Below are 56,610 nucleotides of genomic sequence, written 5' to 3'. Positions count from 1 at the left end.
GCGAGACGCACCAACAGCGGCCCCCAGCTTATCGGCAACGCTTTCTAAAATTGTAAAATTATCACCAGATTGCATGCCACGTCCGCCAGAAATAACGATTTTGGCAGAAGTCAATTCGGGACGGTCAGAAACGGTCAGCTCTTCGCCTACATATTCAGAAATGCCCTTATCGCCAGTGCTGGTTAAATCTTCAATGCTGGCCGAACCCCCTTCACCAATTAACGGGAAGGCTGTGGCGCGCACAGTCATGATTTTTGTAGGGCTAGAAACTTTAACCGTCTGAATGGCATTACCCGCATAAATCGGACGCTCAAATGTGTTCGCGTCAATAACGGCGGTGATGTCAGAAAGCTGAGGCATATCCAGAAGTGCGGCAATGCGCGGCATGAAGTTTTTGCCATTCGTTGTTGCTGCTGTAATAATCGCGCTATAGCCATCCGCAAGACTCACGACGAGATCCGCAAGCGGCTCGGCCAGCAATTTTGCAAAGGCCGCATCATCAGCTTTCAGTACTTTGGCGACACCATCAATATTTGCTGCATCAGCAACAGCGTCCGCACAGTTTTCACCGGCGACAAGCAGATGTACCTCATTGCCGAGGGCTATTGCGGCTGAAAGAGCTTTTTTGGTTGCGTCTGCAATGGTCTGGTTATCATGTTCTGCAATTACGAGAGTGTTCATGACAGGACTCCTGCTTCATTTTTCAGTTTATCAACTAATTCCTGAATGGTTTCGACTTTAACCCCGGCTTCCCGCACGGGTGGTTCAGCGACTTTAACGATTTCCAGCTGAGGGGCGACATCAACGCCGAAATCTTCTGGTGTTTTCTCATCAATAGGCTTCTTTTTGGCTTTCATAATATTCGGTAATGATGCGTATCGTGGCTCGTTCAGGCGCAAATCTGTCGTTACAATAGCCGGGAGGTTGAGTTTGATCGTTTGGAGACCACCATCAATCTCACGGGTCACGCCAATATTTCCAGCTTCGGGTTTGATTTCAGAAGCGAAAGTCCCTTGTGGCCAGCCCAATAATGCAGCCAGCATCTGGCCGGTCTGATTATTGTCACCGTCAATCGCTTGCTTTCCAAGGATTACAAGATCTGGGCTTTCAGCTTCCACGACACCTTTTAGCAGTTTGGCAATGGCGAGAGGTTCCACCTCAACATCTGTTTGGATGAGGATACCTCTATCGGCGCCCATAGCTAGAGCTGTTCTGATTGTCTCTTGCGCTTGTGCAGGGCCAATAGAAACGGCGATTACTTCGGTAGCTGTACCTGCTTCTTGAAGGCGGACAGCCTCTTCAACAGCAATTTCACAAAATGGGTTTATTGACATTTTGACATTCGCCAAATCAACACCAGTTTGATCGGGTTTGACGCGAATCTTCACATTGTAGTCAACGACACGTTTGACGGGCACTAAGATTTTCATCGTAAAGTCCTTAATTTTCAATTTCAGGTTCAAATACAAACCTGACACTTTATTTAATGCGGAAAATAGCCATCTGGCGTAAAACCGTCAATTATTACATTTATGAGCAACCGCGACGAATTGGCCTAGTTAAAAAGACCAAAAAACTGCTTTTAAGCGCCTCTCGTTGCGCCTGGTTGCCACAAAACATCTGCCGAACCGTTATTATTTGCTACCCGTCCAGCAACGAAGAGAAGATCTGACGCACGGTTTATATACCTTTTGGTAACCTCATTGATTTCGTCTGCGTTCCTTTCATCCGAAAGTCTTATCAGATTACGCTCTGCACGCCGTATGATTGTTCGTGCGAGATGCAAAAAAGCTGCAGCCGGTTCTCCGCCTGGCAGGACAAAGGATGTTAGCGGGGTCAGATCAGCATTCAGTAGGTCTATTTCTTGCTCAATACGCGTCACTTGCTCAGGGAGAATGCGGAGAGCCTGAAAAGAGCTATTCTTATCCTCTTCAGTATTTGGCGTAGCCAAATCTGCACCCAGGTCAAATAAGTCGTTCTGCAGACGCGCTAAAATGTCGTCTAGTGTTGTCCCTTTTGTATGTAACCGCGCTAAGCCTATTGCGGCATTGGCTTCGTCAACCGCGCCGTAACTTTCAATTCTTAAATCATATTTTACGCGACGAGAGCCATCCGCAAGGGCTGTGGTTCCGTCATCCCCAGTTCGGGTATAAATTTTGTTTAAGGTAACCATTTTGACCTTCAAAAATGTCTTAAATGATTTAACAGTGACAGGCGTTTTATAGCAAGATTATAATATTTTAGTATCTTCGGCTGACTCTAATCCCAGCATTCGTTAATCCGTCATTCTCGTCACACAAACTTGCATTGGACATGTGGGAAACAGTAGCCATAAGGCTGTATTGGGAACTGAGACGCCATCCAAATGAGAGGCTTTCTCTGAAGTTTAAAGGACACCCATAAGCGCGGTGAGCTTCACGATTGCCAGCTAGGGGTGTATCGGGGTCTTCTTCACCGTCATGAATGGCGCCACCAAGAAAAATCTCGGTAAAAAATCTTTCTGAAAAATCATATTGCCACGCCATGCCACCATAAAGTTGGTTTGTATCATTGTCAGTGTTTATGGTTGCGCCAATTACCGGGTGAGGAGACCACGGGAGGCTCTTGAGTTTTGTGGCAAATAAAACTTCAAGGTTAATGCTGATACTGTCTTCAATTGGGTTGGACTCTACATCCTGCTGCATGATACCGAAAGTAAAGCTATCTATTCCAGAGTTTAAAGCTTTTGTTTCTGCAGAAACAGGCTGAGAAATAAGGGAAAGAGCTATAAAAAGTCCAAGAGCAAAGAAAGGCATTTTAGACACCGTGTTAGAATTATTATGCATATACTAGGTATTTATCGCTTTTAGGCAAGCTTAATTAATTACTCAAATAGACGCCACACATGACAACAATAATTGTGAAAAGCTGAAGTCCGACGCGCCACCGCATCAAGCGTTGAGAGGTATTTGGACTCCCATTTCTGAGCATATTTGCCAGACCAGCAAGTAACACGAGGCTCACAGCCACCAAACCAGCTGGAATAAGATAGTTGAAAATCGTCACTGTCGTATCCTTTTTTTTATCCCGTAAGTGGGGGTAGGCACTCGCCAATAAGTTGCTCCGGTCCATACCCCTGGTCTCGGTAATAATCAATACCTATATCACCGGCGCGCTTTGACAAGCGGCGACCATCTGCTTCCCGAACAAGCTCATGGTGATAATACTCTGGTTCAGGATATTCCAGCAAGATTTGCAAAATACGATGAATATGGGTCGCTCCCTGTAAATCCATCCCACGCGTGACCAAAGAAATGTCTTGGGCGGCGTCATCCACAACAACACTTAGATGATAGCTGGTCGGTATATCTTTACGCGCAAGAATAACATCACCATAGAGGCCAGGGTTGATGTCAACATTTTCTTGTTGAGAGGCTTCAAAATAACTAAGAACCCCGTTTTTCTGTCTGGCAATTGCGGCAGCTTTTTCGCTGTCCAGCCGCCATGCATAATTGCCGCCTTCCCACATCATGGCGTCTCTTTTTGAGGGAGAAATATCTTTGTATAAGCCTGGATAAATCGCCGCCCCATCTGGATCTACAGGCCATGCTTCACGACCACCTTGTTGGGTATTGATGTAATCCCGAATATCTGCCCGGCTTGCCCAGCACGGGTAGACAACCTCCATCTCTCTCAGCCGGTTGAGTGCTGTCTTGTAAATATCAAAGCGACTGGATTGAATCATCACAGGGGTTGGCCATGAAAGTCCCAGCCAAGCTAAATCTTCATAAATGGCATCGATGAAATGCTGTCGCCGCCGCCCCAAATCAATATCTTCAATACGCAGAATAAATCGACCTGACCCGGCGAGTTTATGAGCCATTAATGCCGAATAAGCATGTCCGAGATGCAACCTGCCGTTCGGGCTCGGGGCAAATCGGGTGATATGAGCCGTGTCTTGCGTTGTCATCCAGACACTATATAGGGCGCACAAAACCAGGCAAATTACAAAATGGGTGGAAATTTTGCATTTTGTTTGAAATTTGTAAGAATAATGACATGTTTGTTAAGTCTTCTATAATCATAAGGAGACATTGATTCGTCTTCAGTCTTACGACATCGGTCATACAAAGAGGGAGTTTTAAGGTTATGCAGCGCTTGATGGATAGAAAGTCCCTGACTTTTCTCACTTCCGATCACAGTCGTTTTCAAAATCCAGAAAGTTGTCCTGCACTGGTTCTCAATGCAGATTACCGCCCCCTAAGCTATTACCCACTCTCACTTTGGGCATGGCAGGATACACTTAAAGCCGTGTTTCTCGATCGGGTGAATATTGTTTCCGAATACGAAACCAAAGTTCACTCCCCAACGACAGCCATAAGCTTGCCGAGCGTTGTTTCGCTTAAAAACTATGTAAAGCCGCCGCAATATCCGGCCTTTACGAGATTTAATGTCTTTTTACGCGATGGCTTTGCTTGTCAATATTGCGGTTCAGATCAGGATTTAACATTTGATCATGTTGTGCCGCGCCGGGTTGGTGGGCAAACCACATGGGAAAATGTTGTTGCAGCTTGCTCGCCATGTAATCTCAAAAAGGGTGGGCGGCTTTGCAAAGAAGCTTCAATGTTCCCGAAGCAAAAACCACGCCAGCCAACCGTTTATGAATTGCACGATATTGGCAGGCGGTTTCCGCCAAACTTTCTGCACGAAAGTTGGCAAGATTATCTCTATTGGGATAGTGAGCTTCAGCCGTAGTTAAATTTTTTCAGAAATTTTAATTGCTGAGCGACAGCCAAAACGTATCAAGGATCTCAAGACTTCATATCCTTTCATATCTTCAGCGCCATGTTCGATTGCGGTATGACGATGCTCGGCTTCATCTGCGCGAAACTCTTTAATCATGTCACATAGCTCGGTTTCGTCGCCGGTTCTTTCAAGCTCTTCAATCTGATCGGCGTAATGGGTGTCGATGACTTCCTCAACAGCCGCAGTGCAAGCCATGGCTGCTTTTTCACCCATCAGAGCTGTCACAGCGCCAAGGGTAAATCCAGCCGCATCCCATAATGGTGCGAGGACCGTAGGACGTATGTTATTTTCTAGGATGAGCTTGTCAAAGCTGTCCATGTGCGTTTGCTCTTGTTCAGCCATATGTTTGACGAGTTCTGCGATTTGCGCTTTCGAGTCGGCTTTACCAAATACAGCCAGTTGTCCGCGATAAATACTGACAGCGCCATGCTCACCGGCATGATCGACGCGGATCATTTGTTCTGTTTTGCTGGATTTAGATGTTGCCATATTCATGATGTTTCCTGACTCCTATATAAAATAGGAAAACCAGCCAGCAAAGCAAGGCCCAGACTTGCTAGCATATTATATCCCGCCAGAGACAAACCAAATAACCGCCATGGGGCTTCACTGCATGAAGGGGGCGCACCCTTTTCAAGCGATAAAATCAGCTCTTCAATATTTGTGACTTCGAAAGTGTTGCCCGCACATGAGGCAGGTCCGGGCCAGTAGCCCCACTCAATGCCTGCGTGATAACCCCCATAGGCTGAATTGGCTAAGAATATGAGCGTCAGAGCGATAAAGCTGACGGTTGAGAGGCTTGGTTTTTTTGTTGCTGACAAAGCGGCCAAAAGCCCGAGTGGCATAGCCAGATAAAAAGCAATACGCTGATTAAGGCACAGCGGACACGGGGCGAGCCCTATAAGATGTTCAAAAGCGAAAACAACCGCGAGGATACCAAAACTACCTAGGCTGATCATAATGCCACGGCGCAAAGGTTGAAATAACCAAAGGCGAAGATCGACCATTAAAGCAGCCGTCACCCCATAAAATCTTATGGCGCGTCCGACAATACAGGCCACCAAAAAACTTATCGGTTCCATAGCGACAACGCCGCTTGCAATGGTGGCAACTTTAAAAGGAACAAAGCTGATGGCACTGATAATCACAATCCAGAACCCCCAGTCGGCATAAAAACCGGTGAATTTTTCAAATGCGGCTTGGGCGCTATAAGCTCCCAGAATTGGCGTCCCAATAAACTCAAAAAGATAACGCCCGATGATATAACCGAGAATGGCGCCCAAAACAGAGGCGAGTGTGCAGATAAAAGCGTAAGACCATGCGCGTGATTTATCAGCCAGCACCATAGGCGCGAGCATCACATCCGGTGGCACAGGAAAGAACGAGCTTTCAATGAATGAAATACCTGCCAAAGCCCATTTGGCGTAAGCGTGGTTGGCTAGAGACCGACACCATTCATAGAGCCTTTTCATCGTCTGTCGCATGCCCAGAACCTAATCATTTATCAAGGATTTGCAAAGATAATTTAGAGAATTGAGGGTGTGAGAAGGGATGATTTTATCGAGAAAATAATGGGGGCAGGGCATCTGAAAGTGATTCTGGACGTGAAGAAACTTTCTGTTATATTGCACGCCTGCACGGCCCTCGTGGCGGAATTGGTAGACGCGACGGATTCAAAATCCGTTGCCTTCACGGGCGTGCCAGTTCGAGTCTGGCCGAGGGCACCATTTTAATATTGAAGCCATAAATCCGGTTTTAAATGTCTAAAGTGGATAAAAATCATGATAAGCGCCAGATTTGGCGATTAATTTACGCATAATCCTAATATTTAATAGTTCCTTAATCTAATTGGCCTATATTAGTTACCAGATAGGTACAGTTATGCGTCGATTCATTTTGTTTTTTATTCTTGCACTATATTTCCCACAATCCGTTATTGCTGGGGGTATAACTTTTGTCGGTACGGCAACAACGCATTGCGAATTATGGTCAGATGATAAAAATGATGATGGCAGACGCTATTGCCGGCGTCGCGCCGTGACACCCTCCTCAAAACCTTCTCTGTGCAGATTAAAAGACAAGTCCAAAAAAGATGGTCTCTGGAATTGTGTTTATAAACGCGCTGGGTGGAAACTGATGGATAAGAAAATGACCATGGAACCTGGTTTTAACTGTCCCGGTACGGTCAAGTGCTGACCTTTTTTCCGTCTTATAGCTCTTACTTTTGTGGCGTCTCCAGCTTTTTGTAGAATGGTTTTGTTACAGCAATCATTGTCTCTTTAAAGAAATAGAAAAATCCCAAAAATACGCCACACACCCCTAATCCGATAAATGCTTGCACCCAAGGTGTAAGTTGAGTGTATTTATTGAGTAAGTCGGCTGAAAATTTGTAGTCGTCCATTGCGGCCTCTGCTTGAAGTTAAAACAAACGTCACCAACGCTTTCGCACTGGTGCCGGGGTGTTCAAAAGTCATGCAGACATGACCGCAGCGCTTTTACCGCGAGCGGTTGTTTTATAACGCCGCCACCCCGACAAGATAGTCGAGGTGACAGTTTGATATCGGCAGATGTCACCGCTGCCGGTCTGCAAGAGGTTTTGAAGCCCCGGAGCTTGCCATTGACTAGCCCTTAATCAGAATTATCACGCATCATGTATACTGGTCAATTTTTGGGAAGTTTAGCCCACTTTAACGTTGGTGATCCCGGCAGGATTCGAACCTGCGACCCCCAGATTAGGAATCTGGTGCTCTATCCTACTGAGCTACGGGACCTGACGCTTATTTTTCACAAATATAAAAAAATGACGAGCGCGCTTCAATAGGTGCTTCACGCGGTAACATTATAGGCATAGACCCTATCCAACTGAAATGAAAGTGTCCTTGGAAACATGCGTGTGCCGGCAAATAAGAAGTTACGGGCAACGGCCTTGGTACCGGATGCGTGATAAAGCGCGGCGTTGCGGCGGGATATATCGTAAAGACTCCTTACGCGTTTTTGGCGTTGTTGTTGAAACAGTTTAAGGGCGGCGGCAATGGATGTGTTGTTTTCCAAAGAGGCAGCGAGAACATAAGCGTCTTCTATCGCCATGGCCGCGCCCTGCGCCATAAACGGCAAAATGGGGTGGCAGGCATCGCCAATCAAAACCGCGCGGGAACTATGCCATGTTTTTGGTGGAGGTCTGTCAAACAGCCCCCATAGATAGGTGTCATCACAGGCCGCGAGAATATCCTGGACAGGGGTGTCCCACCCCGCAAAAGCAGTCCGCAATTTTTCGATGTCGCCTAAAAGCATCCAGTTTTCTTCCGTCCATTCGTCGCGTTCTTCCACGGCGATGAAATTCATCAGAGATGCTTGACGTAAGCGATAGCCAACAAAATGTTTTCCAGGCCCTACCCAGACGCTTACCCCTTCGGGGGGCTGCGTCTGTAACCGTTCGGTTGGTACCAGTCCCCGCCAGGCAATCTGGCCGGTAAAATCAACTATGCTATTGGGGAGAAGTGTGGCACGAATTTTTGAGGATATGCCATCTGCCCCGATAAGGAGGTCTGCTGTAAAGCTTTTTCCTGCATGGGTTTTGATGCTAGTTGTCTCGGGGGTTTCTTCATAGCTTTCGGTTTTTTCGTTGAATAAAATCTGGATTCCGGCTTTTTGAGTTGCGTTGAAAAGGGTTTCGATTAAATCGGCACGGTGGCAATGCCAATAGCTTGCTCCGTATCGGTGGTTAAACCTTGACCCCATTTTTTCGGTGAGCAAGGGTGTGCCGGATTTGAAATCGCGTATGGATAATTCTGCTGGAATATCGGCTTTGGTCGCGAGCCTGTCGCCGATGCCTATCGCGTTCAGTACATGTAATGCGTTGGGGCTGAGTTGAATCCCTGCGCCAATATCTTGTATGGCGGAGGCTTGTTCCAGAATGGTCACATCATGTCCCGATTGGCGTAAACATAAAGCAGCTGTTAAGCCGGCAATACCAGCGCCGACGATCATGATTTTATGTTTTTGAGATTTTGACACGTTCCCGAAACCTTTGACCAAATTGGTGCGCGCATTTGACCCTTATTAAAACTCCAACTTGCATGATAATTGATTGAAATTCTTCGCGTAACACTTAAATTGTCGTTAACAAAACTTTAGAGGCTCGTTATGGATAGGAATTCCCCAAAGTCCGCCGGCAAAGTCCCAGGTCTTTATGACGCTTTTGTGGCTGTTAAGCGCCTCATTGCTGATAAGGAAGATACGTCGCAAGTTTTTATTATTCTCGAAGCTTTGGGGAAGCGGTCATCCGCTAAAAGCTGGCAAAAATTCAAAAAGCATCCGAATTATTCCACGTTGCGTGAACAGCCGCCTTTGATGAATTTTTTGTGTGATCAAAAATGGTTATCCTCTCTACCGAAGGGAAGTCTAGGCCACCATTATTATGATTTTCTAAAGAGTGAAAATATTTCCGCCGAAGGTCTGGTTGACGCCAGTGAAAAGGGTCTGAGCGGATTGCGTGAGTTAACAAATGAAGAAGTCGAATTTCACCAGCGGCAACGCGATGCCCATGATTTATGGCATGTATTGACCGGATATGGGCGCGATGCGTTAGGCGAATTATGTCTGTTGGCGGTAACGTATCGTCTGCTCGGCAATCCGGGGCTTTTACTCATTATTCTTTTCGGCGGGCGGCATATTAAGAAACTTAATCCAGGTTTTAAATTTTGGTCGGCAATCAGAGAAGGCTTCCGCCATGGGCGTCAGATGGTTTGGCTACCAGGCGTCGACTGGAAAGAAGTTTTACCGCGTCCGATTGATGAAGTTCGAAGCATGCTGAACATTCAGACGCCTGAAATCTATCACGATATTATTAAAACCACGCAGAGTCAGGGTGGTATTCATTTTGGCGAGCAATTGAGCGCTGCTGAATAATGCTCAAAGTTTACGGTCTGAAAAATTGTGATACATGCCGTAAAGCACTGAACTGGTTGCAGTCTGAAAATATTGAACATCAATTCCTTGATATTAGAAAAGACGGATTTTCTGAGTCAGATTTAAATCGTTGGCTTTCTGTTTTGGATCATGAGCAACTTATTAATCGTCGCGGCACAAGCTGGCGCAAAATTGACCCCTCTATTCAGGAAAGTCTGAGTGAGGTAAATGCTGCGTCTTTGGTGATGAGCGAGCCGGCTTTGATGAAGCGCCCGATTTTTGACGATGGCAAAAAGCTTGTGCTATGTGGCTTCAGGAATGAACAACAAGATATTTTGAAATCTCTTTAGTTCTTTGAAATAAGAAACTCTACATAATTTTCTTTTTGATTAATATTAAGCAAATCATGCCCCGCAGTTTTGCAGAAATGCTCCACATCTAGCGGTGCGACGGGGTCATCGGCATGAAGAATAATCTTTTCCCCAATGGATAACCCTTCGAGAGCTTTGCGGAGTTTTAAAACAGGTAAAGGACACTTCAACCCTGTTGCATCTAGTATCGTTTTTTCTGACATGTCAGAGAGGTTAGTTATCAAGCCAGTAATCTTCAATCCAAGGGCACGACTTTGTGAATTTATAGATTTTTTTCCAGTGCTCCCCTTCAACTGGCCATTCCCCAACCATTGCCTCGTCGGGGTCGGGTTTTCCGGTAAAGGCAACAACCGATGTGTTCGGCCCGGGCTTGGATGTTTTGAAAAAATTTAATGGCCATGGCGGTAATAGGGTGTGTTTGAAACTCACAACCCAATCTGCAGGCCAGTAAACCATTTTGCCGACAGCATCACTGATGTATTTCTGGGAGATGCCGTATTTTTGTTCAATTTTTGCAGGGTCAGCATTGAAATCATCAAAGATATGCTTGTAGCGACCCACAGGAAAACGATAGCAAGACGTGTTGCCAATATTTTTGCCAATTTGTGTCCAATTTTCGGCAACGCAATATTCGCCTTTTTCATAATCAAAAAAGCGGTCTAAATCACCGCAAATCACAATATCCAAATCAAGATAAAGCACATCCCCCTCAAGATCGCCGAGAGGATATTGCCAGAGTGTAACTTTGCGGAATGGAGGGCTGTGCTTGTAATCGGGTAAATTGACAGGCGGGATGTCACGGGTAATCACATCTTCATCTATGCCACTCACGTCGTCTGTGAAGCATATAAGACGTGTGGGGCGCTTATTAAACCGTTTAATGGCTCGGTTCATACGGTTAACATATTCCGACCCGTAACGTGTGCCCCATTTTATGCAGATAACAGTCTGCGTCATATGAACTCTTCATAAATTTTAATGATTAAGGTCTTAAAATAGTTCGAAAACTTATGCAAACCCATCATTTAGGTAAAACGCGAGTTCCATACCTTTAAGAAAATTTTATGATTGAAAATTTATTCGGTCGAGGCCTCTTTCAGATAAGCAATAACATTATGGCGATCTTTTTCTTTACGAAGGCCAGCAAAAGCCATGCGTCCGCCTTTAATCACTTGACGCGGATTTAAGAGATACGCATCCAGCAGACTCTCGGTCCAGACAGGGTTTTCCTCTGCAAAAGCCATGAGTCCCTTGGAATATTTAAAGCCGTCAATAGCACCTATATTCCGACCGATAATATTGTTGAGATGGGGGCCGACACGATTTTTCGCCCCTGCGCCAACAATGTGACAGGATTTGCATTTTTTGAATACTTTGGCACCGGCTACTGCGTCACCCGCAGGATAATCTTCAGCGCTTGCTTGATTTGCAAATGGTAAACTGACGAGCGCGCCTAATAAAAAACTGTAAAAAGCGAACGATGTTATTTTCATCGATTTTCTCCTTATGAATTGAAACTCATTGAATAATGAATGGGCCACTTTAAGATTACGCTTTAAGGAACAAGCCAAGCCATTTTAACAGGTGTTTGCGTGAGGTCAAAATAGGCGCGTCTATGACCTTTTGCCGCGAGATAGAGCCACTCCATCGTTTTCACTTCAGCCGCAACAGGCGCAAAATTAATTTCACCATCTTGCGTGGTGCTGGCATCGAAAATTGCCTCGTAAGGATCCTCAATTGGCGTGCCTGGGGCGGTAGTGACTTGATAACATTCCCGGCTCATCGGGCGGGTAGCTGTCCATGCCTCATCAAAACCTGTCCCGTCAATCAGTTTGAGTTCAACACCGAGGCGGAGTTGGATTTTTAAACCGGCATCATAGCAATGAATTGCCGCGTCAGGCTTGGCGCTCATTTCCAAAACTTTAGCGGAGCGCTTATCCGTATGAAACCGCAGGCGCTGTTGTTCAACATCACATCCGCGAAGAACCACGGTTCTTAAATGAGGGGCATCGTCTATGCCGATGGTTGCAACGGTTGGGGTATGAAAAGCAGATTTGCGATCTTTTACACCGCGGGCAAGTAACGACCATGCATAGCCCAGCGTGTCCTCAAGATTGTCATAGCATGAGAGAGGCGCAGGGGGTATTTTGGTTTGTTTGGACATGGTCTTGATATAGTTTTTTTAAAGGCAACAGGCGAGGCTAATTCAGAATATTTTGGAGTAAGACATGGAAAAATTCAATTTTGAAAGAAATTTGAAGAATTGGCTGATATGCGTAACGGTTTTTATAGCTGTGACCATGGTGATTAATGGTCTTATTGCGCTGATAGGATGGGAAGGCGGTGAAACTCGTTTTACTGAGGGGCCGAATCGATTGCCGCCCGGTTGGATCATTGGCTTAGTCTGGACAATTTTGTTTATTGGTATGGCAAGCGCATTCTGGCTGCTTGCCTCATCCACAGAAATTACCTCAAGACGCAAAGCCGGAGAGGTGCTGGCATTCGCAATATTTTGTTTGTCATATCCAATTTTCACAATGGGTTTTAGCGTCCATTTTTTGGTATTTTCCGGCAATTTATTATGTATCGTATGGTCATCATATCTGACAGGGGTTTTGCGGGATATCTCACGCCCGGCATCAGCGCTTATGGTGCTACCGGCTATATGGGTATGTTATGCCACTTGGGCACTGATAACACCCGCGGGTTAATGCACATCCAATCAGTTAGATAAAAAATGAGAAGGAAACTTTAGATGGGGCAGGGACCATTAAACGGATTAAGGATTATCGAATTTGTCGGTATTGGCCCTGGCCCATATGCATCCATGCTCCTAACTGATATGGGGGCAGAGGTTTTAAGCATTCACCGCAAGGGTGCAGAAAAAAGCGCAATACCAGACATTGCCTCACGGGGGCGCAAATCAATTACGCTTGATGTGAAAACTTCTGAAGGCCATGCCGTTATGATGCGTTTGGTTGCTGAGGCTGATGGGCTGATAGAGGGGTTCCGACCCGGTGTTATGGAACGTCTTGGGCTGGGCCCGGATGACTGTAAGGCGGTTATAAAAAACTCGTTTACGGACGTATGACCGGCTGGGGTCAAACAGGCTCGTTATCGCATGCCGCGGGGCATGATATTAATTATATTTCACTCACCGGGGCTCTAGCAGCCATAGGGCCTACCGATAGACCCATACCGCCACTTAATTTAGTTGGTGATTTTGGCGGTGGCGCCATGTTTCTGGCTATGGGCATGTGTGCCGCCTTTTTTGAGGCCGAGCGATCTGGCAAAGGTCAGGTTATTGATTGCGCTATGACGGATGGATCGGCATCTCTCATGACTTTCTTTTTTAATTTTATGGCGCAGGGCTTATATCACCCGCAACGCGAGAGCAATATGCTCGATGGGGGCGCACATTATTACAATACTTACGAGACGTCGGATGGAAAATTCATTTCTATCGGCTCTATTGAGCCCCAATTTTATGCGGAGTTAAGGGAACGTGTTGGGCTGACGGATAAAGATTTCGACCAACAGCATGAAGCGGCTGGTTGGCCAGACTTAAAAGAAAAATTAGCAGCGGTCTTTAAAACTAAAACACGAGATGAATGGGATAAAATCTTGAGCGGTACGGATGTGTGTTATGCGCCTGTCTTAACATTGGATGAAGCCATTACGCATCCGCATAATAAAGATCGGGATACCTTGATTGTTAATGATGGGGTGGTGCAGCCAAATGTTGCGCCCCGTTTCAGTAGAACACCAAGTGCAATCCAAGGGCCACCTGTGACGCCTGGACAGCATAATGAAACGGCTCTTAAGGACTGGGGGTTCACGGATGAAGAGGTTGAGGCTTTAAGGTCGGATCAAATACTTTAAAGCAAGATTCTTAATGATGTTGTTTTTTGTTTTATGGTAGTATCAAAAATTATGCCTATTAGACGTATTTTTGTGACATATCTGCCATGGTTTTTTTGCCTGATAATCTCTATTGCGTCACTCTTAGCATGCACCCCTGCTCATCAGGCTTCGGCGCAAAAGCAAAATTCTGTAAACAATCCAGAACATAAAAAAATTATCCAAGCCTTTGGAGGTGTATATGAAGATTTTGAGGTTGGTAGTTATGTCGCTGGTTTAAGCCTGAAAATTGCTAAATCCTCCGATGATCCAGTGTCAAAATATCGGGTCACGGTTCTTGATAGCCCACAAGTGAATGCTTTTGCTATGCCAGGCGGCTATACTTATGTAACACGTGGCCTCTTAGCTCTTGCCAATAATGAAGCTGAAGTGGCTGCAGTTATGGGGCATGAAATTGCCCATGTTACAGCTGCGCACGGCACTGAACGCCAGAGAACCTCCATTGGTGCGGCGATACTTGCTTCGGTCTTAGGCAATGTGATGAACAGCCGTGTTGCCAATCAAATCATAGATATTGGTGCAACCGGATTAATGGCTGGTTATAGCCGTAAGCAGGAGTATGAAGCTGATGATTTAGGTGTACGGTCTCTTTATCGTGCCGGATATGACCCTTATGCAGGCGGTGATTTTCTCGCCGCTATGGGACGATTGAGTGAACGCGAGGCAAGGTTAAGCGGGGGTAGTCCTATACCGGGCTGGTTATCAACCCATCCAGATACAGGTGACAGGGTGTCAAGGGCGCATAAAATTGCTGATGGACTCGTTTCTAATACCAGTTGGCAACGAAATCATGGACGCGCAGCGCATTTGGCGGCTATTGACGGCATGCTCTATGGCGACGCGCCCGACGAGGGCTTTATTCGCGGTCAAGACTTTATGCATCCGATATTGCGGTTTCGCTTTTCTGTTCCGGAAGATTTTAAGCTGATAAATAGTTCGCAAGCCGTCTTCGCTAAAGCCCCAGATGGCGCTGTGATAAAATTTGATATGGCGGATGCCGATGGCTCAACGCGTTCTTATCTGACGGACATATGGGCGGAGGGTCTGCGCCTTAGAGGCATTAAAGAAATAAATTCAACTCTTGATGGTGTAACAGCCATTCATGAGCAATCGGGTAAGATTTCGAGGCTCGTTGTGTTGCGCGCCGGGGAAGGGCGGGTTTACCGGTTTGTTATGCAAAGTCCGGCATCTGACTTTGGGGCACTTGATGAAGGATTTAAGGCCACAGCAAGAGGTTTTAAAAGACTGTCAGTCGTGGAAGCAGGAAAGCTTAAACCGTTAAAAATTAAAATTCTCACAGTGAGGGAAAATGATACGGTTCAAGACTTTGTAGAACAAATGAAAGGCGTAGAGGCGCCAGAAGAAATGTTCCGGATTTTGAATGGATTGGGTCTGACAGAGGCACTTGTTTCGGGAACCAAAGTAAAAATTATTACTGACTCACAGATGTTTTAGCCTATGGAAGCAGGCCTGAGCCTACCGGATCACCATTCGTCGTCTTGGTCAATGCAAGTTTCAACTTATCAAGCGCCTGATGTTCAATCTGGCGAACTCGTTCTTTTGAAATGCCTAATTTTTTCCCAAGGCATTCAAGCGTTACATTTTCTTCGCCCAAGCGACGCTCGCAAATAATACGATATTCACGCTCATTCAGGGTTTCCATGGCATCTTTAATCCAGTTACTCCGCACTTCACTGTCTTTGTCTTCACTGACAACCTCGTCAGGAAGAGGACTGTCACAAACCAATAAGTCTTGCCATTCAAGGCTATTGGCCTCACCATCAGCCTCTGACATAGGGGCGTTCAGGCTTCTATCATTCCCTGATAGACGACCTTCCATAGTTTCAACATCTTCAAGTCTCACACCAAGCTCTTTAGCAATGTAAAGACGGCTTTCATGGGTCATGTTGTTCTGACCGCCATCATTAATGCGGGCACGAAGGCGTCGAAGGTTGAAGAAAAGGGATTTCTGGGCTGCGGTTGTGCCAGTACGCACAATTGACCAATTTCTTAAAATAAAATCCTGTATAGATGCTCTGATCCACCATGAAGCATAGGTTGAGAAACGCACCCCACGTTCAATATCAAATCTGTCAGCGGCTTGCATAAGGCCAATATTGCCTTCTTGTACAAGATCACCCATCGGAAGACCGTAATGACGAAATTTCGTCGCCATCGCAATGACGAGGCGGAGGTGAGCAGACGTAAGCTCATGCAGCGCTTTTTCATTTTGTTCCTGACGCCAAAGACGTGCTAACTCAAGTTCACGCTCTTGTTCAAGAAGCGGCACTTTCATAGCCCCTTTGAAGTATCTTCGATTCGCTGCGAGTGTTTCCTGCGTGTCAATATGGGTCATTTTTATCTCCTAATTCCCTTTACGCAGAAAAATGGTGACTGGTTCACCAGAAAATGGGAATTAGGAAGAAAATTTATCTATTTTTTACAGACTAAAAGAGTGGTATTGGCGCACAGGTTATTCTTCCTCGGGAGCCTCATCAACGATACTCGTTTTAGAGGTTGCTTTAGACAACACATCTTCAAGATTGGCGGTTGCAACATCAAGTTCAGTTTTATTAATAGCCGCAACTTCGCGCGCCATTCTGTCTAAAGCCGATTCATAAAGTTGACGTTCAGAATAAGACTGTTCCGGCTGGTTTTCGTTTCTGTACAGATCACGAACGACTTCTGCAGTGGCGACCAAATCACCTGAATTGATTTTGGCTTCATATTCCTGGGCTCTGCGGCTCCACATGGTGCGTTTGATACGTGCGCGACCGCGTAAGGTTTTCATTGCACCCGTCATCATAGTTTTGTCAGCCAATTTACGCATGCCGTTTTCTAAGGCTTTATCAAGTGGTAAAAGAAGTGTCATTTTTTCTTTATCAAAATTTATAACGAACAACTCAAGCTCTGTATCACCGAATTGCTGGTTGGAAATCTCTGAAATTTGCCCGACACCGTGAGATGGGTAGACGATAAATTCATTTACACGAAACCCTTTGGCAGCTTTCCGGTCAACCTGCTTGGGTTTTGAACGTGCTTTGGCAGCGGGTTTGGGTGCGGTTTTTGACGGTGCTCTTTTAGTAGTAGTCTTGCTAACAGCTGCTTTAGTAGCATTTTTTTTAGTGGCTGTTTTAGCCGCAGGTTTTTTGGCCTGTGCTTTTGTGGCAGCAGGCTTTTTGGCGGCAGGTTTTTTAGCCGAAGTTTTAGCCGCAGGTTTTTTGGCTGCAGAGGCCTTAGCTGGTGCTTTGGTTGCTGGTTTCTTGGATGTTGTTTTGGCGGCAGGCTTTTTTGCGGCGGTTTTGGCAGCAGGTTTTTTAGCAGTTGATTTTAAAGTTGGTTTTCTGGTTGTTGCCATTGTCTCTTAATCCTTTAGAAGTTTACCGCTTACCAATTGAGTCATCTTACTTGCTTGATAAGAGCCTCAAACCTAGTCGCCCTCGCCAGGAGCCTCGCTGAAAAACTTATCAAACTTATCAGTTTGTTTCAAAAAATCATCTGCATCAGCCGGGGCATCTTTTTTGAGTGTAATATTTGGCCATATATCTGCAAATTTAGTATTCACTTCTAGCCATTTTTCCAACCCGTCTTCAGTATCGGGTTTAATGGCTTCCGCTGGGCATTCAGGTTCGCAAACACCGCAATCAATACATTCATCGGGACTGATGACGAGCATGTTTTCACCCTCATAAAAACAGTCAACAGGGCAAACCTCAACACAATCTGTGTATTTACACTTAATACAGGCATCGGTCACAATATAAGTCATGCTTTATCCATTCTTACTATCGTTTTGGCGGTCTTACAGCTAATTAAGGCCCAGATTAGTTGCCGCTCTTTGCCGTGCTGCTCCGGTTTCAATATCTGGGACATGTATAAGCCCGGAAATGCGACGAAGCAAGTTCGCTTCGTAATCATCTAGCCTGCCATCAGAAAGAACAACCATCCAAAGTTTTTCCACCAGAACAATTTTCTGGGGAAGTTCGTAATGTGCGTTAATCACCTTAGTCCATCGATATAGATCATTGGCTTCGGACTCGAGGGTGTCAGCCAGTGTCATTAGCTCTTGCGTCTCATCTTCGGAAAGGCTGAATCCGTCCTGCAAGATGTGACGCAAGGTGTTTATTTCAATGCCGTCGGCCTGTCCGTCCAGCCGTGCGGCATGGGTAAGTAATGCGGCGGCTGCGATAGATAATTTATCTTCCGTCTCCGGCGAGGCTTCAGGGCTTTCAAATAAGCTTTTCAGGCGATTAAACATGCAGTTGAAATATTGTCATTTTTACATTTTGGCAAGCAGTTTATCTCTTGTCGCCTCATCTGTGTCCTCATTTGGGGTTATGTCTTCATACAAACTTTGCGCTTCTTGAGCTGGTCCCCGTCGGGTTCCCAAATTAAGCACCCGAATAACCCGTATCTCATTGCCCTGCGCAAAAGTTAAAATATCGCCAATCCTTACAGTGTCGCTTGATTTTTTTATTTTATTTCCGTTTATGCGGATACGACCTCCATTGGCGCGTTTTGTGGCGAGTGACCGAGTTTTGAAGAAGCGTGCAAACCAGAGATACTTATCCACTCTGAGACTATCTTGCTCCGTCATTTTGCTCACTTATTATTGTCCTTGAGACTTTGGAGAACGGCAAAAGGTGAATTGGGATCCATTTTCTTTTCATAGTTTTGTTTTGAGGTGGATTTGTTACGTCTTTTATCCTGTGTTTGTCCGCTTTTTTTAACTGCATTTTGATTTTTCGTGGTCTTCTTTTTAGATTTAGCTTTGCGTGTAGGCCGCTTTTTAGGAAACCAAAGCAAGGTGACTTTTTGTTCGTTGTCTTCTTTTGGTTTTTCTTCACCTGCATCATTTTCAACTAAGCCACCATTTGGGGTTTGATTGTCGGCATCTTCATTAACTGATTTGGTTTCCTTTTGAGGTTTTGGCTTGGAACCATAGCCAAGTCCTTTGAGAATTTCCGCCATTTCATCGTGACTGCACCCCATGAGGGACACCATATCTGCTGTTATTTCGAATTCATTATTTTCGTTATTAGCTTCAATAGCCTTGCGAATAAGGTCTGCCAATCTTTCCAGCATATCCAGCCGGATGGCACGTTTGCCATAAATCCTGAAGCCCAGAGATCGATAAAACCCGTCGGGGAGCTCGCCCTGACGCACACAGGAGGTTAACCCCGGTGCAGGTGCAAGTGCCAGATCCTCCACAGCATTGCGGTTATTGAAATGGGACCAAAGCATAGCCAGTCCTCGGGCGGGACCCGGTTTTAAGAGCGCAGGCATAAAAACATCATAAGTGCCAAAACGCAGGCCGAGCTTTCTTAATCCTGCTCGTGCAGGCTGGTCTGTTTCTGATAATGTTTCTGCGATGTTGGCGCGGGGAATGTGCCCCCCATGTTCAACAATTTGGAACGCTAGCCCTCGGGCCAACCCGTTGAGACTTTCGTCATCTTTCATGGTGATAAGCGGCGCGAGTAATGTATCCAGATGGCGTCTTACAAAAGCTGCCAATCTTGCTTCAATTTGATTGCGCGGTGTACCGACAAGGCTTTCATCAGCGAGCAATTTGATTTCAGGCGACAGCAAGTTACGCCCAGCGACGAGTTTAGCAATACAGGATTGGTGCCAGAAGATTTCGCCTTGTTCATTGAGCTTTAATTCATCATCCGGACAGGCCGCAAGCTCGCTAGCGCGGTTACGGAGTTCTTGTCCGACGACTTTTTCGATAGCTGCTCTTACAGTTCGGGGCGGGGAGTTGGTCATACGATTGTCTTTCGTAAAGTGTAACCCTTCAATACGGCCTGCATATTCACCTTCAACATGCACATCACCCATAGCATCAATTTCAGCCTCGGCTTCATCGCGTCCCTGTAATCGTTTTAATAAAATGGATGACCTTGTGTCCACAAATTGTTTCATCAAGCCCTGGTGCAAGGCATCAGAGAGTTTGTCTTCTACCTGGCGTGCCTGTGCCTGCCAGTAACGCTGGTTTTCAACCCATCCATTTTTTTGGGTGACATAAGTCCAGGTTCGGATATGTGCAAGACGGGAACCAAGCGTATCAAGGTCGCCGTCAGTTCTGTCGCATCTGGCGATGCGTTCTTCTATCCATTTTGCAGGGAGTATGGCTTGATCACCAGATAAGAACAAAAATATATCGCCTAAAATGGAAGCGTGTTCCCCAATAATTGTTTTTCTAAAGTCAGGAATTTGAGCCACTTCCCAGAGTAACCGAATGCTGTTTTCGTCCACAGCACGGTCTTTGATAGAGGGGTCAGTCGTCATCATATTCAGAGCCTGCATATCAATCGTAATGGGGACACGTATAAGCCCTCTGGTGGGAGGTGATGCTTCAAGAGAAATTTTCAACGCTTCAACTGAGGAGAAATCCAGATTGGGGTTACGCCACATAAGCCGTCGTATTGGTTCAAATATGTTGTTTTCAATTTGCTCGACCAATGACTCCTCAAGCGCCGGCATTTCGCCCGTCACACCAAAAGTACCGTCAGAAGTATGGCGTCCGGCGCGTCCGGCAACTTGAGCGAGTTCTGAGGCTACCAATTCGCGGTGGTTTCTGCCGTCGAATTTTCGCGTCTGTGCAAATGCGACATGATCCACATCCATATTAAGCCCCATGCCAATCGCATCAGTGGCAACCATGAAGTCAACTTCCCCCGACTGATACATTTCGACTTGGGCATTTCGTGTCCGTGGGCTTAAAGCCCCCATAACAACTGCTGCGCCACCTTTTTGCTGGCGCACAACTTCGGCTATCGCGTAAACACTATCTACCGAGAAAGAGGTGATAGCGGTGCGTCGGGGGAGACGGGATAGTTTTTTCGAGCCGGCATAGCTGAGTGTGGACAGCCGGGGTCGGGAGATAATATGTGCCTTTGGGAGAAGTTGCTTAATCATAGGAACCATCGTCGCCGCACCGAGCAGCATGGTCTCTTGATTACCGCGCGCATGAAGTAAGCGGTCGGTAAAAATATGCCCCCTCTCGGCATCAGCCGCGAGTTGAATTTCATCAATTGCCATAAAATCAACCGACTTACTAATGGGCATGGCCTCTACGGTGCAGATATAATAGGCCGGATCTGGCGGTAATATCTTTTCTTCACCCGTAATCAATGCAACTTGACCAGCGCCTTTTAGCTTTACAATACGGTCATAAACTTCCCGCGCCAGTAGACGCAGGGGAAAACCAATCATGCCAGTTTCATAACCGAGCATACGCTCAATAGCTAAGTGGGTTTTGCCTGTATTAGTCGGACCCAATACAGCCGTTACAGGACTAGACACATGAGAAGAGTAGGAAGACATGAAAGACAATCTGGTCATAGGAGGGGGGAATTTGCAAGTGTGATGCGTGCAAAACCGAAAAAATAGGAGAAAAAGAACATAAATCGAACATAAAGTGTCCGAATCACTTACATAGTAGCACTTCCCCATTCGTTCACGACTAAATGTGGTGTGTTTACGCTAGTTTAGCGTTATTGAAGCTTTTAATTTATGTATTGATTCTCGCATTTTTGAAATCAAACAGGGGATGAATAGCCCTCACATTTATGTGAACAGACGTGTTTGGCAGTTGAGGTATTTTTCTGGGATAGTCTACTTAAACAGATTGCTGTTTTAACCGTCGGTAGCAACACCATAAAACTTCTCCCTCCCCCTCTTAAGTTAGTTGCTCCCGGCGGTTTTTTTTATTCTCATGTTTCATTATTTTCACTCCGGTGCAGGTTTTTTCTATATAGGCCACAGAGGGGCTTGACGGAGAGGGATCTCCCCCATATAAAACCGACCTTGAAACCAATGCGTTTGAAAATAACGTGTTAACCCTTTTTTGGAGAAGATGATGTCTCGTGTTTGTGAATTAACCGGCAAAGCAGTAATGTCAGGTAACAATGTGAGTCATGCCGTTAACAAAACACGGCGGAAGTTTCTTCCCAATTTACAGCAGGTCAGCTTGCCAAGTGAAAAGCTTGGTAAAGCGCTCAAGTTCCGGATTAGCGCACATGCGCTTCGGACTGTTGAGCATGTTGGTGGTATTGATGCTTTCCTTTTGAAGGCCAAAGATGCTCAGCTTTCTCCGCGCGCTCTAAAACTTAAAAAGCAAATCGCTCTGCGTCTCGCTACATCATAGAACTCTGCGGCTTGCCGCATTTTAAAAAATAGAAAAAATTATGCGGTGAACCGCTTATAAAACATGTCGCTTCCCATTCAGTTGAAATAATTACTGATTATCTTACTGGCGTCTTATCCATTTTGGTGCTTAAGCCCGACGTGGTTTGTAACATGCTATGGGTCTTTGGCATGGCCGGTAAGCGCTTTTCGGGTTTATTGGCAGGCAGTGTGTCATCAAAAAGTTCTGCTAGTTTTTCAGTCATCACACCACCCAATTGTTCGGCATCGACAATCGTCACTGCCCGACGGTAGTAGCGTGTCACATCGTGACCAATGCCGATGGCAATGAGTTCCACCGGAGAACGACTTTCGATTTCTTCAATTACCTGCCGCAGATGTTTTTCCAAATAATTGCCTGCATTGACGCTTAATGTGCTGTCATCGACCGGCGCGCCGTCCGATATAACCATCAATATCCGGCGCTGTTCCGGACGTGCTAAAAGACGTTGATAAGCCCAGACGAGAGCCTCACCGTCAATATTTTCTTTCAGCAGACCTTCGCGCATCATAAGGCCTAAATTACGTCGTGCTCGACGCCATGGTATATCAGCTTGTTTGTAAACAATATGGCGTAAATCATTCAGTCTGCCGGGATGTGCGGGTTTGCCATCTGCCATCCATGACTCTCTGGCCTGCCCACCTTTCCAAGCGCGCGTTGTAAACCCAAGAATTTCAGTTTTCACGCCGCATCTTTCCAATGTTCTGGCAAGAATGTCGGCACTCATGGCAGCAACGGTTATCGGACGCCCCCGCATTGAGCCAGAGTTGTCAATCAATAGAGTAACGACAGTGTCCCTAAAATCCATGTCACGTTCCATTTTGAACGATAGGGGATTGCTGGGGTCAACAACCACACGCGATAGACGTGCGGCATCTAGATAACCTTCCTCAAGATCGAAATCCCAAGATCTGTTTTGCTTGGCTTGCAGGCGGCGTTGTAGTCTGTTTGCAAGTCTGGAAACAGCTCCCTGTAAATGACTAAGTTGTTGGTCTAGATAGGTACGTAGGCGATTAAGTTCTTCACCATCGCACAAATCCTCTGCCTCAACAGTTTCATCAAAACGTGTTGTGAAAACTTGATAGTTGGATTTCGTCGAATCCGGCGAACTGTCAGGGCGTTGAGACCTGACAGCCTCGCCAGCTTCCTCACCCTCGGCATCCATATCAATTTCTTCGCTATCCATCTGGACGGTTTGTTCTTCGCCCTCCGGCATTTCACTGCCGGTTTCCATATCTTCCGATCCGCTACCTTCTTCTTGATCAGCAGTACCGTCTTCGCCATCATTCTCATCATTTTCATTATTATTGTCTTCGCCTTCATCCTCACCTTCTTCTGAGGCGTCTGTGCCTTCGGAGTCAACAAGTTCGAGGTCGGCTAAAAGCTGTCGGGTTTTCGCGGCAAATGCCTCTTGGTCATTCATAATTTCAACAAGGTCATCCAGGCCGTCGCCAATGCGTTCTTCAATCCATTCCTTCCATGCTGCAACAGTAGGTGCGGCAGCTGCTGGGGGGTGTTGACCGGAGAGTCGTTCACGTACGAGATAGGCCAGTGCGACATCCATTGGCGCATCTTCGCGCTCGGTTAAATTCGCCAAGCCCTCTTTCTCGCAAATGGTTTGATGCATAAGTTGTAAATTTTCTGCGACACCGGGCATTTGGTTAGCACCAATCGACTCATAGCGAACATTCTCCAACCGATCGAAAATTGCACGCGCATCTAGTTCGACAGGTCTGTTTTTGGCACTGAGAGGCTTGTCATGATGCGCCAGTTGCAAAGCTATGCTGTCAGCTTGACCACGAAGAAGTGTGCGATCTTTTTTAGGTAAATCCCGAGGCGGAAGCGGCAGGCGCACGCGATTACCAACGACTGACGGCGTTTCAGTTCCGAAAGTGACATCCAATTCGTCATTCTCAGCCAGTGACCGCATGGTCTGGCTGATAGCTCTTTTGAACCTGTCAATCGTTTCTTCTGTCATTAGGAAGCTAAAATGTTAACGGCCTTTTCAGGAAGGTCTTCACCAAAGCATCTTTGGTAAAACTCGGCTACGGTCGGGCGCTCAAGCTCGTCGCATTTATTCAGGAAAGTCAGTTGGAAAGCGAGGCCAATATCATCAAAAATACGTGAATTTTCAGCCCATGTTAGGACAGTCCGTGGTGACATGACGGTTGAAATATCACCATTAATAAATGCAGCACGGGTGAGGTCGGCAACTTGCACCATAGAAGCAACCGTTTTTTGGCCTTCCTCGTTATTGAAATCTTTTTCCTTGGAAAGAATAATCTTAACCTCCTCCTCATGCGGGAGGTAATTCAGGCTGGTGACAATATTCCATCTGTCCATCTGGCCTTGGTTAATCTGCTGGGTACCATGATACAGACCTGAGGTATCGCCGAGACCAATTGTGTTGGTTGTTGCAAAAAGTCTGAACCATGGATGTGGGCGGATGACTTTATTTTGGTCGAGTAAAGTTAGTTTGCCTGAGACTTCCAGAATACGCTGGATAACGAACATAACATCAGGGCGACCAGCATCATATTCATCAAAAACCAAAGCCACAGGTCTTTGCAGTGCCCATGGCAGGATACCTTCCTTAAACTCGGTAACTTGTTTGCCATCGCGCAAAACAATGGCTTCTTTACCAATCAAATCAATTCGGCTGACATGACTATCCAAATTGATGCGGATACATGGCCAATTCAACCGCGCGGCGATTTGTTCAATATGAGTGGATTTTCCGGTTCCGTGATAACCCTGAACCATGACGCGTCGGTTATTTGCAAAACCGGCAAGTAATGCACGGGTTGTCTGAGGGTCTAACAGGTAATCCTCGTCTAGTTCAGGAACATATTCGCATGATTGAGAGAATGCTGGCACTTTAAGCGAGCTTTCAAACCCGAAAGTTTCTCCGACATTTACTTCAATGTCGGGTTCGTTGGGCATGTCGGAATTACTTTCGGCAGTCATTTAGATTTCCTTATCTTTAACGCGAGAAATTACTAATTTATGATTTAGGTCACTAGGAGCTTAACAAAAGCCCGAAGCCTTTAAATAGTTATACGCTTGAATGACCTTATTAAGTTTTTCTTCATAGCTACGATCGCCATTATTGGCATCAGGGTGAAACTTTTTTATTCGGGCTTTATAGCGCGTTTTTACTTCTTCTGCTGTTGCGTTCTCATCTAATTCTAAAACTTCGAGCGCGCGTATTTGACCGGATGAGGCGCGCTTAACGGGTGCACGCGCTTTTCCGTCAGAGACTTCCGAAACAAGGTCCAGTGGGTCTTGCCATTGCCAGTTCCCGCTTTGACCGGGAGTGTTCCGGTTTGCGCCCATCGTCCAAGTGGGACGGTGGCCCGTCCGTGCACTTCTTTGAAACGCCGCAATATCAGCCTCGCTCATGCCTTCAAAAAAGTTGAAGCTCTGATTATAGGTTCTTATATGCTCGAGACAGAAATAACGCTTCTCCGAACTCCCCTCGGCGGCGGGTGCCGGATAGGAACCCACCTCACTGCAATCGGGCCAGTCACAGGTAACCTGTGCTTCAACTTCGTTGCTGCCGGTTTTGCTAATGCGTATTGAGTCAAAATATTTTGATTTCAGGTTCATTACACTGATAATCTAGTTTGCAGTAGATAAAAAAAACAGTCTTTTGTCTCAACAATTTGGATTGTTTCTGAGATAAAGACGATGAAGGAAGCTTTATGGCAGTAGTTGATACGATTATCAAGAAACTTGAAGAGCGTTTTGCACCCGAACGGCTAGATGTATTAGATGAGTCACACCGCCATAAGGGCCATGCAGGCGCTCGGCCGGGTGGGGAGACTCATTTCTTGGTGAAAATTACCTCAGCGGAATTTGACGGGTTAACCCGTATTGAAAGGCACAGACTGATTAATGACTGTCTGGCAGAGGAATTAGCTGGCCCTATTCATGCGCTTAACTTGAGAGCCAGAACCCCGTTTGAGGATAAAGACAACTCTTAAACCTAGGTTTCATCAGAGAGCGTTTTGTCTGATTTTATTTCCAGTTGCGTAATCTGATTGCGATGACGCGAGATAATACGAATTCTAAACCCGTAATACACAAAAACTTGCCCCGGTTTGGGGATGGCTCGGGCTTCATGAATGACCAGCCCGGCAATTGTAATGGCTTCATTTTCCGGTAAATCCCACCCCGTTTCACGGTTTAAATCCCTTACTGTCATGCTACCGTCAATAAGCAGACTGCCGTCTGCCGCAGGAATGAGAATTTTTTCTTTATTGTCATGCTCGTCATCAATCTGCCCGACAATTTCCTCAAGTATATCCTCAAGTGTCACAAGACCCATTAAGCCGCCATATTCATCCACGACGAGCGCGAAATGTGCCTTTCGTGCTCGAAATGCGTTTAGCTGTTCAGCGAGGGAGGTTGTTTCGGGGACAAACCAGGGGGGTGAGATGAGTGAACGTATCTCTAGACCCCGGGCACCTTCTGGGGAGGCGGCGAGTGCGCGCAATAAGTCTTTGGCATGTAGAATGCCGATAATATTTTCAATCTCATTTTCCCAAAATGGGATACGAGTATGCGGACTATCCAGAACCTGCCGAACAATTTCTTCGGTTTTGAGGCTGATATTAATCATCATCATGCCTTTGCGGTGAACCATGACATCTTCTAAAGTGAGGTCTTTCAAATCCAGAATACCGCCTAACATGTCGCGGTCGCCTTTCGTCACGGCATCCGTGCTGTGATGCATGTCTATCGCGCCTCTAATTTCTTCATGAGCAGGCAAAATGTTGCCGGCATCATCGGCATTGAAACCGAGAAGCCGCATGATCCCTCGCGCAATGAAATTTAGACCAAGAGTGAAAGGTGCAAAAACCCAGACAACAAAACGCATGACCCCAGCGACACGCAAGGACGTATTATCAGGATTTAGAATGGCGTAGGTCTTGGGAAGTACTTCTGCGAATATAACAACAATACAGGTCATAACAAGCGTGGCATAGAGGACACCTGTATCCCCGAAAAGTTTCAAGAACAAAGATGTCGCCAGCGCAGAGGCCATAATATTGACGAGATTGTTTCCGAGCAAAATCGCACTCAGCAATCTTTCATGTTGCTCTAACAGACTATTAACCCATTTGGCCCGTTTATCATTTTCTTTTGCCAACTGATACATACGCGCGCGCGATGTGGCGGTCAGTGCGGTTTCTGATCCTGAAAAAAAGCCAGACAACAAAATGAGAACCAGAATCACCAGTCCAAGAATAAGAAAAGAAGAGACCATGATTATCCCTGATTTTGTAAAAACGTTGTTATCTGTTTGGCTGATACATCATTGGTAATAAATGCCTTGCCAATCGCTTTCATAAGAATAAACGTCATTACCCCCTGACTGACTTTCTTGTCCTGAGCCATGGCATTAACGAGGTTAGTTGCTTCAAAAGGGCCACCCTTTACATCTGTTTGTGAGATAGGGAGGCCTGCTGAGGCGAGATGATTTACCAATGCTTGTGCGTCCGTTTCAGGACATAGACCCAAATCTACAGATAGGCGTGCCGCTTGAGCCATGCCGAGGCCGACAGCTTCGCCATGCAATAAATTGTCTGAATAGCCTGTCAGATTTTCATAAGCATGTGCGAATGTGTGTCCCAGATTGAGTAAAGCACGCGCGCCATGTTCTTTTTCATCCTGAGCAACAATATCAGCTTTGGTTTGACAGCTTTTTGCAATGGCGTAACTCAAAGCTTGGCTGTCTCGGCTTTTGAGCGCGTCGAGATTACTTTCAAGCCAATCGAAGAAAGGCCGGTCACAAATGGCAGCGTATTTAACAATCTCTGCATAGCCTGCTCTGAATTCCCTATCCGGCAATGTTTGGAGAACATCAAGGTCAGCTATGACCAGTGACGGTTGGTGAAAAGCACCAACCAGATTTTTCCCCTGGGGCACATTAATTCCGGTTTTGCCACCTACTGAACTGTCAACTTGTGCAAGTAATGTCGTGGGAATTTGAGTAAACCGTACGCCGCGACGCAAAGTTGACGCGGCAAAGCCAGTTAAATCACCAATCACACCGCCACCAAGAGCAATCACCATATCCTGTCGCTCGACTTTATTGTCCAGCAACCAGTCGAAAAGTGTTTCCAGCCCTGTAAAGCTTTTGCTGGCCTCACCGGGTGGCATAATTTTTGTGACATGCGAAATGCCTGCGCTGTCCAGCGTTTGAGTCAAACTTTCAAGATGTGCCTGAGCAACGTTTTCGTCAGTTACAATGGCGACGAAAGGGCGTTTCAATAATGGCGACAGGAATGGTGCACAAGACCGCAATAATCCCGCACCGATATGGATATCGTAACTTATGTTGGGGCTTCCTGAACCAGGAAGGTTCACATTCACTTTTTTAAAACCGGTTTCACTCATTTATGTTTCATCCGACCTGTTAAGAATACCCTGATTTGCGAGTATTTCAGATATGACTTTGACCGTCTGTGGACGCTCTCCATCATCACTCTCAACCATTATATCTGCTTCGGCATAAACCGGGTAACGCTCTTCCATTAATCGGTAGATGGTTTGTTCGATATTGCCTTTTGCCAATAGGGGGCGTTTTTCAGGTCTTTTGCTGACCCGTCTGATAAGCGTTTCGCGGTTGACCTTGAGCCAGATTGAGAAGCCGGACTCCAAAATAATCTCGCGAGTTGGGGTATATGCAAAAGCGCCCCCTCCTGCGGCGATGATAGCGGGTTGTCCCTCAAGCAATCGTTTAATAACCCGCTTTTCCCCGTCTCGGAAATATGCTTCGCCATGTAGTTTAAAGATTTCCGGAATGGTCATTTTGGCAGCTTTTTCAATCTCGGTATCCGAGTCGATAAAACGCGCGCCAATATGTGCGGCAAGCATTTTTCCAATGCTGGATTTGCCAGCACCCATCATACCGATGAGAATAACTGGTTTTTCAAGTTTTCCGTCGGGTTTGGGTATTTTGTCCTCTTTCTTTCGGGTCATATAACCTTATCTAGCTTTGCTGAATTTTCCCGTCCACTTAAATATTATCATAAAAGCTGCTCTATTCTTATGTGCCATGCTCATGCCTTAATTGGCGGGCATCATTGCGCTGATTGTGGTGATATGAAAATTGAATTAGTCTGAAACCATATATTCGGTTTTTTAAAGGAAAATAAAATGCGCATTGCTATTGGTGCTGTTGTTCTGCTTGTTACTCTGATCGGTATTACTGTTTATATGGCACAGGCCATTCAGCCGGAAATTGAAACAACGGTTGAAATCATTCCTTCTGAAAAATTAAACAAGTAATCCCCTTGGTGTTAATGGATATAAAATGATGCCTTTAAGGTCAGCTTTTGTTTTTTCATCTGTGTTTACGCTGGTCGTTGTTATTTTGACAACTCTCAGTATTACAACTGTCGATGCGAAGGAAATCGCGCGGCGTGCACCGTTGAATATTATTCCTAAACCGATCGAGGTTGTTGCGGCGACTGATCGCAAGGCGCGCATGAACAATATATCTGAAACTGTACTCCCAAAGCTGGCCCCCGGGGGACTAAGTATTAAGCGTCCGATAAGAAATGTGGCAGCTTTGCCAGGTGGCAAGGGATTGGTGCAAGTTGGCACACTTAGCGTGCTTGAGGAAACAGATATTGGCTTGCGCTCGGCAATGGCCTCTGATTTATGGCTCCCCAGTCGAATGTCAGAAGTTTCACGCCACTTTAGCAGAATGCCAGTGCAACTCGGGTTACCATCCGCGTATATCTTGGCGCAGGATTTGCTCCTCAATCGCGCTTCTCCACCTCCGGGCGTGAGCGATGGTGCAAGTTTTTTTGCCATGCGCCTCAATAATCTATTGCGCTTTGGCGACGCAGAGTCAGTTCTTGAACTAGTTGCTCTAACCGGCGCGGATAACCGTGATGCAGATGTGATTATTTCTGCAACGGAAGCGCGGCTGGCGCAAAATAATATACCTGCGGCATGTGACGGTTTAAAAAGTTTTAACAGGTTGAGCCTCAATGCAGAGCAAGCGCGTTATGCGTTAAAATTGCGAGGCTATTGTCAACTTATCGATAATAATTTACCAGCAGCGTCCTTAACGCTTGACCTTGCCTATGAAACAGGCGTGAAAGACACAATCTTCTCTGACATCATGTTTGCGGCGACGGCTTCAATTGATTATGAACGCCAAGGAGTGGCTTTGAGTAACCCAGTTTCTTCCCTGAGCGGTGCCTTAATGCTTCATGCTAGGGCCGAGATTTATAACGATGATATTCCCTTTTTGCCCTTAGCGATGACAGAACAATTTTTGAAAGCGGATTATCTGACACCGGATTTAAAATTACGCATGGCTGAGTTCAAGTTGAACCGCGTTTTCGCAAATGAAGATGTTTACAGAAGCCTTGTGAATAGTATCACCGACAATAACGCATCTCAGCTTTTGGACGGGCCTTCTTATGATGTGTCTGAGCGTGATACCTCTGAAGATAACGAAACAGTTGTGCAGGATTATTTGACACGTGCCCAGACGCTTAAAAACTTAAATCAGCTATCTCCAGAAAATGACCCATATGAAACTCTTTACACGCTTTTGGATATGAGCGCTAATATGACCGTTTGGCCCGGTATTGTGAAGTCGGTTTCCCCTGCACTGACAGCAAGTCGTCCAGATGTAAATAACATTATTTATGCTGACAAAATTATTCCGGCTTTACTGTGGTTAGATGAAATTGCTGCTGCTCAGGTTTGGCAAACCGCGCTGGTTGAACGCCATAGCGGTTTTCCGACGGCCTTAACAAGGCGCATGCAGGGGCTTATCCGTGTTGCACGGAGCTATGATGCACGAGAGGATAATCTTGAGAAACCGCAAACCGCTTCATTAATTTCCGATACGTCAGTTACCGATGCGTCAGAAATTGATGACATTTCGGCTGAAAGATCCGCAATACGCGATTTGCCGCCAACAGAAACAATGCTTCTTGGGGCTGTGCTTGAAACCGGTACAGATGCTGAAAAAGCCTATGCGCTCAGTGAAATCGCTCTTTTACCTGTTTTAAGTTACGACGTGCCGCTATTTTTGACGGAGTCACTCCCGTCCATTGATGATGTAAGGCTTCGGCAAATGCTCGACCTGATGCAGGAAGCCCTAGAAAATGACCGCCAAGGCGAGGTAATTTTGCACGGTCTTGCTGCAATCAGCCATCAGTCGCAAACAGAATTTAATATGCTGGCAATGCAACAAATTTTGCTGGGGTTAAACGAGATTGGTTTGCATGACCATGCGCGCAGAATTGCGCTCGAAGTTTTAATCTTGCAGGCTGTCACGCTACCGCAAAGCTAAGATGACATCAGAAAAACCCAAACCTAAAGATATGCCCTATCTGGATTTGTTTCTGGAAATGCAAAGCGCCGAACTTGGTGCGTCGAAAAACACGCTCTCAGCTTATCGACGAGACATATTGGATTTTCAAACCTATCTAATTGGTATTGGATCCTCTGCAGAAACCGCCGATGAGAACGCTTTGAGTGCGTATCTGACCTATTTAAGAACTGCCGAAAAACCCACAGGTGAGCCGATGTGGAAAGACGCATCCCGCGCACGTAAATTCTCGTCACTTGTGGGGTATTATCGTTTTTTGGTTTCTGAAAATTTGCGCCCGGATAATCCGATGCAATCGCTGAAACGACCTAAGACAATTCGTCCTATGCCAAAAATATTGTCTGAGGAAGATACAGGACATTTGCTTGAGGCCACTCAGCGTCTGCCAGAAAAAACCCCCTCTGATATTTATGCAAAATGTCGAACAATCTGCTTACTTGAAATTCTTTATGCGACTGGCATGCGTGTAAGTGAGATGATTTCGTTAAAGCGTTCGCAAGTTCGGGAGATGCAACGCTTTATTGCTATTTCGGGCAAGGGCGGCAAAGAGCGTTTGGTGCCGTTGAATGACCCTGCTATAGAAGCTTTAACGCAATGGATGCGGCAACGCGATGCGGACGTTACAGACCGTCATTCTCCTTTTTTATTCCCTTCTAGAGGCAAGGTGGGGCATTTAACGCGCCAACGGTTTGCCCAAATTCTGGACGATCTTGCTGAGAAGGCTGGACTGGATAAAGCTAAAATCTCGCCTCATGTGTTGCGCCACGCCTTTGCGACACATTTATTGTCTCATGGCGCTGATTTACGCGCTGTTCAAAAAATGCTCGGTCATTCTGATATTTCGACGACCCAGATTTATACGCATGTCTTACAAGAGCGTGCTCAGCGGCTTGTGCGCGAGAAGCACCCACTGGTAAATAAAAAAATTGATTGAGGTTTTTAGTTCAGCTGAGCAGAGTTCTTAGAAGCACGACGTGATGAGGGTAAAAAATATTCCGCAAGCGTCGAATTTGATATATTAATTTGTGTCACGATTTGTCATAAGACGATTATCCGGAGATAAAAATGCAAGTTTACCTGGAATTTGAAAAGCCAATCGCTGAAATGGAAGGCAAGATTGCTGAATTGCGCGCCATTTCCAAAGATGATCCGGAGGTCAATATTCTTAATGAGGTGACCCGGCTTGAGGAGAAAGTGGCTTCCCAGTTGGAGAAAACATATAAGAGCCTCGACCCATGGCAGAAGACGCTTGTTGCCCGTCATCCGGCGCGTCCGCATTTTGTAGATTATATCGACCATCTTGTTGAAGATTTCACCCCTTTATCCGGTGATCGCCTTTATTCTGATGATCAGGCGATTATTGCCGGGCTTGGGCGTTGGCAGGGCCGACGCGTAGCAATTATGGGGCATGAAAAAGGGGCAAATACTCAGGCAAGATTAAAGCATAATTTCGGTATGGCACGACCTGAAGGCTATCGTAAAGCCATCAGGGTTATGGAATTGGCAGAACGTTTTAACATTCCAGTCGTAACCCTTGTTGATACATCCGGTGCTTATCCGGGAATTGGTGCTGAAGAACGCGGTCAGTCCGAAGCCATTGCTCGATGTACTGAAAAATGCCTCCAAATCGGGGTACCTTTTGTTTCTGTTATTGTTGGTGAAGGCGGGTCGGGCGGTGCACTCGCGCTGGCAACAGCTAACCGTATTTTAATGCTGGAACATTCGATTTATTCCGTTGCATCGCCTGAGGCTTGTGCTTCTATTTTGTGGCGGTCCCGTGAAAAAGCCAAGGAAGCTGCTGAAGCACTGAAAGTCACAGCTGATAGCCTCAATGATTTAGGCGTTATTGACCGTATTCTGAAAGAGCCGGTTGGTGGGGCGCATCGTGAGCGCGATCTTATTATTAATCAGGTCGGCGATGCCGTGATTGAGGAACTTGATGACTTGTCACAGTTATCTTCAGACGAGTTACGTCGCGATAGACGTCAGAAATTCCTGGATATGGGACGCCAAGGTTTAGCCTAAAAGCCGCACCATCGTATCATCATTTAATCTAGTAGGCGCGCCCATGGCAGTGTTTATACTTCTTGCCTGATCCACATGGGCAAGGAGCGTTTCTGGGTATTTTGCCTCCGAAGGCTTGTGTCTCGGTAGAATTTTCAGATTGCTTCTGTTCTTGGCTTTGTTTTGGCCCGCCACTGCTTTCGAAGGTTTCTTTTGGGGGGTCAACGGGTTCAGGCATAACATCTACCGTCATTACAAGACGGGTGACATCCTGCCTGAGGTTATCCAGCATGTTAGAAAATAATGTGAACCCTTCCAGCTTATATTCGGAAAGCGGGTCTCTTTGTCCGTATCCGCGCAATCCGACAACCTGACGAAGATGCTCCAAAGTTAAAAGGTGGTCGCGCCAATGCTGGTCGAGAATTTGCAACATCAGGCTTTTTTCAACCTGCCGCATAATCTCCGGTCCGATATTAGCGGCGCGTGCCGCAGACATTTTATCTGTCTCCTCAATCAGTCTTGAGTGGATTTCTTCCTCAGCAATGCCCTCTTCATTCGCCCATTCCTGAACGGGAAGATCTTTATTGAAGGTTAGATTGATTTGATTGGACAGTCCTTCAATATCCCACTGTTCGGGATAGGCGCGTGGAGGGATATGTGCCGCAATCATGTCATCAATGACGCTGTGTCGCATTTCCTCAATCGTGTCGCTTAAATTCTCACTATTCATAAATTCGAGTCTTTGTTCAAAAACGACCTTTCTCTGGTCATTCATGACATCGTCAAATTTGAGAATATTTTTTCGAATATCGAAATTACGGGCTTCAACTTTTTTCTGTGCGCGTTCGAGTGCTTTGTTGATCCAAGGATGAACTATTGCTTCACCTTCTTGCAGGCCGAGGCGTTGTAACATGCCGTCCATTCTGTCGGTTCCGAAAATCCTCATCAAATCATCTTCGAGACTTAGGAAGAAATGTGACCGCCCTGGATCTCCCTGACGCCCTGACCGTCCTCTGAGCTGATTATCAATGCGTCGGCTTTCATGTCTCTCCGTGCCAACCACGCACAAACCACCTGCCGCAAGGGCTTCTTGTTTGGCTGTTTCGACTTCTTGAGTGATTTTGGCGGTTAATGCCTGCGCTTTATCTTCGGCAAGGTCAGTGTCTATTTCGGTCGCGAGCCGCATATCTAAATTACCGCCGAGTTGAATATCTGTTCCGCGACCAGCCATATTGGTGGCAATGGTCACTGCGCCCGGAACTCCCGCTTGAGCGATAATCTGAGCTTCTTGTTCGTGATAACGGGCATTGAGAACATTATGCGGAATTTTCTTTTTCTTCAGCATATCTGCGAGTGCCTCAGATTTCTCAATGCTGGTAGTGCCGACGAGAACGGGTTGTTTCCGTCCACGGCAATCTTCGATTAAATCAATCACAGCATTCATTTTTTCTTCAAGGGTACGATAGATTTCATCGTCATGGTCTTCACGCGCAACTGGCGTGTTTGTTGGTATTTCGAGCACATCCAGCCCGTAAATATCCATAAATTCATCAGCTTCGGTTGAGGCCGTGCCTGTCATGCCGGAAAGTTTGTCATAAAGCCGGAAATAATTTTGAAAAGTAATAGAAGCGAGCGTTTGGTTTTCTGGCTGAATAAAGGTGTTTTCTTTTGCTTCAAGCGCCTGATGCAAGCCATCAGAAAAGCGGCGTCCTTCCATCATTCTGCCAGTAAATTCGTCAATTAGAATGACCTGATTGTTTCTAACAATATATTCAGTGTCCCGGGCGAATAATTTATGAGCACGAAGAGCATTGGTGACATGATGAACAAGGGTAACATTGCCAATATCGTAGATTGAAGATTGTTCATCCATCAGACCTTTTTCATGGAGCCAGACTTCAACCTTGTCATTGCCTTCATCAGTAAGAGAAATCGTGCGGGTTTTTTCGTCAATTTCGTAATCCTCGTCACGAAGATCCGGGATGAGTTTGTCAACTGCCGTGTAAAGCTCGGTCTTATCCTCTACGGGGCCGGATATAATCAGCGGCGTCCTTGCTTCGTCAATCAGAATAGAGTCAACCTCATCGACAATCGCATAGGCATGATCACGCTGCACCATCTGGCTGGGAGACAGCTTCATATTATCTCTTAGATAATCAAAACCGAATTCATTATTGGTGCCATATGTTATGTCGGCTTGATAGGCGGCAAGGCGCGCGTCATCGTCAATATCATTAATAATACAACCGACGGTTAATCCTAACGCAGCGTGTACCTGACCCATCCATTTTGAGTCTCTGAGGGCAAGATAATCGTTAACAGTGACAACATGCACGCCCCGACCGGTAATGGCATTGAGATAACAGGGTAAGGTTGCGACAAGGGTCTTACCTTCACCGGTTTTCATTTCTGCTATTTTGCCGTCATGGAGAGCCATGCCACCAATGAGTTGGACATCAAAATGCCGCTGCCCAAGTGTCCGACGTGCCGCCTCGCGAACGGTGGCAAATGCAGGTTCAAGAAGATCATCAAGGTTTTGACCTTCTGCATATTGCTGTTTGAAAAAATCTGTTTTCGCTCTTAACTGCTCATCCGTGAGTTGTTCAAACTCCGGTTCTAGCGCGTTAATGCGTTCTAACCGCTTCGCATAGGGTTTTAATTTGCGTTCATTCAAATTCCCGAAGAAATTTCTGGTAATGAAATCCAGTCCGAGCATGTTTCCTCCGCGGGTCGGTCAAAAGAGAAAAACTCAGTCTGTTACTAGTTCTTCACTTGATTACTGCTACTGCACGAGCACTGCACATCTGTCATGTAAGCATCGCGCTCGTCAGTGTCAATTGTAGGTATTACCTGATTGACGTTTTTATTCAATAATCGTGATTTCCTCACATCAAACGATATTTCCCTCTTGAAGCTTTCTGCCATAACATGCACAAAACAATTATGGTCAAGCTGGAGGATTTGTTTTGCGACTTTTTATTTTGATATTTACGGGTTTTATAGCGCCTATTTTGCTTGTCGCATTGCTTGTAACTAGTCCTCTGGATTTTGGCGGGGGGAAGAGGTTTTCTCCGAGCCAAAATGACAGTAATGTCGAGATTGTTGCCAGTATTGACGGTATCAATATCACGCGTGATGAGATTGACCGCGCTGCCGAGGATAATTTTGAAACCTTGATACAAGTTCCAGAAGCTCAGCAGGCGTTTTTTCTCTCAAGCCTGGTTGCAATTCAGAAAATTGCCGCACGAAATGCCATATCAGAAGGCTTAGCAAATAGTGATGTGGTTCAGCAAAGGTTGGCCTACCAAAAAGAGAAAATTCTTCAAGATATCTGGGTCGCAGAGCAGATTCATGCGCGTGTAACTGAAAACGATATTCGCGCTTACTTCGATACCTATGTAGCGCCTGAACTTGCAAAACAAAACGAAAATGTAGAAGAAGTTCAGGCACGCCATATTTTAGTTGCGACAGAAGGTGAAGCTGAAACCGTGATTAAGCGACTTGAAAAGGGCGAGGGTTTTGCCGCGCTGGCAGGTGAGTTGTCTTTAGGCCCTAGCGCCAGTCGGGGGGGGGATTTGGGTTATTTTCTTGCAGAAGAAATGGTGCAAGCTTTCAGTGATGCCGCCTTTGCTTTACAGCCCGGGGAACTTTCTGCCCCCGTAGAAACCGAATTCGGATGGCATGTTATTCGTCTAGAAGACAGACGGGTTGTACCGCCGCCAAGTTTTGAAGATTTGAGTGAACAAATTCGTGCGTTTCTGGAACAGCAAGAACGCAATCTGTTTTTTGATGAATTGCTTACATCATATGATTTTCAAGTCTATGGTGAGGAAACTTCTATGTTGCCAGAATTTGATGATGATGTGCCGTTAAAAGATTAATATGCCCAAACAGACACCCAAAACCTCAAAAAAACCAATGCCAAAAAAATCACCTTTGGCACCTAAGTCATTTCCAAAAATGCCTCCTATTGACGGGCTGTGGCTTGGTGCTGGCGAAAGCGGGACAAAATATAAAGATCGTCCCGATGTGATGCTGGTTGCGGTGGAGAAGAAATCTGTTATTGCCGGTGCGCTTACAAAATCATCCATGCCGTCTGCGGCGGTAGAATGGTGTCGAACTCTTTTACCGAAAGGCGTGGTTCGGGGGGTGGTAGTAAATGCCGGTAATGCAAATGCTTTTACCGGAAAGACAGGCGATAAGGCTAATTACCAATTGGCTGCAGGCGCTGCAAAAGCGCTGAATGTTTTACCTGAGGAGGTGTTTGTTGCTTCGACGGGTGTGATTGGTGAGGATTTGAAAACCCCAGCTTTGCTCAAAACCATTGCAAATCTTGCAGATGGTGGTCTTTCCCCAACAGCATGGCAAAATTGTGCCCGGGCTATAATGACAACGGATACATTCCCGAAAGGCGTGACCCGCACTACCAAAATAGGTTCTGTTGAGGTCAATCTTAATGGCATCGCCAAAGGGTCAGGCATGATTGCGCCAGATATGGCAACGATGTTGGCGTTCTTTTTCACGGATGCGGATTTGCCACCATCCGTCTTAAGGCAACTTGTAAACGATAATCTCCCGTCAAGCTTTAATGCCATCACGGTGGATAGTGACACCTCAACCTCCGACACGGTCTTGCTGATTGCGACTGGTGCGCGCAAGCTTTCCGGTAAGCCGATAAGGTCCATCAAAGACCCGCGTCTCAAAGGGTTTAATCAATCGCTTAAAGAAGCGATGCAGGAATTGGCTCAGCAGATTGTGCGTGATGGTGAGGGCGCGACTAAATTCATCACAGTCAATGTCAGCGGAGCCGCAGATGATGCTTCAGCCAGACTCATCGCGTTGGCTATTGCCAACTCGCCGCTGGTTAAAACCGCAATAGCTGGCGAAGACCCGAATTGGGGGCGTGTTGTTATGGCTGTCGGCAAGTCTGGTGAACCAGCGAACCGGGACAGATTAAAAGTTAAAATCGGTGATTTTAATATTGCTAAAAACGGGCGCGTGATAGCCAATTATGATGAACGTCCTGTTGCTAAATATATGAAAGGGCGTGAAATTGTTATTTCTGTCGATGTAGGCATTGGTAAGGGGAGTTCCAGAGTTTGGACATCAGATTTGACTCATGAATACATTTCTATCAATGCCGATTACCGAAGCTGATATAAAACTTGTTGTGGCCTGCGCGCTGGTCGATATTGACGGACGGGTGCTGGTCGTAAAACGCCCACCCGGTAAGCCTATGGCTGGGTTGTGGGAGTTTCCCGGCGGCAAAGTTGAAAAGGGAGAGCGCCCGGAGCAAGCACTCATCAGGGAACTCAAAGAAGAAATCTCGATTGATGTTACCGCTAATTGCCTCGCGCCTCTGACCTTTGCCAGCCATTCTTATGACGATTTTCATTTGCTCATGCCGCTTTATGTTTGCCGAAAATGGGACGGGCAAATTGTGCTTAATGAGGCAACCGACTCGAAATGGTTAAAGCCATACGAGATGAGAAACCTCGATATGCCCGAAGCAGATGTGCCGCTTATCGCTATGCTACGCGATATGGTTTAGAGTTTTTTCTCATCCGTGTTTAAGGCATCTGCCAGCCGCGCCTTGGCACTGCCGGGTTTTAGGGGTTTTTGCTGGCTTTCATGCGGTGCCCACCCCGATAAGCTATGCAAATCAAAGCGGGCTGTTACTTTGCCATCAGCCTCCGCAAATAAATCGTGATAAATTTCCATGGCACGAAAAAAAGTTTCGCGTCGCATGAATTTTTTATGTCGAGCCTTTAGTGTGTTGGTTTCGCCCATAAGCCGGAGGTCATGAAGCAGTTTCAACGGATTTTGATATCTGATTTTAAGTCTTTCTGTATCCGCAACAGGGAGCGCGAAACCCGCACGCTGGAGTAATCCTGCAAGGTCGGAGAGTTCAGCGAAGGGGTGGATATGCGGCTTGATACCATTTTCACATTCTGCTTCGGCTTGCGAAAAAGATTGGCGTAATTCCTTGAGGCTTTCACCGCCCACCATTACAGTCAAAAAAAGCCCATTTGGCTTTAGGGCGCGCCGATAATTAGCCAGACTGCCAGGGAGGTCATTCACGACATGAAGGCCGCCAATGGAAATAATCAGGTCAAAAGATTCCGGTTCAATCGCCATGTTTTCTTCATCAAGAAATATATCGAAAGAGTTTTGGGTCGGCCCGCCAATGACACGGTTTTGGGTTTTCTTCATAAGTGTCGGCATGTGTTCGGCAATGGCGGGATCAGGGAGTGTCAGCAGGCACTTATCAAAATTATAGGCCACATCCTGCAAAGAGGTATCGATGGACTCAGCCATATGGCGCCAAAGAAAATCTTCCCTTTTTGGGTTTTGCAGAAGCCTTTCGCGTCTGTTGAGATAGAGCTGTCGGTCAAAAATTTCTGGAACTGAGTTTTTCATTGCGGCACACTCATCATGCAGTCAGTATGACAAATGCATGTTTGAACTGTAAATCTTTTAAAAGAATAAAAATAAAATGATAGTCACTTCCAAAGTTATGCCTTTTGCACGAAATTTTAACCATTCAGCTTTGTCTCACTGTGAGCATGTGGTGGACTTTCTGTTACCACACCGATGTTCGGTCTTTATGGCTGAACTCGCAACAGCTCAGGCTTTATGCCCGACATGTTGGAAGGATTTGCATTTTTTCAAAAGCCCGATATGCGCCCGAACAGGTGTCCCGCTCCCCTTTGACTTGGGGCCTCAAAGCGTATCGCTTTCTGCGATGAGATTTCCACCCGCTTATGACCGTGCGCGCAGTGCGCTCATTTATAATGGCACAGCGCGTCAGCTTATCCATGGGTTCAAATTCCATAATCGACCTGAAATTGCTGCGCTCCTCGCTCCGTGGCTGCAGGCTTCTGGGCAAGATCTACTGCATGATGCTGATTATCTCATCCCTGTGCCCTTACATTTGTTTCGTCTTGTTAGTCGTCGTTATAATCAATCGGCTGAACTGGCGCGCAGGCTCTCACAGTTAAGTGGTGTGCCGATGAAAGTCGAATGGCTAAGACGGGTCAAAAAGACCTCGCAACAGGTGGGCATGACCCGCGATATGCGGCAAAAGAATCTCAAGGGTGCTTTTGAAGTGATACCCAATAAGGTCGCTGCACTGGAGGGTAAAAAAGTTGTTCTTATCGATGATGTCATTACCACCGGATCGACGATGACGGCCTGTGCTAAAACGCTGCGAAAGGTCGGGGTTGCACGTATTGATGTGCTGAGCGTGGCGCGGGTTGTCATGCATGAGTCTGTCGCGGTATAATCACAACTTAGTTTCAGGAAACCAAAATGAGTGAATTTCGTGTAGCGTGTATTCAGACATGCACGGGGACGACCCCCGAAGATAATCTTATCGGGTTGACATCGCTCATCTCGGAAGCGGCTCGAGAGGGTGCTGAGTTTATTCTTACGCCGGAAACTTGCAATTTCATGCCGCAAAATAAACAGGCGCGTTGTGCCACCATGTTACCCGAGAGTGAGGATAAGGTGGTTAAATCTCTTGCCGCACTGGCGGCAGAACTGAAGATTACCTTGCTTGCAGGGTCGGTAATTTTGGCTGGAGATGGCGATAAAGCAGTAAATCGGTCGATTTGTTTCAATTCTCTTGGAGAGGTGGTGGCACGTTATGACAAAATTCATCTTTTTGATGTTTCACTGGATAATGGTGAACGCCACAGCGAGTCGGCGCATTATGAAGCAGGTCAGCAGGCCATAATTGCCGATTTGACTTTTGGCAAACTGGGAATGACGGTTTGCTATGATGTAAGATTTCCGGCTCTCTATCATGTGCTGGCATCGCATGGCGCAGATTTTATTTCTGTGCCCGCGGCTTTTACCAAAATGACAGGTGAAGCGCATTGGCATGTTTTACTGCGCGCACGTGCGATAGAAACTGGCTGTTTTATTTTTGCACCTGCCCAAGTGGGCATCCACGAAAATGGCCGAAAAACCTATGGTCATAGTGTGATTGTTAGCCCTTGGGGGCGCATTCTCGCAGATGCAGGACTTGAAACACAAACCATTTATGCTGATATTAATACCGAGCAGGTACAAATGGCGCGGCGTCAAATACCTGCACTTGAACATGGTCGGCATTTTGAGCCACCAGCTTAACCATGACAGGGCAATGATTAAATACGCTTTAATATGTGACAATGACCATGAATTTGAGTCATGGTTCAAAAACAGTCAGGCTTTTGATGACCAATTGGCTTCAGGTGATTTGTCGTGCCCTCATTGTGCATCTACTCAAGTTTCAAAATCCATCATGGCGCCTAATCTGGGTAAAAAGTCCAACACACCTAACGCGCTTACTGAGACTGGTAAATCTGCAGAAATCATGCAGATGATGAGCCAGATGCGTGAACATGTTGAAAATAATTTTGACTATGTGGGTGATAAATTTGCCAGCGAAGCCCGTGCCATGCATTATGGTGACTCAGAAGAAAGAGATATTTACGGCGAGTCAACTTTGCAGGATGTGAAAGAGCTTGTCGAAGAGGGTATACCCGTTGCGCCTATTCCAGGGGTTCCGGATAAGTTAAAAAACTAATCGTTGCGTTTGTTCCGTTTCGTTTTCATCGCGTTTTGAAAATAAAGGAACCACATCATGGACTTGATGATTTCAGCCGCACTTATCGAGCTGGCAACAAAAGGCAATCCCGTTAATTTACAAAACAAGATTGGTGGAGAAATTGTTTACAACCTTGAAACTGATCGTGGTGTTTTAATAGAAGATGAGCACTATGCGCCGCCCGCATTGGAAATAAATGGCACGATTTATAGAATGATTGCGCCAGGTTTAACGACGGATAATTTTATTATCCAGACCAGTGATTTGATTGTCCGAATGGATGCGGGTGTCAGTGAGGGGGATAATGTTCTGCGAGTTGTTGCTGCAACACCTTTAACAGGGGTGTCTGTTTATGATAGCGATGGGGAGGGCCTTTGGCGGACTATGAAAAATCACTTCGGTATTGGCAACCGGAATTAATCATATTGTTTTTGTGCAAGGCCGATATAATTGACCCCGAGATCTTTTGATAAATGCCATTTACCTGTCAGCGGCATGAAGCTCATACCGGCTGTATCGAGATTATGCATGCCATTCAGGGTCAGATAATCCGTCAATTCTTGTGGCGTAAGGAATTTATGCCAGTCATGAGTCCCGGTAGGGAGCCAACGTAATATATATTCCGCCCCTAAAATCGCCAATAAATATGACTTCGCTGTGCGGTTAAGGGTTGCGTAGAACATCAATCCTCCGGGTTTGACGAGTTGACCGCACGATTTCATGAAAAGATCGACATCGCCAACATGCTCCACTACTTCCATGTTCAGCACCACATCAAAAGTTATTTTCTTTTTGACAAGCTCCTCGGAGGAGATAATTTTGTAATCAATGTCAAGACCTTCTTGTTCGGCATGAAGGCGGGCAACTTTGATATTAGCCTCAGTGACGTCAATGCCGGTGACTGTTGCCCCCAGACGCGTGAGGGGTTCGCAGAGCAAGCCTCCACCACAGCCAATATCAAGAATGTTCACACCCTTTAGGCTGTCTGGTGCGCTTCTTAGCCGGTTAAACTGCGTGCAAATATGTGTGATGATATAGTCGAGACGCGTCGGGTTAAACTTGTGAAGAGGCTTGAACTTCCCGTCAGGATTCCACCACTCCGCAGCCATGGCTTCAAACTTGGCGACTTCCTCGGGATTTATCGTTGACGCATTCATGACTTATTAAACCTCAAAACTTACATAACGACAATCTTACAGTTAGTAGGTACTTGCACCAATAGGCTTTTTTCGTGTAAGCATGCCGCACCTGCGACATTTTAAACACTTCATGGGCAGATGAAGACTTAATATCGCTCAAGCGATGATGTTGTAGCTTAAAATCGAGGATAAGGATTATGGCGCGTATCGTCATGAAATTTGGTGGCACGTCTGTTGGTGACATTGAGCGCATCAACAATGTTGCAGCCCATGTTAAAGAGGAATATGACGCCGGCAATGAGGTTGCGGTGGTTGTTTCGGCTATGTCGGGTGAAACCAATCGACTGGTTTCATTGTGCCGAGATATTTCCGCTTTCCATGACGCCCGTGAATATGATGTGGTTGTTTCTGCTGGTGAACAGGTGAGTGTCGGACTGTTGGCGATGGCTTTGAACAAAATTGATGTACCTGCGCGTTCTTGGCTTGGTTGGCAATTCCCGATTCTGACATCCTCGGTTCACGGGTCTGCGCGGATACAGGATATTGTTACCGACGCTCTTGAGGCGCAATTCGCGGATGGACGCGTTGCCGTAATTGCTGGATTTCAGGGGCTATCGCAAGAAAACAGAATCACGACTTTAGGTCGGGGCGGGTCTGATACCTCTGCCGTTGCAGTGGCAGCAGCGCTCAATGCCGATAGATGTGATATCTATACTGATGTTGAAGGGGTTTACACGACAGATCCACGCCTTGTGCCGGATGCACGTAGATTAAAAAAAATAAGCTACGAAGAGATGCTGGAAATGGCATCTTTGGGATCAAAAGTGCTTCAGACAAGATCTGTTGAACTAGCCATGGCGCATAAAGTCAAATTGCAGGTGCGATCAAGTTTTGATGACCCGGCCAAGAAGAAAGATGTTTCTGAGGACGGTATTGCAGGTACAATGGTCTGCAGTGAGGAAGAGATTATGGAACAGGAAATTGTAAGCGGCATTGCCTATTCTAAAGATGAGGCGAAAATCACCTTACGACGGGTGGCTGACCACCCAGGAACAGCGGCAGCGATTTTTGGTCCGCTGGCAGATGCAGCGATTAATGTGGATATGATTGTTCAGAATATTTCCGCAGATGGTGGCTATACAGATATGACTTTTACTGTCCCAAATGATGATTTAGCGCGCGCTCACCAGTTGATTGAGTCCATGCGTGAAAATATCGGTTTTTCGGAAGTTGAAAGTACGAGTGGGCTCGCCAAAATTTCTATTGTGGGTGTTGGGATGCGAAGTCATGCCGGTGTTGCCCAGAAAATGTTTACGGAATTGGCCGATAAGAGCATTAATATTCAGGTGATTTCTACATCTGAAATCAAAATCAGTGTTCTGGTGGATGCTGATTATACCGAACTTGGTGTGCGTGCGTTGCATGCCGCCTTTAATCTGGATGGTGGTAATGAGGGTGCAGGATAATGCCTTTAACCCGTCGGGAGGGTTAGCATGCCTCTAACGATGGAGGGGCCAAGGGTATTATTGCGCCGCTTGCGGCAGGTCATGGCTGACCGAGCTGATCGACAAACGCGACTTGATAAAATCGTTGAGTTGATTGCCACCAGCATGAACACGGCTGTGTGTTCGGTTTATCTAAAAAGTAACGAAGATACGCTTGAGCTTTGTGCAACCGAAGGGTTGAATCCTTCATCCGTTCATAAAACCACTTTGAAAATCGGTCAGGGTCTTGTCGGTGATGTTGCTTTACATGCGCGTCCGTTAAATTTAGCTGAGGCAAAATCTCACCCGCGCTTTGTCTATCTTCCTGAAACTGGGGAGGAAGCGTTCCAGTCTTTTGTAGGTGTGCCCATTCTCAGCGGCGGGACGGTCATTGGTGTTTTGGTTGTTCAAAATACAAGTCATCGCTCGTTCGTTGATGAAGAAATTGAAGCCTTGCAAACCGTCGCCATGGTGCTGTCGGAAATGCTGGCTGCTGAAGGACAGTTTCGTGCCGTTGACGAAAACCCGCAAGGCCCAGCTCGTCTTGTCGGATACCCGCTGACAGAGGGGCTTGCAATTGGGCAGGTGGTGATGCATGAGCCGCGCGTTGCGGTGGAGAGCCTGATTGCTGAAGATATGGATGTTGAGTTTTCCCGTCTTGAGGCGGGAATTTATGAGTTGCGCCGTGCTGTCGATGAAATGCTGCGCACGGAAGATGTCTCCCATGCGGGTGATCATCTTGATGTGCTGGAAACCTATCGGATGTTTGCCAATGATGAAGGGTGGTTTTCCAGAATGCGAGAAGCGGTGCGGACCGGTCTTACTGCAGAGGCCGCAGTGGAACGTGTTCAGAACGATATTCGTGCCCGTCTTACCGGACAGCGTGATGTGTACTTACAGGAACGCCTTCACGATTTTGAGGATCTTTCAAATCGTTTGTTGCGGGTGCTTGTCGGCAAAACCCTAACGGCGAGTGCTGAGAAGCTTCCAAAAAACGCTATCCTTGTTGCACGGAATATGGGCCCTGCAGAGCTTTTGGATTATGAGCGGCAAAACCTGCGCGGGCTGGTGATTGAAGAGGGTACTGCCAGCGCGCATGTGTCGATTGTCGCGCGTGCCTTGGGTATTCCGACGATTGGACGGATTGTTAATATTGTGAATCTTGTAACGGATGGTCAGTCAATTGTGGTCGATGCTGATTTGGGTGTCTGTTTTCTCAATCCGTCATCTGAAGTGCTGGACTCTTATAATGAGCGCATCAAGCTTATGGCGCGTCGGCAAAAGCAATATGCGCGGCTTAGAAAGCAACCGGCTGTAACGCGAGATCACAAAAAAATTAACCTTGCGGTCAATGCAGGACTTATGGTCGATGTCAGCAATATGAAGGACAGCGGTGCGGAGGGTATTGGTCTTTTCAGAACGGAATTACAATTTATGATTTCGGCCAAACTTCCCAAAGCAAAAGAGCAAACGGCTTTTTATAGTCGCGTTATGGATATGGTTGGCGATCAACCGATTATCTTCAGAACCGTTGATATTGGTGGTGATAAAATGCTGCCTTATATGCGTCAGATGCAAGAAGAAAACCCTGCCATGGGATGGCGCGCGATTCGTATTGCGCTGGATCGCCCCGGTCTTTTGCGGATACAAATACGCGCCCTACTTAATGCGGCGCAAGGCAGGGATTTGCAAATTATGTTTCCAATGATTGCTGTCGTTGATGAGTTTCTGGCGGCGCGGGACATTCTTGATAAAGAGTTGGCGCGGCTTAATAAATCCGGTCAGACAGCACCAAAGTCGTTGAAAGTGGGGGCCATGCTGGAAGTACCCTCGCTTATTTGGCAATTAGATGATTTATTGCCACATTTGGATTTTGTCAGTGTCGGCACGAATGATTTGTTCCAGTTTTTCTTTGCCAGTGATCGTGGGAATCCGAGGGTCGGGGAGAGGTATGATTTATTCTCTTCAGCCCCACTAGCTATGATGAAGCATATTGCAGATACATGTAAGCGTCATCACAAGCCGGCAACAATTTGTGGTGAATATGGCGGACGTCCGTTGGAAGCGATGGCTTTGCTCGGGCTGGGGTTTTCAAAACTATCAGTCCCGCCGACATCTGTCGGCCCCGTAAAAAGAATGATAAGGTCTTTGAATCTTGAAAAACTACAAGGTTTGATGAAAAACCCGCCACCACATATTACTCTCAACTCCCGTAAGGGGTTTGAAAACCTTGCAGAGTTTTTAAGAGTTAAGCTTTAAGCGTTTGCATTTACCACGCAGCAAGATTTATAATAATAAGCAAGGTAGGGCTTTGTGCCATGTCAGATGATTTAAAAAATAAATCGGTAGGTTCGCTTTTGCGTCAGGCAAGGCTTGCGCAAAAAGGAAAGCTACCTGAGATATCGGAAAACCTTCGTATCAACCACGAGCATCTCAAAGCGCTTGAGGAAGACAATGCAAATGGTCTTCCCGGACTGGCCTATGCTGTGGGTTTCATCAGAAGTTATGCCGACCATCTTGGGTTAGATGCCGAAAGCCTCATCGCGCAATATAAAAGCCAGACTTCAGGTATCAGTAATGGTCTTGATTTTCCTGTCACCGAAGATGATTACGAATTGCCAAGTTTTATTCTTGTTTCTGGCCTGCTGGTTGTCTCAACCATTACGTATCTCTTTTGGGCTTTCTTGATTGATGCAGAGGAAATTGTGATGGATAAGACAAACTCCATCAGCGCCTATGAAGAGACAAGTGAAGACGATGAAGCGTCAGTAATATTTCAAGATAGAGCTTTGGACAGGCCCCTCATGAACGATGAAGCTCTGTCGGACGAAACAACAGCTATCATGTCACAGAAATCAGTACAAAAAGATACCGTGATAGAAGGAACAGCTGACACTGCGGGAGAAAAAGAGGTCATTTCGGACACAGTCGTAGATACGAAGCCCTTGCCGGAAATTGCCGGTTCGCCTCTTTATCTTCGCGGTCTTGGGCAGACATGGCTAAGAATTTCCGATGGAACCGGTAAAGTTTTGTATTCAAGTATCATTCTACAAGGTGAGACTTATCAACTTCCGCTCGACGGTGTTATCAAAATTGATACATTTGATGCTGGCAAACTTGAATATTTTTACGAGGATAAAGTAGGGCCTCGGCTCGGGAAAGACGGCGAAAATTTGCGCGGTAAGACAATTTCCGTTAAGAGCATTTTAGACAGCATTCAATAGGCGATTTTCATGAGTTTACGTCCGTGGCGAGATATAGATAGACGCGTGTCACGTCAGATACATGTTGGCTCAGTTCCCGTGGGTGGTGATGCACCTATATCCGTTCAATCCATGACGAATACCGTTACGAGTGACGTGCAAGCTACGATTAGCCAAATTAAAGAGCTTGAAGAAGCTGGCGCGGATATTGTCCGTGTCTCCTGCCCCGATGAAGAAACGACTACGGCGTTAAAAGATATTGTGAAAGCTGCAGCGGTGCCGATAGTCGCAGATATTCATTTTCACCACGCCCGTGCTATTGAGGCTGCCGAGGCAGGGGCGGCATGTCTGCGGATTAACCCCGGGAATATCGGTAATGCCGAGAGGGTGCGCGATGTAATTCAAGCCGCGAAAGACCACGGTTGCTCAATGCGTATAGGTGTCAATGCCGGATCGCTAGAGAAGCATTTGCTTGAAAAATATGGTGAGCCATGTCCTGAAGCAATGGTGGAAAGCGCATTGGATCATGTGCGAATTCTCCAAGACCATGACTATCACGAATATAAAATCAGTGTTAAAGCCTCTGATGTATTTTTGTCGGTTGCGGCCTATCAACAACTTGCAGAAGCAGTGGATTGCCCGTTGCATATTGGTATTACGGAAGCGGGCGGGTACACCTCCGGCACGGTGAAGTCATCCATTGGTATTGGATCTTTATTATGGGCGGGGATAGGGGACACGCTCAGAGTGTCGCTTTCTTCTGACCCTGTGGATGAGGTGCGGGTTGGGTTTGAGATGCTCAAATCCTTAGGCCTGCGCCATCGTGGTGTAACGATAATTTCATGCCCGTCTTGTGCTCGGCAAGGTTTCGATGTGATAAAAACTGTCCAGACGCTTGAAGAGAGATTGGCCCACGTGTCGGAACCGATAACGCTGTCGATTATTGGCTGTGTGGTGAACGGGCCGGGTGAAGCGCGCGAAACTGATCTCGGCTTTACCGGCGGGGGTGCCGGCTCGGGTATGGTTTATGTCTCTGGTCGTCCTGATCATAAAATGTCGAATGAAGAAATGGTTGACCATCTGGTCGGTCTCGTTGAAAACCAAGCTCAGATGATGCGTGACAATCAACCGGACAACCCAGTTGCCAGCGAAAATGAGATTTAATCATGTTACCTGAGGACCGTCTGGATGCTATTTTAGCGCGCGCTGAAATTTTGCAGGAAAAAATGAACGGTGAATTGCCACCGCAGGAATTCGTTTCCTTGTCAAAGGAATATTCGCGTCTTGAACCTGTTGTCGCAGCCATCACGAGATATCAAAAATTAATTGCAGAAATTGATGATTTGAAATCTATCATTGGTGGTAGCGATGAGGAGATGAAGGAGCTTGCCGAAGCCGAGCTTACTGAATTGGAAGAAAAACTACCTGACGTGCAAAAAGAATTGGAAATCATGCTTCTACCCAAAGATGAAGCGGATGATATGAACGTCATTCTTGAAGTTCGCGCGGGAACTGGTGGCGATGAGGCGGCTTTATTCGCTGGTGATTTGTTTCGCATGTATTGTCGTCATGCCGAAATTAATGGCTATAAAGTGGAAATTCTTAGTACGTCGGATGGCGATATTGGCGGTTATAAAGAAGTTGTCGCGGCCATTAGAGGCGACTCAGTTTTTGCCCGCCTTAAATTTGAAAGTGGTGTTCACAGGGTTCAGCGCGTACCTGAAACGGAAAGTAGTGGGCGCATTCATACCTCTGCTGCGACGGTTGCTGTTTTGCCTGAGCCTGAAGAAGTTGATGTGCAAATTGATGACAAAGATTTGCGGGTGGATGTGTTCAGGGCGTCAGGCCCCGGCGGACAATCAGTCAACACGACTGATAGCGCGGTGCGGATTACGCATTTACCGACAGGTATTGTTGTCAGTCAGCAGGATGAAAAATCGCAACATAAAAATCGTGCAAAGGCCATGCAGGTTCTTCGTGCGCGCCTTTTTGAAGCGGAAAGAGAGCGTTTGGAAAGCGAACGCTCAGCAGATCGGCGGTCTCAAGTTGGATCGGGTGATCGCTCGGAGCGCATTAGGACTTATAATTACCCCCAGGGGCGCGTGACAGACCACCGTATAAATTTGACATTACATAAGTTGGAAAAAATTGTTGCCGGAGATAGTCTTGATGATGTGATTGATGCCCTTCTGGCCGAAGATCAGTCCAGACAACTTGCAGCAACGACAGATTAAAACAGGAAGCTGGTTATGACTCAGAACGCGCAACATCATGCGTATCATACCGTGGAGCAAGCGCAAATAAACCTTAGAGGCAGATTTAAAGAAGCCGACATCTCCACTTATGAGCTGGATGCCAGAGTTTTAACCGGCTTTGCACTTAGTTTGGATGATATTGGTCTCATCAAGCACGCGTCACGTAGTGTTACGGAACAGGAAAATAAGATTCTTGAAAAAGTTTGTCTGGCAAGGTTGGAAGGCAAGCCAGTCTCTCGAATTATTGGCGTTAAGGAATTTTACAGCTTGCCATTTCATATATCACCGGCAACCTTAGATCCGCGACCGGATAGTGAATGTCTTGTCGACTCGGCCTTAAATGCTGCCGAAAAGCTTGCAAAATCAAAATCGAAACCGTTAAAAGTGCTTGATTTGGGCACGGGGTCTGGGTGTTTGCTGATTGCGTTTGCCCATGCTTGCAAGCAAAGAGCTATTCAGGTCAAAGGACTTGGTGTAGATATTTCTGCAAATGCCTTGCGACAAGCGCGCATTAATGCTGCCATTAATGGTGTTTCGGATTCCGTAAATTTTAGACAAAGCGACTGGTTTGAAAATGTTTCCAGTAGATTTGATATTATTATCTCCAATCCGCCTTATATTTCGTCGGGTGAGATTGAAGCATTGGCTCCCGAAGTCAGTAAGTATGACTCGAAAACTGCTTTAGACGGTGGGACGGACGGTCTAGACGCTTATCGGAACATTATTTCGAATATAATGAGCTTTATTCAGCCGGGGGGATGTGTCCTTTTCGAAATAGGTTCGGAACAGGCGGCTTTGGTGACTAATCTTGTGCGGCAGGTCATCGTTACACCTCCACAAGTCACAATCAGTCATGTTTCAGACCTTTCTGGATTAAATCGGGTTGTGCAGGTGGAATTTGATATAAACAGCTGAGATGTTTCTTGGAGGAGTGAGATTTTATCTCATAATAAATTTTTTTTAAAATTTTTGAAGTTTAGGCTTGGCATTAGGCCTGGGATTGAGTAGCTTGCCCCTCATCGGAGAGAAAAACTCAATAAGGGTTTTCCGCCAACCCCCAAATTAAAAGTTTTGTCTTTATCATTCATCGCTTTGATGTGGGGTATACCAGCCAAAAGATGCGTTGTTCATCAAGACCAACACATTTGGAGTTTCCAAAGGTTGTGTATGTAGCTTTCTGAAAGAACGGACAAGATAGAAGTTCTATTTAAAAATATTTAAATATCGCTAACAGGAATGAAAATATGAAACGCTCACGCGGTCGTGGAAGACGTCAAGGTAACTCGTCTAACAGGAATTACGAAAGTAACGGACCTGATTTGAAAGTCCGGGGCAACGCACAGTCGATTTACGAGAAATACCAATCTCTTGCGCATGATGCCTTATCATCTGGTGAGTTAATAACTGCTGAAAATTATCTGCAGCATGCTGAGCATTATTTCCGCATCGTTCAGGCAAACCAGCCCGTTCGTCAGGAAGAAGAGACATCTGTTGAAAATGGGCAACCACCCGTATTGCATGATAATGATGCGGTAGAGCCGCTTGTCCTTAGAGGTGATGAAGAAAGCGCGGATACTGAAGCCTCTGCAAAAACTAACGGTGCTGAGAACGGTGATGCCCGCGAAGAAAAAAATTCTCGCCGTCGAGGTCCTTTACGTCGTCGGCGTCGGGATGACAATGGTAATCGGGGTGATAATGGTAATATTGGCAGTTCGGAAAATGCCGGTAATGGTGAGGTAACAGCTTCTGCTGATCAAAGTTCTGAAATGGAAGCTATCGCTACCCCCACAACAGCGCCTACAAACGATGCTTCAGATGATGAAGCCGCTTCCGCATAATAATTTGCCTTATAATTGATGGCCTAGCTAAACCCATCCATCCCTAAAAAACTTAATAATTGCTCGATACGTCTATGTGATTTTGACAAGTCCCCATGCAGGGTCTTGCAGTTGGCATTTGGTCTACCCATATAAAATCTGTGGCCGCTATCTATTGCGGCAGGAATTATGGAGCAAATAATGTTGCCGGAGAATTTAACAGACAAGTTAAAAGGGTTTGTCGGTTCGGCACAGGGCCTAGCCCTCAGGGAAGGTCATCAGCGTTTTGAGCCGATACATATTTTAAAAGTTTTTATGGATGACCCTGACGGTCTCGCCTCGGGGCTTATTCAGGTGACGGGTGCGAGTCCTGAGAAAATACGCGGTGGTGTTAATGCTCATTTAGGAAAAATGCCTAAAGTCAGTGGCGGTGGGTCTCAACTCATGATGTCCCCTGAAACAGTGAAGGTTTTTTCTACGGCTGAAGAATTAGCTCAAAAACGTGGTGATAGTTTCATTTCGGTGGAGTTGATGCTTCTCGCCATGCTTAAGACCGACGACACGGAAGTATCTAAATTTTTAAAAGAGGCGGGGCTTGCTGCAGATGATTTGGAAAAAGCCATTGCTGCGCTCAGAAAAGGGCGGCAGGCGGATAGGGCGTCTGCCGAGCAAAGCTATGAGTCGTTGGAGCGCTACACCCGTGATCTGACCGATGATGCGCGCAATGGCAAGCTCGACCCCGTGATTGGACGCGATGAGGAAATTCGCAGGTCCATTCAAGTGCTGTCCCGCCGCACGAAAAACAATCCGGTGCTTATTGGTGAGCCGGGTGTCGGTAAAACCGCGATTGCTGAAGGTCTGGCGTTACGCATTATTGATGGTGATGTGCCTGAAAGTCTCAAGGGTAAGAAACTACTTTCTCTGGATATGGGGGCGTTGATTGCCGGTGCGAAATATCGCGGCGAATTTGAGGAGCGTCTGAAATCTGTCTTGCAGGATGTTACGGAGTCTGAAGGTTGCATTGTTTTGTTTATTGATGAAATGCACACGCTTGTGGGCGCTGGTGCAGGGGAGGGCGCTATGGATGCGTCGAATCTTCTTAAGCCTGCTTTGGCACGCGGCGAGTTACATTGCATCGGTGCGACGACACTTGATGAATATCGCAAGCATGTTGAAAAAGATGCTGCGCTGGCGCGACGCTTCCAGCCTGTTTATGTTGATGAACCGCATGTGGATGACACGATTTCTATTCTGCGCGGACTGAAAGAAAAATACGAACTGCACCATGGTGTGCGGATTACAGATGCGGCTCTGGTGGCGGCAACCACCCTGTCTAATCGTTATATTAATGATCGGTTTTTGCCTGATAAAGCGATTGATCTGATGGATGAAGCGGCCAGCCGCTTGCGGATGCAGGTAGACAGCAAGCCTGAGGAACTTGATGAGTTGGACCGGCGCATGATTCAGTTGAAAATCGAGCGCGAGGCATTGAAAAAAGAAACCGATAAAAATTCTGCCGATCGTCTTGCCAAGCTTGAGGTTGAGTTATCGGACTTGGAAGAAAAAGTTTCGGTTTTGTCTGCCCGTTGGGAGCATGAAAAAACACGACTGTCGGATATGCAGAAATTGAAAGAACAACTGGACGCGGCGCGAATTGAGTTGGAACAGGCGCAACGTCAAGGTGCGTTGGAGCGCGCGAGTGAATTGTCCTATGGCATTATTCCCGAATTGGAAAAACAACTAGAGGTTGATGTCGCCGATGATGAGGCCACTCAAAACACGTCATTAATGCTCGAAGAAGCCGTTACGGAAGAGCATGTCGCGCAAATTGTCTCGCGCTGGACGGGTGTGCCCGTCGATAAATTAATGTCAGGCGAAAAGGAAAGATTACTGACCATGGAAGACGCATTGCATAAGCGTGTCATCGGTCAGGATGAGGCGATTGCGTCTGTTTCGAGAGCTGTTCGCCGGGCGCGGGCAGGCCTGCAAGATCCGGCACGGCCGATTGGTTCTTTTTTGTTTCTTGGGCCCACGGGCGTTGGCAAGACCGAGCTTTCCAAAGCGCTGGCAGAGTTTTTGTTTGATAATGAAAATGCCATCTGCCGGATAGATATGTCCGAATATATGGAGAAACATTCGGTGGCACGGCTCATCGGCGCGCCACCAGGTTATGTGGGCTATGGAGAAGGCGGCGCGATGAGCGAATCAATCCGACAGCGACCTTTTCAAATTGTTCTGTTTGATGAGATAGAAAAAGCGCATCCAGATATTTTCAATGTGCTGTTGCAGGTGCTTGATGACGGGCGACTGACAGACGGGCAGGGGCGCACGGTTGATTTCAGCAATACGCTCATCATTATGACATCTAATCTCGGTGCATCGCATCTGGCGGCGCTGGATGATAGTGAGACTGTCGATAAGGTGCGTCAGGAGGTTCAAGACGAGGTACATGGCTTCTTCCGCCCGGAATTTATCAACCGCCTTGATGAAATGATTTTGTTCGAACGTCTGAAAGAAGACCAGATGGGCGATATTGTCGAAGTGCAACTGGCGCGGCTGGAAGCGATACTGCAAAGCCGGGACATTCATTTGGAATTATCGAATGATGCGCGGGCATGGTTGGCCAGTACCGGATATGATCCTGTGTTTGGTGCGCGCCCTTTAAAGCGTGTCATTCAAAAAGAAGTGCAAGACCCGCTTGCGGAAAAAATTCTCGCCGGTGAGGTGATGGATAACAGTGTTGTTTATTTGGGTGTTGCTAAGGCCGAAAACAAAGCTGATAGCGATACGCTCAGCTTCTCCACCACCCCGCCATCGGCTAATTAAGTGACGCAAATTTAGTCCGACAGATTAAAGATGTGAGGTTAACGAGTTAATTACTCGTTTGTCTCACTCAGATATTGGGCACATATTCTCTCCATGCCCCACCAACAGAGAAGTGGAAAAAATATGCATATGATAAAAAATAAAATATTGTTGCTATTGATTAGAGAGCTATCAATTTTTCCTTCAGTTTGTTAATTGCGAAAGCCTAGTCAACCGCTGAGGGGTCGAGGCCTGCAGCGAGGTCTTGAGCGAGGCGGGTCAGGTTCTGTCGAACTCGGTCAAATTCGACTTTTTCTTCTTCATCCAGCTTGGTCAAAACTGGCATCTCGATTGTCAGCGGATTTACGGATCTGTCGTCATAGGTGATTTCATAATGCAGGTGAGGGCCGGTTGCTAGCCCCGTTGCGCCGACATAGCCAATTACCTGACCCTGTTTAACAGGCGAACCGGTTTTGAGACCGCGGGCATAACCGTTGAGATGCGCGTAAAGCGTTTTGTAATTATTCTCGTGATTAATTCTGATGCGCTTGCCGTGATTGCCTTCCACGCCAAGGGCGGAAATCACGCCATCACCCGCAGCAAAGACAGGCGTGCCGCGTCGGGCGGCAAAATCCACCCCACGATGCAGGCGCGTGAAGCCAAGTATAGGGTGTTTGCGAAGGCCATAGCGCGAGGAAAGTCGTGCGCCGTCGAGTGGGGTCTTCATCAATAGTCGCGAAATACTGTTGCCGCTTTCATCGAGATAATATGTTTTGTCATCATCGCGGGTTTTATAATGCCAATAGGCTTGCCGTTTGCCTTTAATGGTCAGACCGGTATAGAGAATTTTTCCTGTGTCGGCCTGTTTACCGTCCGGGTCAAACAGGCGGGTATAAAGCACTTCAAGCCGGTCGCCTTCACGAATTTCACGCTGGAAATCAACTGTGAACGAGTACATGCGGATAAGCTCAATCACCTGCGACGGAGCCATGCCCGCATTTCTTGCGGATTGATAGAGGCTTGAGGTGATTTCTGTGTCGATGAGAAAGTGCTTTTCCGTCAAAGGACGATTTGCGGATACCGCTTTGAAACTGCCGTCTTGCAACTTGCGGACGATGATACGTTTGGTTGGTGCGGGTATCAAATCAAACCCAGCAAATGAGGCGGTCTTTTTAGAGGCGTCGGCATCCCATTCATAAAAAAGCCTGAGTTCCTGACCCTCTCTCAAGGTTCTTGGGTTCAGAATCGTTTTCAAGGCGTCAAGCGCGCTGTCTGCGGTAACAATATCAATCCCTTTATTTGTCAGTAATTCAGCGAGTGTACCCCCTTTAACGAGAGACGCCGTCTCTGAGGTGCGCATCATGGGTTTTTTGTCTAGCCAGATGGGGTCGATAAAAGGTGCTGCGGGCACTGGGCGTGCGGAAATACGTGTCTGATTGGCATCCGCCTCCACATAGTTTCTGAAGGCCCAGAAACTGAAAAATAAAGAAACGATTACCGTCAGATAAAACAAGTTACGGCTCGGGCGCGTTTTTATGCGAACTTCTTCAGAATCTAGCATTTTTCCACAAAAAATTTATGTGACAGAATCATATCTTATTGGGTCACCAATGACCATAGTCGGAATGTATCAGGCATGGTTTTGGTTTGAAACCGGCTTAATGTGTTACTATCACCCCCTGATTGCGCCCTTAAAAACCCTCAAATAAAGCGAATAATTACTGATTTTGCATGATTTCTGTATGTAGTGTGCAAATAAAAGAA

Annotated in this window: 57 protein-coding genes, 2 tRNA genes and 1 pseudogene (1 of these 60 only partly in view); 29 read left to right on the top strand and 31 right to left on the bottom strand. The window is 46.5% G+C overall.

Annotation, left to right across the window (positions count from 1 at the left end; translation table 11 throughout):
• From RS24_RS09290 to gluQRS, 6 genes are all read right to left on the bottom strand, one after another.
• Positions 1–681, bottom strand: the 5' portion of a protein-coding gene (locus RS24_RS09290; RefSeq protein WP_021777951.1) for an electron transfer flavoprotein subunit alpha/FixB family protein. The gene continues 255 nt to the left of window position 1, outside the view; the window shows 681 of its 936 coding nt (coding positions 1–681); it begins with the start codon at positions 679–681; its stop codon lies beyond the left edge, outside the window.
• On the bottom strand, positions 678–1,430 hold the full coding sequence (locus RS24_RS09285; protein WP_021777950.1) for an electron transfer flavoprotein subunit beta/FixA family protein: 753 nt from the start codon (positions 1,428–1,430) through the stop codon (positions 678–680). The genes RS24_RS09290 and RS24_RS09285 overlap by 4 nt, the downstream gene beginning before the upstream one ends.
• A 152-nt stretch (positions 1,431–1,582) precedes the next feature.
• Positions 1,583–2,173 (bottom strand): cob(I)yrinic acid a,c-diamide adenosyltransferase, encoded by a 591-nt coding sequence (locus RS24_RS09280; RefSeq protein WP_021777949.1) that lies wholly within the window; start codon positions 2,171–2,173, stop codon positions 1,583–1,585.
• 67 nt (positions 2,174–2,240) lie between these two features.
• Complete coding sequence (locus RS24_RS09830; protein WP_051295640.1) at positions 2,241–2,795, bottom strand: acyloxyacyl hydrolase; 555 nt, start codon at positions 2,793–2,795, stop codon at positions 2,241–2,243.
• Between the two features lie 64 nt (positions 2,796–2,859).
• Positions 2,860–3,045, bottom strand: coding sequence for a twin transmembrane helix small protein (locus RS24_RS09270; protein WP_038301022.1), 186 nt, complete (start codon positions 3,043–3,045; stop codon positions 2,860–2,862).
• A gap of 16 nt (positions 3,046–3,061) precedes the next feature.
• Entirely contained in the window at positions 3,062–3,949 is an 888-nt protein-coding gene (gene gluQRS / locus RS24_RS09265) for a tRNA glutamyl-Q(34) synthetase GluQRS (RefSeq protein ID WP_021777946.1), read from the bottom strand.
• Between the two features lie 191 nt (positions 3,950–4,140).
• On the opposite strand from gluQRS, the gene RS24_RS09260 reads away from it, so the two are divergent.
• Positions 4,141–4,734, top strand: coding sequence for an HNH endonuclease (locus RS24_RS09260; protein ID WP_051295642.1), 594 nt, complete (start codon positions 4,141–4,143; stop codon positions 4,732–4,734).
• Here the strand turns inward: RS24_RS09260 and RS24_RS09255 are convergent, their stop codons facing one another.
• Positions 4,735–5,280: a demethoxyubiquinone hydroxylase family protein gene (locus RS24_RS09255; protein WP_021777944.1), complete on the bottom strand. Its 546-nt coding sequence runs from the start codon at positions 5,278–5,280 to the stop codon at positions 4,735–4,737.
• A complete protein-coding gene (locus RS24_RS09825; protein ID WP_021777943.1) occupies positions 5,277–6,269 on the bottom strand; it encodes a disulfide bond formation protein B in 993 nt (330 codons plus the stop codon). Before RS24_RS09825 ends, RS24_RS09255 begins: the two co-directional genes overlap by 4 nt.
• A 156-nt stretch (positions 6,270–6,425) precedes the next feature.
• On the opposite strand from RS24_RS09825, the gene RS24_RS09245 reads away from it, so the two are divergent.
• Both RS24_RS09245 and RS24_RS09240 read left to right on the top strand, forming a co-directional pair.
• A tRNA-Leu gene (locus RS24_RS09245) sits at positions 6,426–6,512 on the top strand.
• Positions 6,513–6,666: 154 nt separating this feature from the next.
• The gene (locus RS24_RS09240; protein WP_021777942.1) at positions 6,667–6,981 is read left to right on the top strand and encodes a hypothetical protein; all 315 of its coding nucleotides are present in this window, start codon (positions 6,667–6,669) and stop codon (positions 6,979–6,981) included.
• A gap of 22 nt (positions 6,982–7,003) precedes the next feature.
• On the opposite strand, the gene RS24_RS09235 is transcribed toward RS24_RS09240, so the two are convergent.
• The 3 genes from RS24_RS09235 to RS24_RS09225 form a co-directional block, all read right to left on the bottom strand.
• Complete coding sequence (locus RS24_RS09235) at positions 7,004–7,186, bottom strand: hypothetical protein (RefSeq protein WP_021777941.1); 183 nt, start codon at positions 7,184–7,186, stop codon at positions 7,004–7,006.
• Between the two features lie 293 nt (positions 7,187–7,479).
• Positions 7,480–7,556, bottom strand: a tRNA-Arg gene (locus RS24_RS09230).
• Positions 7,557–7,611: 55 nt separating this feature from the next.
• A complete protein-coding gene (locus RS24_RS09225) occupies positions 7,612–8,799 on the bottom strand; it encodes an FAD-dependent oxidoreductase (RefSeq protein ID WP_131443771.1) in 1,188 nt (395 codons plus the stop codon).
• 129 nt (positions 8,800–8,928) lie between these two features.
• Between RS24_RS09225 and RS24_RS09220 the strand changes: the two genes are divergently transcribed.
• Together RS24_RS09220 and RS24_RS09215 are read left to right on the top strand one after the other, a co-directional pair.
• Positions 8,929–9,693: a Coq4 family protein gene (locus RS24_RS09220; RefSeq protein WP_021777939.1), complete on the top strand. Its 765-nt coding sequence runs from the start codon at positions 8,929–8,931 to the stop codon at positions 9,691–9,693.
• Complete coding sequence (locus tag RS24_RS09215) at positions 9,693–10,043, top strand: Spx/MgsR family RNA polymerase-binding regulatory protein (protein ID WP_021777938.1); 351 nt, start codon at positions 9,693–9,695, stop codon at positions 10,041–10,043. Before RS24_RS09220 ends, RS24_RS09215 begins: the two co-directional genes overlap by 1 nt.
• On the opposite strand, the gene RS24_RS09210 is transcribed toward RS24_RS09215, so the two are convergent.
• The 4 genes from RS24_RS09210 to RS24_RS09195 all read right to left on the bottom strand — a co-directional run bounded on the left by RS24_RS09210 (position 10,040) and on the right by RS24_RS09195 (position 12,228).
• Positions 10,040–10,267, bottom strand: a complete 228-nt coding sequence (locus tag RS24_RS09210; RefSeq protein ID WP_021777937.1) for a sulfurtransferase TusA family protein — start codon at positions 10,265–10,267, stop codon at positions 10,040–10,042. The two genes, RS24_RS09215 and RS24_RS09210, sit on opposite strands and share 4 nt — an antisense overlap.
• Positions 10,268–10,277: 10 nt before the next feature.
• Positions 10,278–11,021 (bottom strand): glycosyltransferase family protein, encoded by a 744-nt coding sequence (locus tag RS24_RS09205; protein WP_021777936.1) that lies wholly within the window; start codon positions 11,019–11,021, stop codon positions 10,278–10,280.
• Positions 11,022–11,140: 119 nt separating this feature from the next.
• Complete coding sequence (locus tag RS24_RS09200; protein WP_021777935.1) at positions 11,141–11,557, bottom strand: c-type cytochrome; 417 nt, start codon at positions 11,555–11,557, stop codon at positions 11,141–11,143.
• A 62-nt stretch (positions 11,558–11,619) separates the two neighbouring features.
• Positions 11,620–12,228 carry a PNPOx family protein gene (locus tag RS24_RS09195; protein WP_021777934.1) on the bottom strand — a complete coding sequence of 203 codons (609 nt, stop codon included), beginning with the start codon at positions 12,226–12,228 and terminating at the stop codon, positions 11,620–11,622.
• A 64-nt stretch (positions 12,229–12,292) separates the two neighbouring features.
• Here RS24_RS09195 and RS24_RS09190 point away from each other — a divergent pair, with 64 nt between their 5' ends.
• The 3 genes and pseudogenes from RS24_RS09190 to RS24_RS09180 all read left to right on the top strand — a co-directional run bounded on the left by RS24_RS09190 (position 12,293) and on the right by RS24_RS09180 (position 15,440).
• Positions 12,293–12,775 carry a TspO/MBR family protein gene (locus RS24_RS09190; RefSeq protein ID WP_021777933.1) on the top strand — a complete coding sequence of 161 codons (483 nt, stop codon included), beginning with the start codon at positions 12,293–12,295 and terminating at the stop codon, positions 12,773–12,775.
• Positions 12,776–12,819: 44 nt separating this feature from the next.
• A pseudogene (locus RS24_RS09185) lies at positions 12,820–13,946 on the top strand (CaiB/BaiF CoA transferase family protein).
• 51 nt (positions 13,947–13,997) lie between these two features.
• Positions 13,998–15,440 carry a M48 family metalloprotease gene (locus RS24_RS09180; protein ID WP_157833801.1) on the top strand — a complete coding sequence of 481 codons (1,443 nt, stop codon included), beginning with the start codon at positions 13,998–14,000 and terminating at the stop codon, positions 15,438–15,440.
• A 1-nt stretch (position 15,441) separates the two neighbouring features.
• Here the strand turns inward: RS24_RS09180 and RS24_RS09175 are convergent, their stop codons facing one another.
• The 6 genes from RS24_RS09175 to RS24_RS09150 form a co-directional block, all read right to left on the bottom strand.
• Positions 15,442–16,341 (bottom strand): RNA polymerase factor sigma-32, encoded by a 900-nt coding sequence (locus RS24_RS09175; RefSeq protein WP_021777929.1) that lies wholly within the window; start codon positions 16,339–16,341, stop codon positions 15,442–15,444.
• Positions 16,342–16,458: 117 nt separating this feature from the next.
• On the bottom strand, positions 16,459–17,343 hold the full coding sequence (locus RS24_RS09170; RefSeq protein WP_021777928.1) for a CarD family transcriptional regulator: 885 nt from the start codon (positions 17,341–17,343) through the stop codon (positions 16,459–16,461).
• Between the two features lie 72 nt (positions 17,344–17,415).
• Positions 17,416–17,754 (bottom strand): ferredoxin FdxA, encoded by a 339-nt coding sequence (fdxA, locus tag RS24_RS09165; protein ID WP_021777927.1) that lies wholly within the window; start codon positions 17,752–17,754, stop codon positions 17,416–17,418.
• Positions 17,755–17,793: 39 nt separating this feature from the next.
• Positions 17,794–18,243, bottom strand: a complete 450-nt coding sequence (locus RS24_RS09160) for a tellurite resistance TerB family protein (protein WP_021777926.1) — start codon at positions 18,241–18,243, stop codon at positions 17,794–17,796.
• 21 nt (positions 18,244–18,264) lie between these two features.
• Positions 18,265–18,582 (bottom strand): RNA-binding S4 domain-containing protein, encoded by a 318-nt coding sequence (locus RS24_RS09155; RefSeq protein WP_038301038.1) that lies wholly within the window; start codon positions 18,580–18,582, stop codon positions 18,265–18,267.
• A 5-nt stretch (positions 18,583–18,587) separates the two neighbouring features.
• The gene (locus tag RS24_RS09150) at positions 18,588–21,311 is read right to left on the bottom strand and encodes a helicase-related protein (RefSeq protein WP_021777924.1); all 2,724 of its coding nucleotides are present in this window, start codon (positions 21,309–21,311) and stop codon (positions 18,588–18,590) included.
• Positions 21,312–21,846: 535 nt separating this feature from the next.
• Here RS24_RS09150 and rpmB point away from each other — a divergent pair.
• Positions 21,847–22,134 carry a 50S ribosomal protein L28 gene (gene rpmB / locus RS24_RS09145; RefSeq protein WP_021777923.1) on the top strand — a complete coding sequence of 96 codons (288 nt, stop codon included), beginning with the start codon at positions 21,847–21,849 and terminating at the stop codon, positions 22,132–22,134.
• Positions 22,135–22,231: 97 nt separating this feature from the next.
• On the opposite strand, the gene cobT is transcribed toward rpmB, so the two are convergent.
• The 3 genes from cobT to RS24_RS09130 are packed head-to-tail and all read right to left on the bottom strand — an operon-like array spanning position 22,232 to position 25,782.
• Positions 22,232–24,151, bottom strand: coding sequence for a cobaltochelatase subunit CobT (gene cobT / locus RS24_RS09140; protein ID WP_021777922.1), 1,920 nt, complete (start codon positions 24,149–24,151; stop codon positions 22,232–22,234).
• Positions 24,151–25,140 (bottom strand): cobaltochelatase subunit CobS, encoded by a 990-nt coding sequence (cobS, locus tag RS24_RS09135; protein ID WP_021777921.1) that lies wholly within the window; start codon positions 25,138–25,140, stop codon positions 24,151–24,153. Before cobS ends, cobT begins: the two co-directional genes overlap by 1 nt.
• Before the next feature lie 60 nt (positions 25,141–25,200).
• Positions 25,201–25,782, bottom strand: coding sequence for a J domain-containing protein (locus RS24_RS09130; RefSeq protein WP_021777920.1), 582 nt, complete (start codon positions 25,780–25,782; stop codon positions 25,201–25,203).
• A 95-nt stretch (positions 25,783–25,877) separates the two neighbouring features.
• Here RS24_RS09130 and RS24_RS09125 point away from each other — a divergent pair, with 95 nt between their 5' ends.
• Complete coding sequence (locus tag RS24_RS09125; protein WP_021777919.1) at positions 25,878–26,159, top strand: BolA family protein; 282 nt, start codon at positions 25,878–25,880, stop codon at positions 26,157–26,159.
• A gap of 2 nt (positions 26,160–26,161) precedes the next feature.
• Here the strand turns inward: RS24_RS09125 and RS24_RS09120 are convergent, their stop codons facing one another.
• From RS24_RS09120 to RS24_RS09110, 3 genes are read right to left on the bottom strand one after another with little or no spacing between them, the layout of a single operon-like run.
• Positions 26,162–27,445: an HlyC/CorC family transporter gene (locus tag RS24_RS09120; protein WP_021777918.1), complete on the bottom strand. Its 1,284-nt coding sequence runs from the start codon at positions 27,443–27,445 to the stop codon at positions 26,162–26,164.
• Positions 27,446–27,447: 2 nt separating this feature from the next.
• On the bottom strand, positions 27,448–28,578 hold the full coding sequence (aroB, locus tag RS24_RS09115) for a 3-dehydroquinate synthase (protein WP_021777917.1): 1,131 nt from the start codon (positions 28,576–28,578) through the stop codon (positions 27,448–27,450).
• Complete coding sequence (locus tag RS24_RS09110) at positions 28,579–29,163, bottom strand: shikimate kinase (protein WP_021777916.1); 585 nt, start codon at positions 29,161–29,163, stop codon at positions 28,579–28,581.
• A gap of 177 nt (positions 29,164–29,340) precedes the next feature.
• Between RS24_RS09110 and RS24_RS10115 the strand changes: the two genes are divergently transcribed.
• The 4 genes from RS24_RS10115 to RS24_RS09095 all read left to right on the top strand — a co-directional run bounded on the left by RS24_RS10115 (position 29,341) and on the right by RS24_RS09095 (position 33,568).
• Positions 29,341–29,472 (top strand): hypothetical protein, encoded by a 132-nt coding sequence (locus RS24_RS10115; RefSeq protein ID WP_021777915.1) that lies wholly within the window; start codon positions 29,341–29,343, stop codon positions 29,470–29,472.
• A gap of 25 nt (positions 29,473–29,497) precedes the next feature.
• Positions 29,498–31,504, top strand: a complete 2,007-nt coding sequence (locus tag RS24_RS09105) for a hypothetical protein (protein WP_021777914.1) — start codon at positions 29,498–29,500, stop codon at positions 31,502–31,504.
• Between the two features lies 1 nt (position 31,505).
• On the top strand, positions 31,506–32,477 hold the full coding sequence (locus RS24_RS09100) for a site-specific tyrosine recombinase XerD (protein ID WP_021777913.1): 972 nt from the start codon (positions 31,506–31,508) through the stop codon (positions 32,475–32,477).
• Positions 32,478–32,608: 131 nt separating this feature from the next.
• The gene (locus RS24_RS09095) at positions 32,609–33,568 is read left to right on the top strand and encodes an acetyl-CoA carboxylase carboxyltransferase subunit alpha (protein WP_021777912.1); all 960 of its coding nucleotides are present in this window, start codon (positions 32,609–32,611) and stop codon (positions 33,566–33,568) included.
• A 28-nt stretch (positions 33,569–33,596) separates the two neighbouring features.
• Here RS24_RS09095 and secA read toward each other — a convergent pair whose 3' ends face one another.
• The gene (gene secA, locus RS24_RS09090; protein WP_021777911.1) at positions 33,597–36,263 is read right to left on the bottom strand and encodes a preprotein translocase subunit SecA; all 2,667 of its coding nucleotides are present in this window, start codon (positions 36,261–36,263) and stop codon (positions 33,597–33,599) included.
• A gap of 250 nt (positions 36,264–36,513) precedes the next feature.
• On the opposite strand from secA, the gene RS24_RS09085 reads away from it, so the two are divergent.
• From RS24_RS09085 to RS24_RS09075, 3 genes are read left to right on the top strand one after another with little or no spacing between them, the layout of a single operon-like run.
• Entirely contained in the window at positions 36,514–37,428 is a 915-nt protein-coding gene (locus RS24_RS09085; protein WP_021777910.1) for a peptidylprolyl isomerase, read from the top strand.
• Between the two features lies 1 nt (position 37,429).
• A complete protein-coding gene (gene argJ, locus RS24_RS09080; protein ID WP_021777909.1) occupies positions 37,430–38,704 on the top strand; it encodes a bifunctional glutamate N-acetyltransferase/amino-acid acetyltransferase ArgJ in 1,275 nt (424 codons plus the stop codon).
• Positions 38,667–39,098 carry a (deoxy)nucleoside triphosphate pyrophosphohydrolase gene (locus tag RS24_RS09075; protein ID WP_021777908.1) on the top strand — a complete coding sequence of 144 codons (432 nt, stop codon included), beginning with the start codon at positions 38,667–38,669 and terminating at the stop codon, positions 39,096–39,098. The genes argJ and RS24_RS09075 overlap by 38 nt, the downstream gene beginning before the upstream one ends.
• On the opposite strand, the gene RS24_RS09070 is transcribed toward RS24_RS09075, so the two are convergent.
• On the bottom strand, positions 39,095–39,967 hold the full coding sequence (locus RS24_RS09070) for a methyltransferase domain-containing protein (protein ID WP_021777907.1): 873 nt from the start codon (positions 39,965–39,967) through the stop codon (positions 39,095–39,097). The genes RS24_RS09075 and RS24_RS09070 overlap by 4 nt on opposite strands.
• A gap of 76 nt (positions 39,968–40,043) precedes the next feature.
• On the opposite strand from RS24_RS09070, the gene RS24_RS09065 reads away from it, so the two are divergent.
• From RS24_RS09065 to RS24_RS09050, 4 genes are read left to right on the top strand one after another with little or no spacing between them, the layout of a single operon-like run.
• A complete protein-coding gene (locus RS24_RS09065; protein WP_021777906.1) occupies positions 40,044–40,832 on the top strand; it encodes a ComF family protein in 789 nt (262 codons plus the stop codon).
• Between the two features lie 26 nt (positions 40,833–40,858).
• Positions 40,859–41,683 (top strand): carbon-nitrogen hydrolase family protein, encoded by an 825-nt coding sequence (locus RS24_RS09060; protein ID WP_021777905.1) that lies wholly within the window; start codon positions 40,859–40,861, stop codon positions 41,681–41,683.
• 13 nt (positions 41,684–41,696) lie between these two features.
• The gene (locus tag RS24_RS09055; protein ID WP_038301019.1) at positions 41,697–42,122 is read left to right on the top strand and encodes a DUF1178 family protein; all 426 of its coding nucleotides are present in this window, start codon (positions 41,697–41,699) and stop codon (positions 42,120–42,122) included.
• Between the two features lie 57 nt (positions 42,123–42,179).
• Positions 42,180–42,563: a hypothetical protein gene (locus tag RS24_RS09050; RefSeq protein ID WP_021777903.1), complete on the top strand. Its 384-nt coding sequence runs from the start codon at positions 42,180–42,182 to the stop codon at positions 42,561–42,563.
• On the opposite strand, the gene ubiG is transcribed toward RS24_RS09050, so the two are convergent.
• Positions 42,560–43,300: a bifunctional 2-polyprenyl-6-hydroxyphenol methylase/3-demethylubiquinol 3-O-methyltransferase UbiG gene (ubiG, locus tag RS24_RS09045; protein WP_021777902.1), complete on the bottom strand. Its 741-nt coding sequence runs from the start codon at positions 43,298–43,300 to the stop codon at positions 42,560–42,562. The genes RS24_RS09050 and ubiG overlap by 4 nt on opposite strands.
• Positions 43,301–43,479: 179 nt before the next feature.
• Here ubiG and RS24_RS09040 point away from each other — a divergent pair, with 179 nt between their 5' ends.
• The 8 genes from RS24_RS09040 (at position 43,480) to clpB (ending at position 54,867) form a co-directional block, all read left to right on the top strand.
• Complete coding sequence (locus RS24_RS09040) at positions 43,480–44,748, top strand: aspartate kinase (RefSeq protein WP_021777901.1); 1,269 nt, start codon at positions 43,480–43,482, stop codon at positions 44,746–44,748.
• A gap of 27 nt (positions 44,749–44,775) precedes the next feature.
• On the top strand, positions 44,776–47,025 hold the full coding sequence (gene ptsP / locus RS24_RS09035; protein ID WP_021777900.1) for a phosphoenolpyruvate--protein phosphotransferase: 2,250 nt from the start codon (positions 44,776–44,778) through the stop codon (positions 47,023–47,025).
• Between the two features lie 59 nt (positions 47,026–47,084).
• Positions 47,085–47,990, top strand: a complete 906-nt coding sequence (locus RS24_RS09030) for a RodZ domain-containing protein (protein WP_021777899.1) — start codon at positions 47,085–47,087, stop codon at positions 47,988–47,990.
• A 9-nt stretch (positions 47,991–47,999) separates the two neighbouring features.
• Positions 48,000–49,133 (top strand): flavodoxin-dependent (E)-4-hydroxy-3-methylbut-2-enyl-diphosphate synthase, encoded by a 1,134-nt coding sequence (gene ispG, locus RS24_RS09025; protein WP_021777898.1) that lies wholly within the window; start codon positions 48,000–48,002, stop codon positions 49,131–49,133.
• Between the two features lie 2 nt (positions 49,134–49,135).
• Entirely contained in the window at positions 49,136–50,203 is a 1,068-nt protein-coding gene (gene prfA / locus RS24_RS09020; protein WP_021777897.1) for a peptide chain release factor 1, read from the top strand.
• Positions 50,204–50,218: 15 nt separating this feature from the next.
• Entirely contained in the window at positions 50,219–51,139 is a 921-nt protein-coding gene (prmC, locus tag RS24_RS09015) for a peptide chain release factor N(5)-glutamine methyltransferase (RefSeq protein WP_021777896.1), read from the top strand.
• Between the two features lie 329 nt (positions 51,140–51,468).
• The gene (locus tag RS24_RS10170) at positions 51,469–52,062 is read left to right on the top strand and encodes a DUF4167 domain-containing protein (RefSeq protein WP_021777895.1); all 594 of its coding nucleotides are present in this window, start codon (positions 51,469–51,471) and stop codon (positions 52,060–52,062) included.
• Positions 52,063–52,242: 180 nt separating this feature from the next.
• Positions 52,243–54,867 (top strand): ATP-dependent chaperone ClpB, encoded by a 2,625-nt coding sequence (gene clpB / locus RS24_RS09005; RefSeq protein ID WP_021777894.1) that lies wholly within the window; start codon positions 52,243–52,245, stop codon positions 54,865–54,867.
• Positions 54,868–55,072: 205 nt separating this feature from the next.
• Here the strand turns inward: clpB and RS24_RS09000 are convergent, their stop codons facing one another.
• The gene (locus tag RS24_RS09000) at positions 55,073–56,407 is read right to left on the bottom strand and encodes a M23 family metallopeptidase (protein WP_021777893.1); all 1,335 of its coding nucleotides are present in this window, start codon (positions 56,405–56,407) and stop codon (positions 55,073–55,075) included.
• Between the last annotated feature and the right edge of the window lie 203 nt (positions 56,408–56,610).

Source organism: Candidatus Micropelagos thuwalensis, assembly GCF_000469155.1.
Lineage (GTDB): Bacteria > Pseudomonadota > Alphaproteobacteria > RS24 > RS24 > Micropelagius > Micropelagius thuwalensis.
This window is presented reverse-complemented; position numbering and strand designations above follow the sequence as displayed.

Bases quoted from the DNA above. Each gene is read 5' to 3' on its own strand.
- RS24_RS09285 (WP_021777950.1), bottom strand. From the start codon at position 1,430: ATGAAAATCTTAGTGCCCGTCAAACGTGTCGTTGACTACAATGTGAAG.
- RS24_RS09280 (WP_021777949.1), bottom strand. From the start codon at position 2,173: ATGGTTACCTTAAACAAAATTTATACCCGAACTGGGGATGACGGAACC.
- RS24_RS09830 (WP_051295640.1), bottom strand. From the start codon at position 2,795: ATGCCTTTCTTTGCTCTTGGACTTTTTATAGCTCTTTCCCTTATTTCT.
- gluQRS (WP_021777946.1), bottom strand. From the start codon at position 3,949: ATGACAACGCAAGACACGGCTCATATCACCCGATTTGCCCCGAGCCCG.
- RS24_RS09260 (WP_051295642.1), top strand. From the start codon at position 4,141: ATGGATAGAAAGTCCCTGACTTTTCTCACTTCCGATCACAGTCGTTTT.
- RS24_RS09255 (WP_021777944.1), bottom strand. From the start codon at position 5,280: ATGAATATGGCAACATCTAAATCCAGCAAAACAGAACAAATGATCCGC.
- RS24_RS09825 (WP_021777943.1), bottom strand. From the start codon at position 6,269: ATGCGACAGACGATGAAAAGGCTCTATGAATGGTGTCGGTCTCTAGCC.
- RS24_RS09240 (WP_021777942.1), top strand. From the start codon at position 6,667: ATGCGTCGATTCATTTTGTTTTTTATTCTTGCACTATATTTCCCACAA.
- RS24_RS09235 (WP_021777941.1), bottom strand. From the start codon at position 7,186: ATGGACGACTACAAATTTTCAGCCGACTTACTCAATAAATACACTCAA.
- RS24_RS09220 (WP_021777939.1), top strand. From the start codon at position 8,929: ATGGATAGGAATTCCCCAAAGTCCGCCGGCAAAGTCCCAGGTCTTTAT.
- RS24_RS09215 (WP_021777938.1), top strand. From the start codon at position 9,693: ATGCTCAAAGTTTACGGTCTGAAAAATTGTGATACATGCCGTAAAGCA.
- RS24_RS09210 (WP_021777937.1), bottom strand. From the start codon at position 10,267: ATGTCAGAAAAAACGATACTAGATGCAACAGGGTTGAAGTGTCCTTTA.
- RS24_RS09205 (WP_021777936.1), bottom strand. From the start codon at position 11,021: ATGACGCAGACTGTTATCTGCATAAAATGGGGCACACGTTACGGGTCG.
- RS24_RS09200 (WP_021777935.1), bottom strand. From the start codon at position 11,557: ATGAAAATAACATCGTTCGCTTTTTACAGTTTTTTATTAGGCGCGCTC.
- RS24_RS09195 (WP_021777934.1), bottom strand. From the start codon at position 12,228: ATGTCCAAACAAACCAAAATACCCCCTGCGCCTCTCTCATGCTATGAC.
- RS24_RS09190 (WP_021777933.1), top strand. From the start codon at position 12,293: ATGGAAAAATTCAATTTTGAAAGAAATTTGAAGAATTGGCTGATATGC.
- RS24_RS09180 (WP_157833801.1), top strand. From the start codon at position 13,998: ATGCCTATTAGACGTATTTTTGTGACATATCTGCCATGGTTTTTTTGC.
- RS24_RS09175 (WP_021777929.1), bottom strand. From the start codon at position 16,341: ATGACCCATATTGACACGCAGGAAACACTCGCAGCGAATCGAAGATAC.
- RS24_RS09170 (WP_021777928.1), bottom strand. From the start codon at position 17,343: ATGGCAACAACCAGAAAACCAACTTTAAAATCAACTGCTAAAAAACCT.
- fdxA (WP_021777927.1), bottom strand. From the start codon at position 17,754: ATGACTTATATTGTGACCGATGCCTGTATTAAGTGTAAATACACAGAT.
- RS24_RS09160 (WP_021777926.1), bottom strand. From the start codon at position 18,243: ATGTTTAATCGCCTGAAAAGCTTATTTGAAAGCCCTGAAGCCTCGCCG.
- RS24_RS09155 (WP_038301038.1), bottom strand. From the start codon at position 18,582: ATGACGGAGCAAGATAGTCTCAGAGTGGATAAGTATCTCTGGTTTGCA.
- RS24_RS09150 (WP_021777924.1), bottom strand. From the start codon at position 21,311: ATGTCTTCCTACTCTTCTCATGTGTCTAGTCCTGTAACGGCTGTATTG.
- rpmB (WP_021777923.1), top strand. From the start codon at position 21,847: ATGTCTCGTGTTTGTGAATTAACCGGCAAAGCAGTAATGTCAGGTAAC.
- cobT (WP_021777922.1), bottom strand. From the start codon at position 24,151: ATGACAGAAGAAACGATTGACAGGTTCAAAAGAGCTATCAGCCAGACC.
- cobS (WP_021777921.1), bottom strand. From the start codon at position 25,140: ATGACTGCCGAAAGTAATTCCGACATGCCCAACGAACCCGACATTGAA.
- RS24_RS09130 (WP_021777920.1), bottom strand. From the start codon at position 25,782: ATGAACCTGAAATCAAAATATTTTGACTCAATACGCATTAGCAAAACC.
- RS24_RS09125 (WP_021777919.1), top strand. From the start codon at position 25,878: ATGGCAGTAGTTGATACGATTATCAAGAAACTTGAAGAGCGTTTTGCA.
- RS24_RS09120 (WP_021777918.1), bottom strand. From the start codon at position 27,445: ATGGTCTCTTCTTTTCTTATTCTTGGACTGGTGATTCTGGTTCTCATT.
- aroB (WP_021777917.1), bottom strand. From the start codon at position 28,578: ATGAGTGAAACCGGTTTTAAAAAAGTGAATGTGAACCTTCCTGGTTCA.
- RS24_RS09110 (WP_021777916.1), bottom strand. From the start codon at position 29,163: ATGACCCGAAAGAAAGAGGACAAAATACCCAAACCCGACGGAAAACTT.
- RS24_RS10115 (WP_021777915.1), top strand. From the start codon at position 29,341: ATGCGCATTGCTATTGGTGCTGTTGTTCTGCTTGTTACTCTGATCGGT.
- RS24_RS09105 (WP_021777914.1), top strand. From the start codon at position 29,498: ATGATGCCTTTAAGGTCAGCTTTTGTTTTTTCATCTGTGTTTACGCTG.
- RS24_RS09100 (WP_021777913.1), top strand. From the start codon at position 31,506: ATGACATCAGAAAAACCCAAACCTAAAGATATGCCCTATCTGGATTTG.
- RS24_RS09095 (WP_021777912.1), top strand. From the start codon at position 32,609: ATGCAAGTTTACCTGGAATTTGAAAAGCCAATCGCTGAAATGGAAGGC.
- secA (WP_021777911.1), bottom strand. From the start codon at position 36,263: ATGCTCGGACTGGATTTCATTACCAGAAATTTCTTCGGGAATTTGAAT.
- argJ (WP_021777909.1), top strand. From the start codon at position 37,430: ATGCCCAAACAGACACCCAAAACCTCAAAAAAACCAATGCCAAAAAAA.
- RS24_RS09075 (WP_021777908.1), top strand. From the start codon at position 38,667: ATGAATACATTTCTATCAATGCCGATTACCGAAGCTGATATAAAACTT.
- RS24_RS09070 (WP_021777907.1), bottom strand. From the start codon at position 39,967: ATGAAAAACTCAGTTCCAGAAATTTTTGACCGACAGCTCTATCTCAAC.
- RS24_RS09065 (WP_021777906.1), top strand. From the start codon at position 40,044: ATGATAGTCACTTCCAAAGTTATGCCTTTTGCACGAAATTTTAACCAT.
- RS24_RS09060 (WP_021777905.1), top strand. From the start codon at position 40,859: ATGAGTGAATTTCGTGTAGCGTGTATTCAGACATGCACGGGGACGACC.
- RS24_RS09055 (WP_038301019.1), top strand. From the start codon at position 41,697: ATGATTAAATACGCTTTAATATGTGACAATGACCATGAATTTGAGTCA.
- RS24_RS09050 (WP_021777903.1), top strand. From the start codon at position 42,180: ATGGACTTGATGATTTCAGCCGCACTTATCGAGCTGGCAACAAAAGGC.
- ubiG (WP_021777902.1), bottom strand. From the start codon at position 43,300: ATGAATGCGTCAACGATAAATCCCGAGGAAGTCGCCAAGTTTGAAGCC.
- RS24_RS09040 (WP_021777901.1), top strand. From the start codon at position 43,480: ATGGCGCGTATCGTCATGAAATTTGGTGGCACGTCTGTTGGTGACATT.
- ptsP (WP_021777900.1), top strand. From the start codon at position 44,776: ATGCCTCTAACGATGGAGGGGCCAAGGGTATTATTGCGCCGCTTGCGG.
- RS24_RS09030 (WP_021777899.1), top strand. From the start codon at position 47,085: ATGTCAGATGATTTAAAAAATAAATCGGTAGGTTCGCTTTTGCGTCAG.
- ispG (WP_021777898.1), top strand. From the start codon at position 48,000: ATGAGTTTACGTCCGTGGCGAGATATAGATAGACGCGTGTCACGTCAG.
- prfA (WP_021777897.1), top strand. From the start codon at position 49,136: ATGTTACCTGAGGACCGTCTGGATGCTATTTTAGCGCGCGCTGAAATT.
- prmC (WP_021777896.1), top strand. From the start codon at position 50,219: ATGACTCAGAACGCGCAACATCATGCGTATCATACCGTGGAGCAAGCG.
- RS24_RS10170 (WP_021777895.1), top strand. From the start codon at position 51,469: ATGAAACGCTCACGCGGTCGTGGAAGACGTCAAGGTAACTCGTCTAAC.
- clpB (WP_021777894.1), top strand. From the start codon at position 52,243: ATGTTGCCGGAGAATTTAACAGACAAGTTAAAAGGGTTTGTCGGTTCG.
- RS24_RS09000 (WP_021777893.1), bottom strand. From the start codon at position 56,407: ATGCTAGATTCTGAAGAAGTTCGCATAAAAACGCGCCCGAGCCGTAAC.